Source organism: Mycolicibacterium canariasense (assembly GCF_002101555.1).
Classification (GTDB): Bacteria; Actinomycetota; Actinomycetes; order Mycobacteriales; family Mycobacteriaceae; genus Mycobacterium; species Mycobacterium canariasense.
Genome location: NZ_LQOL01000061.1, coordinates 57672 through 114110 on the forward strand (window position 1 = coordinate 57672; position 56439 = coordinate 114110).

Below are 56439 nucleotides of genomic sequence, written 5' to 3' on the forward strand. Positions count from 1 at the left end.
ATCGTCCGGGATGACCCCCGTGGCCTCACGCAGCGCGTGCGCATTGCGGAAGCTGACCGTGCCCGACAGGCTCAGCATCCAGCCGTTGGCCACGCAGGTCTTGGCCATCGCGGCGTCGGAGGAGAAGCAGTGGAAGATCACCGTCTCCGGGGCGCCCTCGGCGGCCAGCACGTCGAGCACCTCGGCGTCGGCGTCGCGGTTGTGGATCATCAGCGGCTTGCCGGCCCGCTTGGCCAGGTCGATGTGCCAGGCGAAGGCGTCGCGCTGCTCTGCGGGGTCCGCGCAGCCGTCCAGCTTGCCCGGCCAGTACATGTCCATCCCGGTCTCCCCGACCGCCACCACGCGCTCCTGGGCGGCCAAGGTTTCGAGTTCGGCCTTGGCGGCGTCGTCGAGGGCGTTGGCCCGGGTGGGGTGCAGCGCCACCGCGGCGTACACCCGGTCATCCCAGCCGGCGGCCTGCGCGGCCCAGCGCGCGGCGTCCAGGTCGTCGGCGATGGTGACCACCGCCTGCACCCCGACCGCAGCGGCCCGGTCCAGGATGTCTGCGACATCCTGCGCGGTCTCGGCGCCGCAGGCGTCCAGATGGGTGTGCGCATCGATCAGCGGGGTCAGCGGCTCCGGGGCGGGCGGCTTCTGTCTCTTCGAGCTCACGACCCACACCCTAAGGTGAGAACCAAATGAGCAACTTGTCTTCCCCCGGCGCGAGGACGCGCACCCCCGGGGATCCGTACTACATCACCACGGCCATCGCCTACCCCAACGGTGACCCGCACATCGGGCACGCCTACGAGTACATCGCCACCGACGCGATCGCCCGGTTCAAGCGCCTGGACGGGTTCGACGTGCGCTATCTGACCGGTACCGACGTGCACGGCCTGAAGATGGCCGAGACGGCGGCCAAGCTCGGCTTGACCGCCGCCGAGCTGGCCAAGCGCAACTCCGATGTGTTCGAGCGGATGCAGGAACGACTCGGCGCCTCCTACGACCGCTTCATCCGCACCTCCGATGCCGACCATTACGAGGCGTCCAAGGAGATCTGGCGCCGCATGAACGAGGCCGGCGACATCTACCTGGGCAGCTACCAGGGCTGGTACTCGGTGCGTGACGAGCGGTTCTTCGCCGAGGACGAGACCGAGGAACGCGACGGCGCGCGGTATGCCATCGAGACCGGCACCGAGGTGACCTGGACCGAGGAGCAGACCTTCTTCTTCCGGCTGTCGGCCTACACCGACCGGCTGCTGGCCCTCTACCGCGAGCACCCGGAGTTCATCGGGCCCGATGTCCGGCGCAACGAGATCGTGAGCTTCGTCTCCGGGGGGCTGCGTGATCTGTCGATCTCGCGGACCACCTTCGACTGGGGCGTCCCGGTTCCCGACCATCCCGACCACGTCATGTACGTCTGGGTGGACGCCCTGACCAATTACCTGACCGGTGTCGGATTCCCGGACACCTCGTCGGAGGCCTTCGGCAAGTTCTGGCCGGCGGATCTGCACATGATCGGCAAGGACATCATCCGGTTCCACACGGTGTACTGGCCCGCGTTCCTGATGTCCGCCGGGATCGAGCTGCCGAAACGGGTTTTCGCGCATGGCTTCATGAACGTCAAGGGCGAGAAGATGAGCAAGTCCCTGGGCAACGTGGTCGACCCGCTGGTGTTGATCGACGAGTTCGGCCTGGACCAGGTGCGCTACTTCTTCCTGCGTGAGGTGCCGTTCGGCCAGGACGGCAGCTACAGCGAAGAGGCCATCATCGGCCGTATCAACGCCGACCTGGCCAACGAGCTGGGCAACCTGGCGCAGCGGTCGCTGTCGATGGTGAACAAGAACCTCGACGGCGTGGTCCCGCAGCCCGGCGCGTTCACCACCGAGGACACCGAACTGCTCGAGGCTGCCGACGGTCTGCTGGAGCGGGTGCGCGGTCATTTCGACGAGCAGGCCATGCACCTGGCGTTGGACGCGATCTGGTCGGTGCTGGGCGCGGCGAACAAGTACTTCTCGGCACAGGAACCGTGGGTGCTGCGCAAGACCGATGCCGAGCGCTTCGCCACCGTGCTGTACACGACGCTGGAGACCGTGCGGATCGCCGCGCTGCTGACCCAGCCGGTGATGCCGGAGTCGATGACCAAGATGCTGGATCTGCTCGGGCAGCCGGCCGACCAACGCGACTTCACCGCCGTCGGCACCCGGTTGGCGCCGGGGACGGCGCTGCCGAAGCCCGAGGGCGTGTTCCCGCGCTACCAGGCGCCCGGCGAGTGAGTTGTGGAGCCGCAGCCGTAATGATTACTGGCGCGACTCCACAAACCGCGTGATGCGCGTCACGTCCTGTCACACTTCGGGGATGGGCGGTGTCTTGAGGGCATGACTGAGAACAACACCCCCCAACACGTCATCGTCCTCGGCGGCGGGTACGCCGGCGTCCACGCCGCCAACCACCTGCTGCAGCGACCCGGTACGGCCGTCACGCTGGTGAACGCCCGGCCCGATTTCGTCGAACGGATCCGGCTGCACCAGCTCTCGGCGGGTACACATGACGCCACCACCGGTTACGACACCCTGCTCGGCGAGGGCGTGCGTCTGGTGGTCGACCGCGCCGAGCGCATCGACACCGCGGCCCGCCGGGTCGAACTGGCCTCCGGCACCACGCTGGACTACGACTACCTGATCTACGCGGTCGGCAGCACCGCCGGGGCGTCACCCGAATCCGCCTATGCGATCGGCGAATTGGAGGGTGCGCGCCGGTTGCGGGCGCGGCTGCAGGACGTGCCGATGACAGCACCCATCGTGGTAGTCGGTGGTGGGCTGACCGGTATCGAGGCGGCATCGGAATTCGCCGAGACCGGACGCACCGTCACCCTGGTCGCCGGGCCCGTGCTCGGCCCGTCGCTGGGCGCGCAGGCTCGCCGGTCGGTGGCCAAGCAGCTGGCCAAGCTCGACGTCACGGTGGTCGAGGGCCCGACGGTGACCGCGGTCGGCGAGCAGGACGTCACACTGTCCGACGGGCGCACCCTGCCCAGCGCCGCCACGGTGTGGACGGCCGGGTTCGGGGTGCCCGAGCTGGCCGCCGCCAGCGGACTGCGCACCGATGATCTGGGTCGGCTGCTCACCGACGAGACGCTCACCAGCGTCGACGACGACCGGGTGGTCGGTGCCGGTGACGCGGTGGCGCCGTCGGGTGTGCCGCTGCGGATGAGCTGCCAGGCCGCCATCCCGCTGGCCGCCCAGGCCGCGCGGACCGTGCTGGCCCGGATCGCGGGCACCGCCCCGGTCCCGGTGAACCAGGCATTCGCCGGTCAGTGCATCAGCATCGGCCGCTCCTACGGCACCATCCAGCTCGCGCACACCGACGACACGCCCACCCGGCTGTACATCGGCGGCCGAGTGGCCGCGTCGCTGAAGGAGATGGTGTGCAAGGGCACGCTGTGGCAGCTGCGTCGCGAGGCGGCCAAACCCGGTTCGTACGTGTGGATGCGGGGCGGTAAGCGCGCCGAGCGATTGCACACGGTGCACGCGTGAGCGAGCATGCCGAGCGGTTCACCGCGCTGCGGCCCCTGCTGTTCACCATCGCCTACGAAATCCTCGGTTCGGCAACCGAATCCGATGACGTGCTGCAGGAGAGTTACCTGCGCTGGGCCGAGGTGGACCTGGACACGGTGGCCGACACCAAGGCCTACCTGGCCCAGCTGGTGACCCGGCAGTCGCTCAACGCGCTGCGCGCCGCGGCCCGACGTCGCGAGGAGTACGTCGGGCCGTGGCTGCCGGAACCCGTTCTGGTAGAGGACGCCTCGGCCGACGTGGTGCTGGCCGAGTCGGTGTCGATGGCGATGATGGTGGTGCTGGAGACCCTCACCCCCGACGAGCGCGCGATCTTCGTGCTGCGTGAGGTGTTCGGGTTCAGCCATGACGAGATCGCCGCGGCGGTGGGCCGCTCCCCGGCCGCGGTGCGCCAGATGGCGCACCGCGCCCGCGAGCACGTGCAGGCCCGGCGCAAGCGGTTCGACCACGTCGACGCCGCGGTCGGAGAACAGATCACCATGCAGTTCTTCGCCACCGCCGCGACCGGTGACGTGGCTGCACTGATCGAGATGCTGGCTCCCGATGTGGTGTGGACGGCCGACAGCGCGGGCAAGGTCAGCGCGGCCCGCCGGCCGGTGACCGGTGCCGACAAGGTGGCCCGCCTGGTGCTGGGCCTGATGCGCGGAGCCGCCGAACGCACCGACGCGCGCATCGACCTGGCGGTGTACAACAACGCCCCCGCCCTCGTGCTCTACCTGGGCGAGCAGCTGGAAGGGGTGATCACCATCGAGATCACCGACGGCAGGATCAGCCACTTCTACGCCATGCGCAACCCGGACAAGCTCGCCGCGATCACGGTCCCCCGCGCGATCACGAGGTAGCTTCTGTCAGGCTTGCCCGGTGCGGATCGAGCGGTTGGCGGACTTGGGTGAGGCCCCCGGGGTGCTCCGCGCCGTCGCCGACGCCGGCCGCCGCCGCGGTCTGCCACCGCCGGCGGCGCTGATCGGTGACTGGTTCTCCTCGCGGGCCGTCATCGCGCCGAGCGTGACCGCCGCCCCGTGCGAGCGGGTGTTCGACGTGCCGCCCGGGTGCGGCCCGCATATCGGTGGCGGCTGGTTCGGTTATCTGTCCTACCCCGATGGCGCGCCCCGCATCCCCGCCGCCGCGGGCGGCTGGTCGGACTGCGTGCTGCGCCAGGACACCGACGGCCAATGGTGGTACGAAAGCCTCTCCGGCGCTGCGCTTCCCACCTGGCTGGCCGACGTCACCGCGGCCAGGGCCGGCGCCTACACCGTGCAGTGGTGCGCACCCGATCGCGCGGCGCACCGGGCCGGCGTGCTGGCCTGCCTGGACGCCATCACCGCGGGCGAGGTGTACCAGGCCTGCGTCTGCACCCAGTTCACCGGCCGGATCACCGGTGACCCGCTGGACTTCTTCGTCGACGCCGTGGCCCGCACCGCGCCGGCGCGAGCCGCCTACATTGCCGGTGACTGGGGAGCGGTGGCATCGTTGTCCCCGGAGCTGTTCCTCAGCCGGCACGGCCGACGGGTGACCTCCAGCCCCATCAAAGGCACGCTGCCCCTTGCTGATTCACCGTCGGCGTTGCGGTCATCGGTCAAGGATGTCGCGGAGAACATCATGATCGTCGATCTGGTCCGCAATGACCTGGGCCGCCTGGCCGTCACCGGTTCGGTGACGGTCCCCGAGCTGCTGCGGGTGCGCCCCGCCCCCGGGGTGTGGCACCTGGTGTCGACGGTGGCGGCCACGATCTCGGCCGAGACACCGATGTCCGCGGTGCTCGAGGCGACGTTCCCGCCGGCGTCGGTGACCGGCACGCCGAAGGGACGGGCGCGCCAGCTGCTGTCGCACTGGGAACCGGATAGTCGTGGAATTTATTGCGGGACAGTCGGGTTGGCTTCTCCCGCGGCAGGAACGGAGCTCAACGTGGCGATCCGCACCGTCGAGTTCGACGCGCACGGGCGGGCCGTGCTGGGCGTGGGCGGCGGGATCACCGCCGATTCGGACCCCGACCGGGAGTGGCAGGAATGCCTCGACAAGGCCGCGTCGATCGTCCGTCAGTTCACAGGTGCGTCGTCGGGGTGAGCGCGGCCAGCCAGCGGCTCTCTCAGTCGCGTGCTTTCAACACCGCATCGTAGAGTTCGCGCCGGGACGGCGCCCCCGGATGACCGGCGATCACCTGCGCGCACGCGTCCTTGACCCGGGCGCCGTCGTCGACGAGTTCCAGGACCTCGGCCACCAGGGTCGCCAGGTCGGCCTTGGGCACCGCACCGGCCAGCACCACGGTGATCTCCCCCAGCACCCCGTCGGCGGCCCACTCCGCGAGCTCCCCGAGGGTGCCGCGCTTGATCTCCTCATGGGTCTTGGTCAGCTCCCGGCACACCACCGCGCGCCGCTGCGCGCCCAGGGTGTCGACTGCGTCGCGCAGGGTGTCGGCCAGCCGGCGCGGGGACTCGAAGAACACCGCGGTACGCGGCTCGGCGGCCAGGCCCGTCAACCAGGTGCGCCGCGCCGACTGCTTACGCGGCGCGAAACCCTCGAAACAGAATTTGTCGGCGCCGAGCCCGGAGACGGCCAGCGCCGTCGTCACCGCCGACGGGCCGGGCAGGCAGCTGACCGTCAGGCCGGCCTCGATACAACCCGTCACCAGCCGGTAGCCCGGATCGTTGATCAGGGGCATACCGGCGTCGCTGATCAGCACCACCGTCGCACCGCCGCGGATCTCCTCGAGCAGGGCCGGTACCCGGGTGGCCTCGTTCTGGTCGAACACGCTGAGCAGCCGTCCGGCCGGGGTGACACCCAGCGCCGAAGCCAGCGCGCGGGCCCGACGGGTGTCCTCGGCGGCGATCACGTCGGCGGTCGCGAGGGCGTCGACCAGGCGGCTGGATGCATCCGAGGGCTGACCGAGCGGCGTGGCCGCCAGCAGTAGTCGGCCACCATCGCTTTCGGCGGGCAGAAGCGGAGTGACCGGGGGTTCCACAACAGCACAGCCTACGATCGTCGATGATGACCGCTCCTCATACCGTGCAGCCGGAGCGCGCCGTACCCGTGATCAGCCCCGGCCCCCTGGTTCCCGTGCCGGATTTCGGGCCGACGGATCGCCTGCAGGGCTGGGTGATGACCGTCATCATCGGCGCGCTGGCCGCGCTGACGCGTTTCCTGCGGCTGGGTTCCCCGACCGACGCCGGCACCCCGATCTTCGACGAGAAGCACTACGCGCCGCAGGCCTGGCAGATGCTGAGCAACCACGGTGTCGAGGACAACCCCGGCTACGGCCTGGTGGTCCACCCGCCGGTGTCCAAACAGCTGATGTCCATCGGCGAGTGGATCTTCGGCTACAACGGGCTGGGCTGGCGGTTCTCGGCGGCCGTCTGCGGCGTCATCATCGTCGTGCTGACCGCGCGGATCGTGCGGCGGATCACCCGCTCCACGCTGATCGGCGGGATCGCCGGGCTGCTGCTGATCGCCGACGGGGTCAGCTTCGTCTCGTCACGCACCGCGCTGATCGACGTGTTCCTGGTGCTGTTCGTGGTGGCGGCTTTCGGCGCGCTGATCGTCGACCGCGACGACGTCCGGTCCCGGATGCACGTGGCCCTGATGGAGGGCCGTATCGCGCAGACCCCGTGGGGCCCGCGGCTGGGGGTGCGCTGGTGGCGGTTCGGCGCCGGTGTGCTGCTGGGGCTGGCGTGCGCGACGAAATGGTCCGGCCTGTACTTCATCGCCTTCTTCGGAGTGATGACGCTGGCCTTCGACGTCGTCGCCCGGCGCCAGTACCGGGTGCCGCGGCCGTGGCTGGGCACCCTGCGCCGCGACGCGGGTCCGGCGGTCTACGCGCTGGGCCTCATCCCGTTCCTGGTCTACCTGGCCAGCTATGCGCCCTGGTTCGCCTCCGAGACCGCCGTGGACCGGCATGAGGAGGGCCGCTCGATCGGCCTGGACAGTTGGATGCCCGATGCCCTGCGGTCGCTGTGGCACTACACCTATCAGGCGTATCACTTCCATTCCACGCTGACCAATGCCGCCGGCAACCACCACCCGTGGGAGTCCAAGCCCTGGACCTGGCCGATGTCGCTGCGGCCGGTGCTCTACGCGATCGATCAGCAGAACGTGCCGGGCTGTGGAGCGCAGTCGTGTGTGAAGGCCGTGATGCTGGTCGGGACGCCGGCGATGTGGTTCATCGCCGTCCCGGTGCTGGGCTGGGCGTGCTGGCGGGCGTTCGTGCGCCGCGACTGGCGCTACGCCGTGGTGCTGGTCGGGTACTTCGCCGGCTTCCTGCCGTGGTTCGCCGATATCGACCGGCAGATGTACTTCTTCTACGCCACCACCATGGCGCCGTTCCTGATCATGGCGATCGCGCTGATCCTCGGTGACGTGCTGTACCAGCCGAATCAAAACCCCGAGCGGCGGACGCTCGGCCTGATCGCGGTGAGTTGTTATGTGGCGCTGGTGATCACGAACTTCGCCTGGATGTACCCGATACTCACCGGGCTGCCCATTTCGCAGGCGACGTGGAACATGCAGATCTGGTTGCCCAGCTGGCGGTGAGGTGTCGCCCGGCGGCGGTTTCGGCTTGCTGACGCTGCGGCGTCACGGGCCCGGTGGGCCATCGGGGCGCCCGAGGTCGCCGTGTGCCGTGCGGTCGGTGGAAAGTTGCCGCCGAATCTCGTGGGGTACGTGCACACCCCGCTCACGCAGTTCACCGATGAAGCGGTCGGCGAGCGGGTCAGGCGCTGAAGGAGTGATGGCCACCAACTGCCGGAACCAGCGCGGCGAGAAGGACCGTACGGCTCCGGGAAAGCCCTCTCCGACCGCGCTGATCGGCGTGACGGCGACGCCGAGCCCCGTAGCGGCCAATTGGGGTGCGGATGCTGTCACCGCGGTTCGCATGACCGGATCGGGCCGGACACCGGCCTCGGCGAGCGCGTAATCGAGCCAAGAGACCAAGCCATTCTCGGGCGCGAAGTGAACGATGGGGACGCCGTCGAGTTGATCGAGTCGCACGGCGGACTGTTCGGACAGGAAATGATCCAATGCCGTTGTCAGGACGATCTCTTCCTCCGCCACCGGGATGACGGTGAACCGATCGGGAACCGAGGAGGGCTCGGCGACGAACGTCACATCGACCTCGTCGTCGTCGAGCACTTGCATCAGCACATCCATCGAGGTCGATTCCCGCACCGTGAACTTCACTGCGTCATCGGCACGGAGCCAGCGCTGGATCACCGGGGCGAGGAATGCGACGGAGAGACTCTGCGCGCAGGCGAGCCGTAACGACCCGCTGGCGCCTTCCCCCACGGCGCGCGCCGAGCGCACCGCCGCCACGGCGGAATCGAGTGCCCGCCGCGCGTCGGACAGGGCCGCCCGACCGGCGGGTGTCAGCCTCACCCCACGTCCTTCGCGTACGAACAGCTGCGTGCGTGTCTCGCGTTCGAGTGCGGCGAGCTGTTGAGACACTGCGGGCTGCGACGAATGCAGGGCTTCCGCGGCGCGGGTGATCGATCCGTGGTCGGCCACTGCCACCAGGGACTCCAGCGCCCGCAATGACACCATTTGCGCAGGCTACCCGTTCGGAATGCCCTCCTGCTGACGCGCCCTCAGCGCGCCATGCGCCGTGTGGTGATGATGGGCGAGGGTGTCGACTCCGAAGTCGCCCGTGGGATCCCGCCACACCGCGTGAACGTGGTTGGCGCGGCGTTGGGTGTTGTCGTACTCGATCAAGATTCCTGGACCTTGGATGCGGTAGTAGTGCGGTTCGCCGGCTTTCATGGCCCCGGCCCACGCGACGTGCAAGGGGTCCAACTGGTCATCTGCCTGGTACCGGACCCGGTACGACTGGGCGATCGGTTCCGCTGCCCGGCTGAAGTACAGGTCGAGCAGAATCCGGAGCGCATCCCGTTGCGTCGCTGTCATGGCGGCGGCCGGCAAGCCTTTCGGCACCCCGGTCAACGCGACTTGGGCGTCGTCTTCGGCCGAGTAACCGGAGCCTGCCTGCATCGCTTCATTGACCTGGTCGAGCTGGGTTGCCACGGTGCTGTCGGTGAACCGCCCTCGGAACACGTCCGGCAGCGGAAGGCGCTGATCGCCCTCGGAGACCAGGGAACGGTTTGCCCCAACCAGATCCGACACGGCCCGTGGATGAATCAGCGCCCGCGTCCGCTGGTCGTGGTCGAAAGATCTCATCAATTCGAGCGCGACGTCCTGCACGCTGACCAGAGGTTGCAGAACACTGCCGAGCAGCGGCGCAGCGGCCGGATCTGCGCCGAGGAAAAGCGGGGTCGTGGATACGACGCGCCCGTCGACGATCAGTTGATTGACCGAGACATGATGACCGCCGAATCGCCAGCCCCACAGTCGGTCACCAGGTGATCCGAACACGCTGAGGTAATACATTCCGGGGTCTCTGCCCCGGTCCCGCTCGAAGGTCATCGACCATCCCTCCAAGCGGTCGAGCACATTCTCCATGCCCATGACGGTGACCAGGGTGACGTACCCGGCCTCAGACAGTCCGGTCGCGAGAATCTGCATGACCAGGCGATGCTGCGCCGGGCGCTGTTCGACCAACGGGAGGCCGCCGTGGTCGGTCGGCGTGTAAAACCACAGCAACCGCTCGTCCTCCGAACTGCCCGGAGATCCGAAGGTGGCTCGTGCACGCTGCTTGTCGGACAGACTGTCAAGCCATCCCTGGACCTTCGCGGCCAGTTCGATGGCAACAGGTCGCGTCGCGTCGAGCGCGGTGATCTCGGCGAGAGTCCGGGGTCGCCGAGAGGTGAACGTATCGAAAGTCATCGCAAATATCTGGTTTTACTCTGCCTTGCCATACAGGTAGTCGATGAGACCGTCGACCGGCTCGTCCGCCTTCAGCAAGGCATCGAAACCGGCCTCTGACGACGCAATCTGCTCGGCGCGCTCAAGGACGCTATGGATGAGATCACGAGGGATGCAACAGATCCCGGTCTCGTCGGCGACGATCAGATCGCCGGCCGCTACCGGGATGCCGGACAGCCGGATCGTTCCGTTCACCTCGGTGGTGACGCTGCGCCACTTGCCGGTGACCGGAGTGTGGTCGCGCGACCACACGGGAAAATGCAGGGCGCGCGATCTCCCCAGATCGCGGACGCCGCCGTCGACTATCGCGCCCGCCAAGCCCTGTCGCTTGGCAACTGAGGCCATCAGGCCGCCCATGTTCGACACTTCGGCAAGGCCTTCGATAACCAGGATGTCCCCGGGTTTTGCACTCCTCAGGGCGAGGATTTCGGCCATTCGCCAGTCCTTGTCGGACACCGCGGCAAGTGCGGACCGCGACTGGTCCACGTTGCGCACCGTGGTGGCGTTTCCGACGATTCGCTGTTCCGGCATGGAGGGCCGCAGGCGTGACGTGGGGATCGCACCGCGGACACCCAACTCGTCGAGGACGTCGGACACGGTGCTGGACAGATCGTCGAGGGCGAGGAAGCGCTGAATCGTCGCGGTATCGGTCGCCGGAAGCGGGTCCCGGATCGTCGCCCAGCCGAACCTCGCGTTGACGGATTCCGTGGAACCTCGCTCAGTCATTCAACTCTCCTCGATCAATCACGTTGCTGAACAATCAATTCCGTCGATCATCACCGACGTCACCCCGAAGTGGCGCGGCATCCACGGCCGCCAATCGTTCAACCGTATCCAAAGCCGACCGGGCGTGCCCTCCGATCTTCGAATGGCAGCCATTTGTCGATCTTCTAGATCGTCGAATCGCAGTAATCGCAAGCGCCAAACGGCATCTCGGTACTTGCCAACGAGTTCCAATTCACTTAGCGTTCAACATGACTCGCTGGTCGAACGCGAGATCCGAAATTCACTTTCATCAGGGCGTCAGCGGATGACGGTACTATCAATGGAGATGGCACATGGACTACCTGCTTTCAGGAAAGACGGCGATCGTCACGGGCGGGGCGTCGGGCATCGGACTGGAGACGGCGAATCAATTGATTGCCGAAGGCACCAACGTTTTGGCGGTGGACCTCGATATCGCCCCCCTGGCTTCTCGGCAGGATCCTCGGCTGCGCCCGTTCCAGTGTGACCTCACAGGTACGGACTCGGCGTCGGCTGTGACCGCCGCAGCGCTGGAGGCGTTCGGCTCCATCGACATCCTGATCTCGTGCGCCGGGATCGCTCCGGTGCGTGGCAGCACACTCGAAGGAACCGACGCCGATTGGCGGCACACGCTCGATGTCAACTTTCTGAGCATCGTACGGCTGTGCCGTGAAGTGGTTCCTCACATGAAGGCCGCCAGCGGAGGATCGATCGTCAGCGTGGCGTCCGATGCCGGCCGAATGCCCGACCCCTTCTTCGCCGAGTACAACGTGTCCAAGGCAGCGATCCTCATGCTCATGAAGGCACTGTCGATCGAGTTCGGGGGCGCCGGAATTCGCGCCAACACTGTCAGTCCGGGGCCGGTGCGCACACCGATGTGGGATCGGCCGGGTGGATTCGGCGATTCCGTCGCCGAGTCCTTCGGCATGGAGAAGGAAGCTGCGATCGAACATTTCGCCGTCAACGTTCGCAAGCTTCCTCTTGCCCGGCTCGGCAGGGTGGCGGAGGTGGCAGCGGTCATCGTCTTCCTCGCGAGCCCGCTCGCATCATTCGTCACGGGTGCCGAATACACGGTGAACGGCGGCAGCATCCCGACCGTTTGATGTGGAATTCGTTATCTGACAATAGTTTGAGCTATACGCGGCTGGGCCGCTGTCGTCGTGTGACGCGCGCTCTCGCCGGTGACACAGATGGAAATGGATGTACCCGCGATGGCCGGATCGATACCTACCGCAACCAATGTCGACCATGTCAGTTGGTCGGTCCAAGACCTCGATGCCGCCGTGTCCTTCTGCGTGGAGGTGCTCGGAGGTCAGGAGATCTTCAGGGCCGGCCCGTTCTCCGATCCCTCGGGCGACTGGATGTCCACGCATTTCGACGTCGAGGACCGGGCGTCGGCAACTCTCGCCTACGTCAGGCTCGGGGCGACTCAGGTAGTGGAGTTCATCCAATGGAGCACGGAGAATCGTGAAGAACTGTGGCCGCGTACCAGTGATGTGGGGGCCACACATCTGGGAATTCACGTGCGCGACATCGACCAAGCGAATCGGTACCTGCAAGAGCATGGATGCAGCGCGTGCGGCAGCCCGATACTCCTGGACGGTGTGCCCCATGCCGGCGTGAGGATCCTGTACGTTCGGACGCCCATCGGACTGCTGCTCGAACTGGTGTCCCGCCCCGCGCGTGACCTTCCCTACGAAGCCACCACCGAGGCCCGGCTGCTTGAACCGAAGCACGAGTGGAGCAACCGACAAGCCATACCTGGAAAGGAAATGCCATGAGTGTCGAGACCGTTGCCGGCCCGGATGTCGTCCCGCTTCCCCGAGAGATCATCAAGGACGCTCGGATGATGATCATCGGGTTCCGGCCGGCGGATCCGGCCGCGGCGCGGCGGGCCCTTCCGAGCCGGTTGCAGCCGCACCCCGACGGAGTCGTGCTACTCAACCTCTGGGCCGCACAGGATCCCGGACGCTCCTCGGGAATGGGGACGTACGAGCGCCTCTCGTGCGGCTATATCGCTCCAGAAGTCAGCGGATACGACACCCAGACAAGCGATGGCAATGCGACAGGGCATGGCCGCTTCTTCGCACATCACTGGTTGGAGTCCGAGGGCATGCGTTCCTTCGCCAAGGCATCATCCGGAAACCGAGCCGACATCGGACGGGTGCAGCACACCGAGCCTCAGCCAGGCGAACTGGTCCAGGAACTCTACGTCGACGGCAAGGTCGTCGTGAGAACGACGTCGTCTGTCGGTACCGAAAGGTTGGCATCGATCGGCGGGCACCTGAACTACTTCACGACCTTCGCCGGTGCGGACGGTGGTGAGCAGATCGCCCGGATCGCGGTACCGTTCGTCGCCGACGTGATGGAGGCTCAGGTCAAGTCGATCGAATGGCTCTTCGATGCCGGTCATCCGGCCGCGGCGCTCGCCCCGAGTTCGGACCCGGATGTGGCCAGTGTCCTTTACGGTGACATCACGTGGGCACCGTTCACAGTCGCCGAAATACTCTGAGGCCGTCCGGAGCGTCAGGCCCGTTCCTCGGGACATAACGCGACACCGGCCCCCTCGCTCGGCCAAAGCAGCTCAGGTTATCGAGAATTCACGTCAGGTAGGAACTCCGAGAGGTAGCCGACGATGGCTTACGACCTTCACCCAGAGGCCCGCGCGCTCATCGAGTCACGCCCGTGCGCCCACCTGGTGACGATGCGACCCAACGGGCGCCCGCACGTGTCCTTCATCTGGATCGACGTGACCGGTGACGGGCGGATCCAGTTCGGAACACCTCCGTGGCGGGTCAAAGGAAAGAACCTCGCACACGATCCGAATTGCATTCTTTCGATCCAAGACAGTCAGAAGCTCGAAAGCGGATTGACCCGACATCTCCTCATCGAAGGAGTTGCGTCGATCGACAACGATCTTGAACGCGGCCAGAGATTCATGGACCAGCTGTTTCACAAGTACACAGGCGCACCCCGTTTCGGGCTCAACGAAGGCGGACATGTCCTCGTCACCGTTGAGATCACGCGCGTCTCTGGCGTGGGCCCGTGGCACACCGGTAAGACGACATCGTATGGAACCCCGATCTGACGCTGCCCCCGTGGCGCTTGAGAATCCGATGGAACGACTGATCCAGCTCAGTCACCGGATCTCCTCGTACCGCCGCAACGCGTCGGCCCGCTCGGCCTTGTGGTCCACCATCGGCGCCGGGTAGTCGGGGCTGCCGTACTCCGGCACCCAGCGCCGTACGTACACCTCGTCGGGGTCGAACTTCTTGCCCTGGGTGTCGGGGTTGAACACCCGGAAGTACGGGGCGGCGTCGGTACCGCAGCCGGCCGCCCACTGCCAGCCGTGCTGATTGCTGGCCATGTCGCCGTCCACCAGCTGGTCCAGGAACCAGCGCGCGCCCCATTGCCACGGCAGGTGCAGATCCTTCACCAGAAACGACGCGGTGATCATCCGCACCCTGTTGTGCATGAATCCGGTTGCGGCGAGCTGACGCATCCCGGCGTCGACGATCGGGAAGCCCGTCTTCCCCGTTTTCCACAGCTCGAACCGCGTGCGCGCCTCGGCGTCCTCGTCCACGGCGATCGCGTCGAAGGTGCGGTTCCAGTTCCACCAGGCGCTGCGCGGCCAGTGATGCAACACGTCGGCATAGAAGTCCCGGAACGCCAACTCGCGCAGGTAAGCTTGGGCCCCTTCGCCTTTCCCGAGATCGGCGGCCATCGTGCGCGGATGGATGGCGCCGAACTTGAGGTGCGCCGACATCCGGCTGCTGGCTTCGCGGTCCGGCCGGTCGCGGTCATCGGCATAATCGGCCAGCCCGTCGGCAACGAAGCGCTTCCACGCCGCGCGTGCCGCCGTCTCCCCGGCCGGCAGCTCGAGCTCTGCCACGCCGGTCGGGATGTCCACCCCGCCGTCCAGGCCGGCCGGGTCGATCCAGCTGGCCGACTTGGCCGTCGTCTTGGCGGGCGCTCGCCACCCGTGCCCGGTCCAGGCCCGGAAGAACGGCGTGAACACCTTGTACGGGGTGCCGTCGTCCTTGGTGACGCGTCCCGGGGACACCAGATACGGTGAGCCGGACTCCTCCAGCGGTACCTCACCCAGGGCGTGGCGCACCGCGGTGTCGCGGCGCTTACCGAATGGCGAGTAGTCCCCCGACACGTGCACCGCGGTGGCACCGATCTGCTTGACCAGCGCCGGGATCCGTTTCTCGGGCCGCCCCTCGACGACCAGCAGCCGGCCGTCGAGCCGGTCGTTCAGGTCACGCAGCGCGTCGTACAGATACTGCAGCCGGCGCGGACCGGAGCCGGCTTTCAGCCTGGGGTCCAGGACGTAGCAGGCCAGCACCTGGCCGTCGGGCTCGGCGGCGTTCAGCAGCGGCGGCAGGTCGTGCAAGCGCAGGTCGCGCCGAAACCACAGCAGCGTAGGCATACCGCCGACGTTACAGCGGCTCGCGCGCCGCCGGGCAGGACATGCATCGCGGCCCGCCCCGCCCGCTGCCCAGCTCCGAAGCCGCGATGGTGAGCACCTCGATACCCGAATCGGCAAGGCGGGCATTGGTTTCGGTGTTGCGTTCGTAGGCCACCACCACCCCGGGGGCCAGCGCCAGGGTGTTGTTACCGTCATCCCACTGTTCGCGCTCGGCGGTCACCGGGTCCAGGCCGGTGTCGATGACACGCAACGTGTCGATCCCCATGGCGTCGGCCGCGGCCCGGACGAAGGGCCGCTCATCGTCGATCTGCACCCCGCCGTCGGGCGTGCGGTGCATGGTGAACGCCGACAGTGAGTCGACGATGTTCGGGTACATCACCACCGCATCGGTGTCCACCATGGTGCAGACGGTGTCCAAGTGCATCTGGGCGCGCTGCTGGGCGATCGGCACCGCCAACACGGTGTGCGCCAGATCGTCCTCGAACAGGCTGCGCGCCAGGGCTTCCGCACCCGCCGGTGTGGTGCGTTCGCCCACCCCGACCGCCACCACCCCGGGCCGCAACAGCAGCACGTCGCCGCCCTCCACCGGCGCGGAGCGGGATTCGTAGGCCCGCCGCACCCCGAGGAAGCGGGGATGGTGCGCGTAGATCAAATCGGTCAACGACGATTCCCGCGACCGGGCCGGCAGGGCCAGCGAGGTGATCGCCATCCTCGGACCGATCCAGAAGGACGAGTCCCTGGTGAACATCAAGTTCGGCAACGGCTCGATCACGAAATCCGCGCCGTGGTGCATGCGGCGCACCAGGGACAGCTCACTGCCCGCGAACGGTAACTCGTTGAACGTCATCCCGGCGATCAGGACGTGCGCCAACGTGGCGGCGTCCAGAGTCCGCAGGTAGGCCGAAAGTTCTTGCGCCAGAGGTACACCGAGCCGACGCGCGTCGACGGCAGCGGAAATGCCGTGCATCCTGGCCGCGCCCGAGGCCAGCGCCTCGGTGAGCAGATCTGCCAGCAGCAGCACCTCCACACCGCGGCCGGCCAGCACGGCAGCGAAGGCGTCGTGCTCCTCCTGCGCCTTGGCCACCCACGGCAAGCCGTCGAACAACAGGCTGTCGTTGTTGCGTGGGGTCAGCCGCTGCAGTTCGGCACCCGGCCGGTGCAGGATGACAACCTTCAGGGTGCCGACTTCCGAATTACATCCCAATACCTGGCCCGATTCCACACCGCAGACGTTATCTCAACTATGGTTGAGGTGTATGGAATCCCATGAGCTGACACCGGGTGAGCTGGCACACCGCAGTGGTGTGGCGGTGTCGGCGTTGCACTTCTACGAGCGCGAAGGGCTCATCGCGTCACGGCGCACCAGCGGCAATCAGCGGCGCTACCCGCGCGAGACGCTGCGCCGGGTGGCGTTCATCCGGATGTCGCAGCGGCTGGGCATCCCGCTGGCGCGGATCCGCGAGGCGCTGGCCTCGCTCCCCGCCGACCGGGTGCCCACCAGCAAGGACTGGGCCAAACTGTCGGCCGGCTGGCGCCACGACCTCGACGAACGAATCATGCATCTGGAGCGTCTACGCGACAACCTGGCCGATTGCATCGGCTGCGGTTGCCTGAGCCTGAAAACCTGCATGCTGTCCAATCCGGGCGACATGCTTTCCGAACACGGCCCGGGCGCCGCCAAGCTATAGCCATCGAACGCTTGTGCGATAACATCGAGGTGTGTCTCTGGCCGTTCAGGGGTCGCTTTTCGACCACTCGGAGCGTCGCTACCTGGGCGACGGCGCCTGGATCGACGTCCGGGCCGGCTGGCTCAACGGGTCTCCGGAAGGCGAGGACGGCTTCTTCGACGAACTGCTCACGGCCATCCCGTGGCGTGCCGAACGCCGGCAGATGTACGAGCGGGTGCTCGACGTGCCCCGGCTGGTGAGTTTTCACGACCTCACCACCGAAACCGCCCCGCACCCGGGCATCGCCAGGCTGCGGGTCCGGCTCAACGACATCTACGCCGGCGAACTGGGTGAGCGCTTCACCACCGCCGGACTGTGCCTGTATCGCGACGGTGACGACAGCGTGGCCTGGCACGGAGACACCATCGGCCGCAGCAGCACTGCCGACACCATGGTGGCCATCGTCAGCCTGGGTGCGCGAAGGGTGTTCGCGATGCGGCCCCGCACCGGTGGACGCAGCTTGCGGTTACCGCAGGCCCACGGTGACCTGCTGGTGATGGGCGGGTCCTGTCAGCGCACGTGGGAGCACGCCGTCCCCAAGACAGCCCGGCCGGTGGGACCGCGGATCAGCATCCAGTTCCGGCCGCGCGACGTGCGTTAGCGGTCAGCCGCGCACGTCGGCCACGGCCTTGGTGAGCAGATCTCGCGCCTTGCCGGTGTCCACCGGCACCACCGGCTTGTTGGGCTCGACCAGCGGATTGGCGGTGACCATCACCAGGAACGTGCCGAAACTGGCCACATAGTTGAACAGTTCCCCGGTGCGGGGCGCCCCGCCCACCATCGTGCGCACCACCCGATGGGTGCCCAGCACCCGCGCATCGTCGATCTTCGGCGACTCGACAACCTGCACCTGCCCGGCGATGCCGGTGCCGGTGTAGTCGACCTTCTGGCAGGCCGGGCCGGGATCGTTGAAGCCGATGGGGTCGGAGGTCTCCAGCGCGATGACGATGAACCGGTTGCCGTTGCCCTCGGCCGTCGTCGCCGCCATGTTGCCCTTCACCCCCGGCGGCAGGGCCAGCCCGTTGGCGAACTTGGCGCAGTCCGGCGGTGCGATCTTGACTCCCGGCGGCATCGGCTGGGCGGCCAGCATCTTCGGGTCGATACCGGTCGGGGCCACGGTGGTCACGTGGAACTCCGGGCCGAACTGCGACTTCAGATCGACGACGTGGGAGATATCGGGCTGGGCGGCCGGCTTCGTGGCGGAGCACGCGGTGAGGGCGGCAGCACAGGCCACGAGGGCGGCCGCTCGTGGAGTGAGCATCGCCGCCAAATCTACCGGCGTCACCGTGTGACCACCGAAACCACCTGTGCCAGCAGGTGTGGTGCGGTATCGGCGGGCAGGGTCTGCTGGGCCGATCCCGGATCGGTGACCACGGTGACGGAGGCGATGTAGGTCCCGGTCAGGTACGCGGTGACGGTGTCGGCGTGCATCCGGGTGACCGTGCCGCCTTCGACGGTGGTGGTCGCCACCGCACTCATCGCCGCGGTCGGTGTGTCGGGGATCGTCGGGGCGGGTCCGGGCGTCACCGCCGCGCTCGTGTGCCCACCCCTCAGCGACCACGCCGCACAGCCGTCCGGAGCGGCGGCCCGGGCGCCCGGTCCGGCGACCACGGCGTAGACGATCCCACCAGGCCCCGACGCCGACCAGCCGCGCACCGGGGTGCCGGCACCCGGGTCGGCAAGTTCGCCGCAGTGCTCCGGTACCGCCGACCACCCCGATTTGAAACCCCAAAAGGACGCCAGCGCAACCGGCTCGGCGATATCGGCGACCTCGTATCCAGCGGGCAGGTCGGCCCGGGCCCTGGCGACGGCCGCGGGCCGGACGGGGCCGGGCGCACCGGACGACGACACCGGGGTCGAGGAGGGCGGCGCGACATCGGACGGCGCCCCGCATGCCGTCACGCCCACGGTCGCCACCAGGCAAATCGCCATCGTGCGCACGCCGCTGTGATACCACATCCCGGTGGGTGTCGGCGCCGAGCGACGTTTTCGGCGTGGCGGCCGACGGCGACGCCGCCGACCGATTCACACCGGGGCACCCACGTTTCTGGCAGGATTCCCCGGCAGAACCGCGACGACCACAGGAGAAGGCATGAACTGGTACACCACGGCACGTGGACTCGCGGCGACCGCAGCGGCGCTCGGGCTCGCCCTAACCGGCTGCGGCTCGGACACCAAGAGCGCGCCCGCATCGAATGAAAGCAGCAGCGCCTCAGCCACTTCCACGACATCCGAGAGCCCCGCGGCCAGTGCCACCAGCACCGCGCCCACACCGGCGGCCGGGGCGCACTACACGCTCGTCGACTACATCAAGGACAACCACATCACCGAGACGCCGGTCAAGCGAGGCGATCCCGGAACCCCGACGCTGAACCTGCCGATCCCGGAGGGCTGGGCCGACGCCGGGGCCAAGACGCCCAACTGGGCATGGGGTCAGATCGTGTTCACCGATCCCTCGGCCGGGCCGGTCCCGCCGACGGTGACGGCCGTCATGTCCAAGCTGACCGGCGCCGATCCGGCAAAGGTCGTGGAGTACGCCCCCGGCGAATTGCAGAACCTGCCCGACTTCGAGGGCCCCAGCTCCGGCAAGAGCGGCAAACTCGGTGGCTTCGACGCCGTCCAGGTGGGCGGTACCTACGTCAAGGACGGGCAGAAACGCTTGATCGCCCAGAAGACGGTGATCATCCCGGCCGGCCAGGATCTGTTCGTCCTCCAACTCAACGCCGAGGGCACCGAAGACCAGATGGGTCCGTTGATGGATGTCACCACGGCCATCGACGATGAAACCACGATCACACCCTGACGCAGCCGGCACCGGATGAGCCGCCAGCGGCGGCGCAGTGGACGTAGCGGCCGCACCGCGGCCCGAAGGGGGCTCCCAATAGGGGGAAACACCCGATTCTGCCCTTCGCCGATCTGGCTAGTCTTCGACCATAAAGCCTGCGCGGAGACCCACCATCGGCCTGCGGCCGACGGCACCGAGCGGACGTGACGGTACGGAGGGCTGGGGAGCAATGACCATGACAGTTTCGGGGATGGTCCCCGTCATCGCGAGAAAGATTCAGATCGCGTCTGCGGCAACCGGAATCGCCGCCGCCGCTGTCCTCACACCCGCCGCAGTCGCACACGCGACACCGGCTGCGGCGCCGATTCCACAAGCCGTCGGTGCCACCGCCGGGCTGACCACCGACTGCCTGCCGGTGGGCTCGGTGGAGTGCACCACCCCGATGCCGACGGCGGTCGTCGGGGCCACGGCGACGCCGGGCCAGGTCATCCAGGGCATCTTCCAGAATCAGTTCTGGTGGTTCGGCCCGGCCAACCCCGACAAGCCGAAAACCGTGGTGTTGGCCTTCTATCCGCTCACCCTGGTCCCCGGCTTCCTGCAGCCGTTGTTTAGCTGGTTCGAGGACGTCAACGTGCAGGTCTGCATTCTGGGCGCCACGGCGCAGATCGGGCCGTACGGCACGGTCTCCCTGTCCTACAGCAGGGGCTGCTAGGGCACCGGGCCACGACGCGATAACCGCCCGTGACCCCCACTGAGCCGGTGCCCGCCCGCCGGCGTGGCCGACGCATCCTGTGGCCGGGCCTGCTGATCCTGGCCGCCGTGATCGGCTTTGGGTGTTGGCTCGGCCTGCGTGCTCTCGACGCCAAGGCCGGACTCGAACAGGCGCGTCAGAGTGCACAACTGGCCAAGGACGCGCTGGTCGACGGGAAGACCCAAGAAGCCGTGCAGTGGGCGGACGCCACCACCGAACACGCCCGAAATGCCAGCAGTGCAACACATTCGATGCCGTGGCAGATGATGGCGGCGATCCCGTGGATCGGCAGCCCCTTCAAATCCGGGCAACAGATCTCCGACGCGGTGCTCGCCCTGGCCACCGACGTGCTGCAACCATCGGCGCGCATGGGAACCGATATCGCCCCTGACCGGCTGCTCGACGACGGGCGGATCGACGTACAACTGCTACGTAGCGCCGAGCCCCAACTCGCCGAGATCGCAGCGAATGCCGGCCGGCTGGAGGCCGAAACCCAGGCGATCGCCGACCCCGGTTACGTTCCGATGCTTCGCGACGCCCGCGCGAAGCTCCAGGAGCAGACCGCCGATATCACCACGACACTGCACAACACCGCACTGGCCGCACAGCTCGTCCCTTCGATGATGGGTGCCGATGGCCCACGCACGTACTTCATGGGCTTCCAGACCAACGCCGAGGCACGCGGCACCGGAGGCCTGCTCGGCGGATTCGGCATCCTGCGTTTGGACAACGGCGCGGCCAAAGTGGACACCCTGGCCGCGAACACCGAACTCAGCGGGTCGTCCGCGCTTGTCGACCTCGGACCCGAATACGCCCAGCAGTACGGATTCACCAACCCGTTCACCGATTTCCGCAACAGCAACCTCAGCGCGCATTTCCCCTACGCCGCCCAGATCTGGAAAGCCATGTGGGCGCATGACTCCGGGATGAACGTCGACGGCGTCATCGCACTGGACCCGGTCGCCCTGAGTTACGTGCTCGGTGCCGTCGGCCCGGTGACCATGCCCGACGGCGAGGTGATCACCGAGGCGAACGTCATCGAGCTGACCGAATCCACTGCTTACCAACGCTTCCCGAATGATCCGGTGGCCCGCAAGAAGTACCTCCAGGACATCGCCGGTGAAGTCGTCGAGAAGATGACCGGCCCGGTTCCCGCACCGCGGCAGCTCCTCGACGCGTTGGGCCGAGCCGTCGGTGAGCGTCGGATCGCGGTCTGGAGCGCAACACCAGCCGAACAGGAACTCCTCGAGAAAACATCACTGGCACACATCATCCCGGAGGACGCTGCCCCATACGCCGGCGTCGTGATCAACAACCTGGGCGGCAACAAGCTCGACTACTATCTGAGGCGGGAAATCGAGTACACCGCCGACGGTTGCGACGGCCAAACCAGGAAGTCCGCGGTCAGCATACGGTTGTCCAGCACGGCACCCGGCGATTCGCTTCCCGACTATGTCGCCGGAGCGGCCGGCCTGCTGCCCAACCTTCCGATCGATATTCCACGTGCCACCATGGTGACCTCGGTTCGCCTGATCACCACGACCGACGCCAAGCTGGTCAGCGTCACCGCCAACGGCCAACGCATCCCTGCCGTCAAGCGCACCGAACGCGGCCACCCCAGTCTCGAGGTTCAGGTGATCATCCCGCCCGGGCAAAGCGGCGACTTGGTCTTTCATCTGTCCGAACCGACCGCCGCAGGCTCCGCACGGGTCCCGGTACAACCATTGCTGGACAATGTGGTCCCGACCGTATCCGTACCCGACTGTTCAGGATGAAGAAGGTTACATGGCAAGCACTTTCCATATTTGCCAGGATCGCGATTCGCCAACCGGACCACCGCTGCACAGGTAGGATTCGGTAATCGCAGAAGTCGCCAATGACAGAGCGCGGGAGGGACATTGAGCCTTCAGGAGTTCACGAAACTGCTACGGACCCGGTGGGTCACCGTGGCGGTCACCACGCTGATCTGCATTCTGGGCGCAATCGCGTTCACCTTGCTCACCAGGCCGCAGTACCAGGCCAGCACCCGACTTTTCCTGTCCACCAACAGCACCGGCGGTTCGGTGACCGATCTGTACCAGGCCAACCTGCTCTCGCAGCAACGCGTACTCTCGTACGCCACGCTGATCAACGGTCAGACGTTGGCGCAGCGCACCATCGACAAGCTCGGGCTGGGCATGAGCCCGGAAGCGTTCCAGGACAAGGTCAAAGCCACCGCCAAGTCCGACACGGTGCTGATCGATGTGAAGGTGCGCGACGAGTCACCGACCCGGGCCCGAGATATCGCCAACACCATGGCCGACGAATTCGTGGTCATGGTCCGGGAGTTGGAAACGCCGAAGGCGGGCGCGACGCCGCTGGCCCGCGTCGTCGTCGAGCAGCGCGCATCGACGCCACAGAAACCGGTGCTGCCCAACCCCATCCTCAACCTGTTCGGCGGCCTGGTGGTCGGACTCGGAGTGGGAGTGGGGCTGGCTGTCCTACGCGAGGTGCTCGACAACACGGTCAAGGACCGGCAAACCGTCGAAGCCACCGCACACACCGGGCTGGTCGGGAGCATCCCACTGGACAAGGAGCGCCGAAATCTGCCTGCGGCGCCCTTCGAGAACGACCACTCGCTGTTCGCAGAGTCGTTCCGCAAGCTCGGAACCAATCTGAGGTTCCTCTCCGTCGACAACCCACCACGAATGATCGTCGTGACCAGCGCGTTGCCCGGCGAGGGAAAGACCACCACCACAATCAATCTCGCCTTGGCCCTGGCCGATGCCGGCCACAATGTCGCCCTCGTCGACGGTGACATGCGACGCCCGATGCTGGATGAGAAGCTCGGGGTGATCGGCGCGGTCGGACTCAGCACCGTGCTCAGCGGCGACATCACACTGTCAGAGGCTTTGCAGGAGAGCCATTTCCCGAGACTGACCGTACTGAGTTCCGGCGCGGTGCCACCCAACCCGGGTGAACTGGTCGGATCACTGGCGGCCCAGAAGGTACTCGGTCAACTGCGCGCGAACTTCGACTACGTCATCGTCGATTCGTCACCGCTCATCGCGGTCGCCGATGCCGCCGTGCTCGCCACGAGCTGCGATGGCGCCCTCCTGGTCACCCGGCACGGGCACACCAAACGAGACCAGCTCGCACAGGCGGTGCGCACCCTCGATGATGTCGGCGCACCGATTCTGGGAGCGGTGCTCACCATGGCGCCCCCGCCCCGGGGGGCGGAGTACGCCTACCGCCACTACCGCAGCGAACGGCCGGCTCACGACGCCGGCGAACCCACCAGATGACGCAAAAACTCTCGTTACCACACAGCATGATCGGCGGTGATGCCGGCCAGGCGCAGGATCCCGCACCGCGGCCGGCGCTCGATTGGCTGTTCCGGAGCCTGGAGATCGTCGCACTGGCCGGATTCGTCGTGCTGTTCTACCTCGTGCCCGACGGAGCCAGCACGTGGGTGCTGATCGTCAACCTCGTCGCCTTCTATCTGATCTTCCTGCGTGCGTTGTTGATTCCGGACCGAATACTGCCCTGGCTGCCGAGCCATATCACCATCGAGGTGCTGTTCCTCGGTTTCAGCTACTTGATCTTCTACTACCAATACCAACTGGCCGTGTTCGGTGCCGGGAACTTGGGCCGCAGCGTGTACATCGCCAACACCTTTGCCGACGGATCGAACAAGGCGATCACCCTATCGACAATCGGCATGCTGGCATTTACCTTCGGCTACCGCGTGATTCGACCAACCAGCTCGACGACACGCGCGGACACCACCCGGGCCCCCGTCGACCGGACCAACGACCCGTACTTCCGCGGAATGACCACGAGCTCAAGCGCACTGCTGTCGGGACTCGTGGCGGTGTATTTGCTGGCCGACTGGCGGTCTGCCGGCGAGGGCCGTTACACCGGAACCACGAGCGAAGGTGTCGGTGTCGAAGGCATTGCGATAGCCATCATGATGTTCTGCATGATCGTCGCGGCGCTCTGGGTATACGCCCGGTCACGACATATCCGCACCCCGCTTTCACTCACCTTCGGACTGTTCGTCGCTTTCGCTTGGACCATGCGTCTGCTGATCTTCGGGGACCGTGGGGCGTTCATGCTCTTCGCACTGGTCCTTGCCGGCGGCTACTTCACCTTCGTACGCCGCGCTTCGCGCGTTCTGCTCGCCGCCGCCCTGGCAATGTGGCTGTTCATCTTCCGAAGCATGGAAGTGCTTCGTTTGACGCCCGATTGGTATCGATCGGGGAACATCTGGGAGTTGGTCTTCAACTCTCCCTATGCGAAGCAGACGGCGGGCGAGAGCAGTTTCAACGTGACGACGATCGGGCTGAGAGCCACCGTCGAGGTGTTTCCAGACCTGCAGAACTACACCCACGGCGTGCTGAAGCTCATGCAGATTCTCACGATCGTCCCGTTCAGCGGTGGCTTCTACCTGCCCTACCTGGATCCGGAATACACCAGCTCGGCAACCATGCTCGGCGACCTCATCCTGCCGACGACAGCCGACTACGAGCCGGGCACCAACATCATCTCGGATTCCTACATCGACTTCGGCGTCGCCGGCGTGCTGCTGATACTCTTCGTCGTCGGCTGGTTCGCAAAGATGATGCGCAACAGTGTTGCCCGCGATCCCGGCGATCCACACCGGGTCGTCATGTACTTACTGACGATGGCATTGCTCGCCGAACTCCCCCGCTACGCCATCGAGGTTCCGCTTCGGACATTGGCATGGGCATTCACCTTCAGCGTGGTCGTCGGTTCACTCACTCACCGCTTCGACAAACTGCACCCGGCCACGCGTCCCACCGTCACGGTATCCAGCGTTCCCGCGTGTAGCACGTCTCGTTCTTGAGCGAGAACGCTCGCTTCTGCCGGATACCCTGGATCGGGCCGCGCACGCCCATCGGTAGTGACCGGAATGTCTTCCTGACCCTGTGCCGCCACGACGGCTGTGCGCTTCTTGTGCTGTCAGCATTCCAGGTGGCCACGTAGTCACTCTGCAGCGGTGGTGTGCCGAACATCGTTGCATCCCGGACCTTTCGCGCTTCTACCATCATGATCACCGGCTTGCTATTGAGCAGTCCCACTCGCTGCCGCACATCTTCGGGGTCAACGACCTTGTAGACCGTGTCCTTCTTGGTCAACTCCACGCCCGGATAACGCGCCTCGTAGAGAAGCACGTTCCGCAACGCGAAACCGTTCTCCTCGGCAAAGATCCGGAACATCAGCTCTGGACTGAACTGATAGAAGCCGTGGCCCATCATGTTGTTGGCCGGCGTATTGATGAAGATGGTTCCGTCAACCTTGAGCATCTTCGCGAGGTTCGAGAAGGCGACGGGAACGTTGAAGATGTGCTCGAGCGATCCCCCGTCGATGATCACGTCGTATCTGTTGTGCCAGTCCCGCGGCACGGGGTAGTTCATGTCGTGGATTGTCTCCGCGCCTTCGTATGCCGATGCATCCAACACCGTGACCAATTGGGCGCCTAGATACCCGCGGAGGAAGTCATCGACGTAGTCATCCCAATGATGATCCGCTGTCTCCGGTGCCGCCGTGCCGAACACGTTCCGATAGGAGCTCCGGAAGTACCTCGCCTCGGCTGGGAACAGGTGCAGTGACTGGTGACCGAGGGTCAGTACGTTGTCGAAACTGACGTCGCGCTGACGTGCGTCCCACATCATCCTGGCGCCGAGATACCCAATACCCATGATTATCCACTTCTGCTCACAAGCTACGAACGGATCGCCAGCTTTTCAGCTTTCGAGCTAAGGACACGGCCCGCAACCCAATCCAGCTGCCGGGCTATGCCTTCCCGCAGGCCAACCCGGGGATGCCACCCGAGCTCAGCGCGGATAGCGGCGGTGTCGCCGCCGGTTTCGTGTACGTCGCCGGCCACGGCATTTTCGCGGTTCACTTCCAAGGGCTCTCCGACGTGTTCCTCGAAGATGCGGATCACGTCATTGACCGATGTATGGCTTCCGCCTGCGACGTTCAGGACCGCACCGGGCTCGCAGCATCCGTTCGCGGCAAGCACATTGGCCTCGACGACATCATCCACGTAAGTGAAGTCGCGGACTTGTTCACCCGATCCGAATAGCGTGATCGGCAAGCCTTTCACCGCTGCGGTCGCGAACCGCGTGAACGCCATATCGGGTCGCTGACCAGGTCCGTACACCGTGAAGTAGCGCAGCGAGACCGTGGGAACACCAAAGCTCGACGCGTAAAGACAGCACAAGTGCTCGGCAGCGAGCTTAGTCACTCCGTACGGGCTGATCGGCATCGGTCGGTCGAGTTCGTTGGTCGGGTAACGTTCGGCATTTCCATAGACCGAAGACGATGATGCGTACACCAACCGACGCAGGGTGCCATTACCCTTACTCGCCTCCAACAATCGCTGTGTCGCTGCGATGTTGCCGTAGGTGTACGCCGTGAACTCCTCGCCCCAGGACGCCCTGACACCGGGTTGGCCGGCCAGATGGAAAACCACCTCGACTCCGTCGAGAATCTCCCGCAGGTCAAGGATGTTGAGGTCGCCTTCGATGAACTCGACGCCGAAATCGACTTCAGCATCGGCATTGTCATGCTTGAGCGCGACGTCGTAGTAGTCGGTGAAGGAATCGATGCCGATGACATCGTGGCCGCTGCTGCGCAGGCGCCTTGTCAGATGCGAACCGATGAATCCCGCTGCGCCGGTGACCAATGTGTGCATCCCCCGACTCCTTTGACTGTTCTCCCAACCCCCCGAATCGACACCCCGCAGGACGGCACGACCGGCGAATTGACTGATGTGTAAGTTTAGCCGCGCAACACCGATGCCGCACCGTTTTCCCTTCAGAGCCAACCCAAGTTGGTCAGCACGTGAGTCACCAGATCTCGCTTACCTTCCGTGCCGAGAAAGAAGTTCCCATACATCGTCTGAGCGTTCTCCGCGATGCGGAGGTACTCGTCGGGACGGCGACGAATGCCGTCGAGCACATCATCGAAATCCTCGAAGTCCCAGTCGATCGGCACATAGGTGTCCCATGCCCGATACCAGCGCGGGAAAGTATCCATGTGCTCGACACTCGGCTTCAGCAAGGTGGCACCGTAGGCGATCGCCTCGAAATCACGCGTGCATATTTCGCCCCAGCCGAACGGGCTGATCACAGTCCGCGAGTTTCGGATCTCGGCGATGTACTCGGCGTGAGAGACCTTGGAGCCGACGTCCGGATGCGATACGTCGCCACGCCGCAGCAACAACTCCCGCGTCTTCGCGCGCTGCCACCCCGCCGCGGTCGACCATGCACTTCCACGAAAGTGGGCACCGATCGACCGGCTACCGCGTGGCGGCACGAACGTCGGCAGTCCGTACACCCGGGGGCGCAAGTAGGAGAGGCACTTGTTGCGGCCGAAGATGTCTCCCGCACCGACATTCCACGCCACCTTGATCTTGTGCGCATGTGCGGCATCCAGTGTTCGATATTCGAGACCGGATAACTGAGGATCCGGCACGCCATACCGCGAGTGGTAGTACTCGCAGAACGTGCGGCCGGCCCAGATCGGGCTGAAGTAGCGGCTTTGCTCCTTGAGAACCTGCTTCTTGAAGTACAAGTCCACAATCGGCAGGACTTCGAACTGACACGTCCCGGTGCTGTCCGCGGTGTCGAGCCACACCACCATGTTGGACCTGGCCTTGAGCGCCTCGAGAACGGTGACGAGCTCGGCCGGCTGGAGCGTTCCCAGTCCCCGGAAATGGCTGTGGTGGTGTGCCACGAACAGGGTGTCGAAATGCTTCCTGGCCAACACTCCGGATAGCGAGTCACGACCGAACTCGAATGGTAGATACTGTGCGGGACTGACGAAATCGACGGCTACCCCGTGCCTGCGGAACTCGTCCTTCGCCCACAGCAAGACCTTCAGCCACTTGAAGGTATAGAACGAACCGTCATAGAAGACGGATATCGTTCTTTTACCCATGGCCAACGCTCCACAAGACAAGATCGTCCGGTACTGGACAAGCTGGTTCGAGCGTATCGCCGCGGCAGCTCCCGCGGAGGGATATCACTTTCAGCGCCAACGAGAATTCGAGTGCGAATCGGCACCAAACGGGGCACCCGAGACGGTACCTTCGATTACTGGATCACTTATTCGAGGGGCACGACCCGATGCGCGTCTGTTTCTTCATTGCGAGCCTGGATGGCGGTGGTGCACAACGCCAGTGCATCGCCTTGCTCAACGCACTACAACACATCCAGGAAGTCGAACCACACCTCATCTTGCTCGGTCCGGGCACGTTCGACGACAGCCTCGACACCTCACGATTGGCGGTCCATCGGACACATGTGCGCAACTTCGGATCGCCGGCGGCTCTGGCGTTCGCGGTGCGTACCCTGCACCGCGTCCGTCCGGACCTGGTGATCTCGTGGCTGCACCCGGCCGACATCTGGTCGTTCGCGGCGACACGGATCGTCCGAGTGCCCTGGGTCATGACCGAACGCGGCTCCGTCTATCCGGGCTCCGCGGTCTTCAAGTTACGCAACGGAATCGGTCGGCGTGCTCCGGTGATGATCGTCGCGAATTCCACCAAAGGCCAGCGCTATTGGCAGGACCTGTCACCTCGCTGTACGGTGCGGATGATCCCCAATATGGTGATCGACGGCGCCATCGGCGGCGCACCTCTCACCGATAGGACACGATCCAATGCGTGCCTGTTCGTCGGACGCCTGGAGCCCGAGAAGAACGTCGCGGCGATGATCACCGCGTTCGCCCGGTTCGCGGATACGAACGAACAGGCGCAACTACTCATCTGCGGGAAGGGATCCCTGAGCGACGACGTGACGCACACCGTTGACCGTCTACCGATGTCGACCCGGGTGGAACTTCTCGGATTTCGCCACGACATACCGGCATTGATGTCGAGCGCAAGAATCTTCATGTCCTTGAGCCGTTATGAAGGTATGCCCAACGTCGTCATGGAGGCCGCCGCATCAGGCCTGCCGGCTGTGGTCTCCGATATACCCGAGCACCGTGCGCTACTCGGTGACGATTACCCGTTCTATGTCCGGCTCGACTCGGCGCCCGAGGTGTCGGCCGCCGTCATCGCCGACGCCTGGAAGCACGTACCGGGTGCAGGATCTGACATCTACTCGCATGCTCGCGACGTGCTGGCAACCATGACACCCGAACGCGTCGTGGCCGACTATCTGGCCGCATTCTCCGAGGTCGTCGGCCAGTCGTCGCAGGGCCGCAGGGCGCCGCCGGTGCCGACCCAGGCGGCGCGCGCCAGATGAAGGCGTCGGGCCCGCGGCCGATTCCCGCTGGCAGGCAGGCCCCTGTCGCAGAAGTGGATTCCGACACCCGCCGCAACGTGGTGGTGTTCTATCTCAACTTCGTCGTTCTCGCGGTTGTCGGATTGGTGGTCAATCCGCTGCTGCTCGGAGCCCTCGGTCCGGTCATGTTCGGTATCTGGAAGTCGCTCCAACGCTATCTGGACTTCGCGACAGTCGCCGATGGGCGTGCGTCCCAAGCACTCAAATGGATTGTGGCGAGCCGCGCCGCCCTCGGTGATGAAGAGCGGCGTCGCGATATCGGAGCTGCAATCACAGTCTGGTTGCGCTGGCTGGCGGCCACCGTGACCGTTTCCATCGGAGTCACCGCGGCGCTGCCCTTCCTGATCAAGGGCATTCCGTCACATGTCATGACGATGGTCTACTGGGCCGCGGCCCTCTTGGCGCTCAACACCGTGTTGGCCGGATTCCTCTCCATACCCGACGCGGTGCTCGCGGGCATCAACCAAGGCTACAAGTCCATGCTCGTCACGACGTTCGTCTTCGTCATCAGCAACGGCGCCCTGCTCGCAGCCGCGGTCTCGGACTGGCCGCTGTGGTCGCTGGCGGTGATCGTGTTGTTGGCCGGAGTGGCGAATGCTGCGCTGACACTGCTGGTAGCGAAACGCAGTGTCACCTGGTGGGGTGTGTCGCGTCCGACGGCATCGGATCTTCGGCGGGTGTTCGGTTACAGCGCATGGACGCTCGGCAGTGTCGTGGTGGACAAGCTGCTGCTTGCCTCGGAACTGATCGTCATCAGTGTCGCTGTCGGCGCCGTGACGGTCGCGCAGTACACCTTCACAACGTATGTGACACAGTTCGTGCTGGCTCTTGCACTGGTGACAGCCAGCGGGTTCACGCCGATACTCGGCTCGTTACTCGGCGCCTCGGAGTTCGCCGCCGCGGCCGAACGCGCCCGTTCGGCAAGGCATCTGGTCATCGGTGTCACCGTTTTGGGCAGTGCCGCGGTCCTGGCCTTCAACGGCGTGTTCGTCACGGTGTGGGCCGGCGCGGACCAGTACCTCGGCACCACCGTCAATGCGCTTCTGGCTGTGTGTGGGATGCAGCAAGCCCTGATCAGGATGGATGGGCAGGTGTTGGACGTGACAATGCGGATCGGCCCCAAGGTTGTCATCGGGTTGATCAGCAGTATCGGCGGGATCATCGCCGGGATCATCGGATACAGCCTCACCCACGATCTGAGGGCGTCGCTCATCGCCGTGATTCTCTTGCGACTCATCGGCAACATTGCCTATCCGGCACTGGTGGCCCGTTCTATCCCCGGCTCCTCGGTGCCGGTGCGCACGCTGGTGCTGGCGTGCATCCTGCTGGGCGGATCGCTGGCGATCGGCGCGGCCGCACAAGGCGGCGGCGCGACGAGCCTCACCGGATTCGCCGTGCTATGGGCAGTGCTGGCGGTCGGCACGGCCTGGTGTGGGCTGCTTCCACGGAGCACCGTCCGTGCGCTACTCGCCCATAAGTGAATCATCCCGACGCCCTGGGACTTTCTCGAACCGAGCGGCATGCAAACCGAGAAAACAGACCACCGCGCCATGGCACGCCGAGTACCGTTGACTAGTCATCGCACACCGGGACGGAAGGCACTTTCGTGACATCGAAAGTGACATTGGCAACCAGGGTGTACCTGCACGCCAAGGATATCCGTCGGCTCGGATGGCCGTACCAGGTCCGCCATCTGCACCGGCGCAGCAACCGCGAGTTCACCGTGCGGGTCAAGGGTGTCGGCGCTCTGACGATGCGACCCCGGTCGGCCGACCCTGCGGTGGTGAGCCAGGTGTTCAGTTGGTTGCAGTACGACCTCAGTCAGTTCCCCCAGCATGCACGAGTTGCCCACGCCTACAGCGATATTCTCGGTCGCGGTCGCCACCCCCTGATTCTGGATCTCGGCGCCAACAACGGTGCGTCGGCGCGGTGGTTCGTCCGCGAGTACCCGGATGCGGACGTCGTCGCGGTGGAACCCGACGCCGAAAATGCCCGGATCTGCCGACTGAACACCGCGGGCTATCCGGTCGATGTGGTGCCTGCTGCGATCGGCGGCACACCTGGCCGCGTGTCGTTGGATACGGCGCAGAAGGCCAGCGTTTCCTACACGACTGTGCGATCCACCGATGGTGGCGTCCCCGTCGTCACGGTGGATGAGATACTCTCCGGGCGCCCAGACCACGAATTGTTCATCGTCAAGATCGATATCGAAGGTTTCGAAGACGATCTGTTCGCGTCGGGAACCGACTGGGTGGAGAAGGCACACGTCATCATCATCGAGCCCCACGACTGGAAGTTCCCGGAACGGGACACCAGCCGCCATCTGCAGAAGACCATGGGTCACCTACCCTTTCAACTGCTGCTGTGCGGCGAGAACCTGGTCTATGTACGCCACGAATGAACGCCGGCAGCATCGCAGCCGAACGCGACACCGAAGCACCCTGACCGTCATCGGCCCGGTACCGCCACCGGTGCACGGTCAATCGATGGCCACGGAACGCGTACTGTGCGCACTCAGCCGGCGATGCCCTCACGTGCGTGTCGCCGATACCAGTGAAGGCGCAGCCGATGCAGTGCGGCGCCGGATGACCAAGCTGCGTCGCAACGCCGCGGCACTGCGCGCGATCCGAGGTGCAGACACGGTATACATCTCGGTCAATGTCGGCCGGGGGATGTGGTTGAGCTCCGCCGCGGCGGCCATCGCTCGGATGAGCGGCGCACGAGTGTTCCTGCATCACCACTCCTACTCGTACGTCCGCCGGCGCACGGCGCGGATGCGAGCCCTCACCAGCGCCGCCGGACCCTCCGCACTACACATCACGTTGTCCGCCACAATGGCCGACGATCTCCGGGCGGTGATGCCGGAGATTCGACGTGTCATCGTCGTCGGTAATGCGGCACTGGTAGATCAAGCGCTACTGGACTTACCGCTGAAGCGCGACGGTGCGGAGCTCGTGCTCGGTCATCTGAGTAATCTGAGACTGGACAAAGGGATCGCCGAAGTGGTCGACCTGGCGGTGGAGCTACATCGCGTCGGTGCCCCGGTCCGCCTCCTCATCGCCGGCCCCACAGCGGATCGCGAGTCGGTACGACATCTCGATCGTGCTGAGCGTGAGTTGGGACCTCTCTTCGAGTATCTCGGACCAGTGGTGGGACCGGCGAAACTTGCCTTTTACGGATCGATCACCCATTTCGTCTTCCCATCCCGCTACGTACACGAAGCGGTCCCGCTGGTGCTGTACGAAGCGATGGCGGCTGGTGTTGTCTGTCTCGCACTACGGCAAGGATCCATTGCCGAGCAGCTCGCCGGCAGTCCGGGCCGGCTGGCAGAAAGCGTCGAGAGCTTCGTCCGCGAGACGGCGCCGGGCCTGGTCGGTGCTCAGGTGTCCGCGGCGACCTCGAACCAGTCACGGCAGGCGTTTCTGCAAGCCCTCACCACTTCGGAGAAGCAGCTTGACGACCTCACAGACCTCCTCGTCACGCCCCATCGATGAACCGACAACCGAGATGAGCAACCCGTGAAGCTTCAGGAATCTGCGAAGTCAGCCATCTATCGTGCTCCTGTGTTGCAGAGGCTCATGGCACCGAAGTACCCCTACAAGATCAACCCCGGGCAACTCGCCGCGATGCTCGGGTTCATCGACACCACTCGCGGGTCCGGTGCGCTGGTCGCCGAAATCGGTGTTGCACAAGGCGATACATCGATATTCTTGCTGGAGCACCTGGCGACTACCGACGACGATCGGACACTTCACCTGTTCGACACGTTCAATGGGTTCACCGAAGACAGCATCGACCACGAGGTACAGGCGCGGCAGAAGAGCCGATCGGATTATGATGCCTTCCGCTACGGAGACGAGAGGATATTCCAGCGGAACATCCGCAAGGCTGGGTATCACAACTTCCGGACGATCAAAGGTGATGCCGCACGATTTGATTGGAGTGCGGTCGGACCGATCGGCGCCGTGTTGCTCGATATCGACCTGTACCGTCCCACCATCGACGTCCTGAACGCGGTTTACCCACGCCTCGTTCCAGGAGGGGGAATCGTCCTGGACGATTGCCGAGCCGGCACGCCATGGGACGGCTCTCTGCAGGCATACGAGGAATTCATCTCCGCGCACGGATTGCCGTTCGAACGCGTCGGCGGCAAAGGCGCCGTCATCCGCGCGGCATGAATCACCGGCGAAGACCTCACCTGCGCCTCATCGCCACCCACACCGAACCGCCGTGTGGTTCGGCCGCAGCCAGATAGGCGCGCGGGAGTTTCGCCGCGGCGGCCGCCGCCGTCGCCATGTAACGGGCCCGCGGCGTCGGGGACCAGCGCTCGGCCAGCGACGGTAAGGTCCCGTGGCGGGCCCTGGCCTGGAAGCTGCGCGATATGGCCAGTTCCTTCGCCGCACGGGCGCGAGATACCGGCTCCTCGTGATAAGCGATCAACTTCCAGCCGTGACGGCGGGCCGCCGCATCGAAAGAGGTTCTGCCCCAAGTCGATATGTGGTTCGGCGGCATGTCGACCAGCCCGCCCGCGGTTTCGGTCCGCTCGACGTGCGCACCGTTGGGCACGGACACCACGACGACACCGTCCGGCGCGGTGAGGCGGTCGAAGGCATCGAACGATTCGGCGATGCCGTCGAGGTGTTCGAAGACCTGATGGCCGCACACCACCGCGTGGCCGGCGGTCGGCTGATCGCGGAAGTCCTTGGCGCTCACCGTGACCCCGAGGTCGTGCAACGCCTTTCTGGCTTCTGCGCTGAATTCGGTGGCATACAGGCGGGCGGCGTCCACCCCTTCGGCGATGACGCTGCGTTGAAAGGCACCGTCACCGGCGCCGATCTCCAGCACCGACCCGCTGGTCGCGGTGATCACGGCGCGGGTGAGCCGATACTCCCAGCGTGAGGCCGGATAGGGGTGGAAGGATCGCCGACCGTAGGCCAGCGCGTAGAACCCGGCGTCACCGGCCACGAACGGATTCGCGCTGCGCAGCCCACAGCGGTCACACCGCATCAGGCGGACGTCGTCGGTTCCCCAGAGTGTGCCGATGCAGGCGACCAGCTCGTCATGCCTGGCCGCATCGACCCAAGGACGCACGAAGTTCGTGGCGGCGTCGAGCACCCCCAGACGATGTGTCTGGTGTCCGTCGTTCCCGCCGCACGCTGGGCATCGCCACATGTAATCGTCCTTCAGTCTGTCGATTGGGCCATCAACGCGATGCTGCTTCCGTACCGGCGCAGTGAGGATTTGGAGGCCAGCCGGTCATCGACCCGGGTGATCCGCTCCATGGTGGGCAGACCGAGGTGCAGCCCCAGCTTTCCCAGCGCGATCAACGGATAGCGGGTGAACGTCCCGTGGTGGATCACGGCCGCATTGTCGAAGGTGCGGAACAACGGCTGCACCCGGGTTTCCTCCATCGGCCGGCAGTTCACGCCGCGTTCCTGCTTGCCGAACACCTTGGTGCCGGCGCGATATCCCGGTGCCCGCCAGGGTTCGATGGCCGCGAACTTGCCGCCCGCGGTGAGCACGCGACGGATCTCGGGGAAGGCACGTGCGGTGATGGTGTGATGCAGGCACCCTCCGGAGTACACCCGGTCGAAGCTGCCGGTCCGCAAGGGTATTTCTTCGGCGATCCCGACCGCGGCCCGGAATCTGTCGGCCACTCCGAAGGTCTCGGCGAGCGCCCTGGCGAACACCGCTTCGCCCAGCATCGGGGTCAACAGCCAGGATTCGGCGGCTCCGGCCAACAGGAACTTCACCGCATGGATCCCACCCCCGCCGAGTTGCAGCGTCCTGCATCCCTCGACCGGGGATATGTACGCGTACGCCTCGGCCTGGGAAGCCAGGTCGTAGGTCGCGTCCAGCCAGTCGCGGCCGGGAAAGCGGCCGGCTCGCATCACCGGACGGACAACCTGATAGGCATCCGATCGCGACACATCCGCACGAGCGTCGGCGGCCACCGCGTTGTAGAAATCCATCTCCTCGTACGCCTCGCGGTACGGATCCAGGCCGGTGTCGATCTCGGCTGTCGTGGTGGCACCCACCAACATCTCGGGTGCCATCAGGATCGGGATGCCGTCGACGACCGGATACGCCCCACAGCCGTCGCTGCGCAACAGCAGCGTCGACGGCACCTCGGTGCCACGCACGGACGGCCGGTTCGCCGCCACCCGGTGTACCGACTCGCCGAGTACCTCGAACACCCGGTGGCGATCGGCCTCGACCAGCCGGTCCTGGGTGACCGGGCACACCACCATCTCCGAGATCCCCACTGCTGGCCTCCAACTCCTCTGGTCCGTCCGTACACCGTCGGCACTCATGCTCAGCACTTCCTGATGTAGACGTAGAGCATCGGCTGCAGCATTTGGGGAAGATGCTTGTCCGCCAACCGGATCAACCGGTAGACCCACGGCGAGCCGAAGTGATATGCCGGCTCGGCCGCGGTGCGAACCACGGCCACGTCGGCCCCGGCGAAGGCGGCACGGAGCGCGCGGGGCGTGTTCAGCCGGTACCGCGTCGGGAACACGTCCTCCGGAAGCCGGTCGGGCTGGATAGTCGCCAACGCGGCGCTGTGGAATCGGTTGGGTACCAGCCGCGCCGCCGCCGCGACGTAACCCCAACGGTTCGGCGTGTACGCGGCGATCAACCCGCCCGGCTTGGTGACCCGCAACAACTCGCCCGCCACGAACCCGACATCGTCGAGATGCTCGAACACCGCCCTGGCGACCACCACGTCGAAGCGGCCGTCCTCGTACGGAAGCCGGGCGCCGGGGGTGATCACCTCGGCGTGATCGAGGAACGGATTGTGCAACACCGCTTCCGTGACGTCACAGCCTTCGACATGAGCACAGCGCCCGGTGAACACCATCAGGTTGCGCCGGTAATCGACCCGGTCCTGCAGCGGGGCTTCGCCGCGGCCCGCGCCGAAGTCAAGGACCTCACTGTCCGGTTTGAGCACCGCGGCGATCTGGGAGTAGAACGCGACGGTGCCGTCGACATGGGTGAACCCGCCGATACCCGTCTCCGGATAGAAATGACGATTGAGCTCATCGGTTTTCATGGCGACGCACTTCTCGTCCAGGCTCAGCCGACGGCCCGCATGAGGGCACGCGCGGTCAGCTGGTCGTAGATCCACCGATAGGTGTGCTCCAGCCCGTCGGCGAGCCGCGTCGAGGGCTCCCAGTCGTAGTGCGCCCGGATCATGGTGTTGTCGCTGTTGCGCCCGCGGACGCCAAGGGGCGCATCCAGCTTGTAGTGCCGGCGCACCTTGATGCCGGCGATCTCTTCGATGAGATCGACCATCTGGTTGATGGTGACCAACTCCGAGCTGCCCACGTTCACCGGCTCGTGGTTTGCGCCCGCCGTCACCCGTAGTGTGCCCTCGACGCAGTCATCGATATACATGAAGCTTCGGGTCTGCTCGCCGTCACCCCAGATCTCGATATCGCGTTGTCTCGACACGGCAGCCTGCGCCACCTTGCGGCACAGGGCGGACGGCGCCTTCTCCCGTCCTCCTTCGAATGTCCCGAACGGCCCGTAGACATTGTGATACCTGGCGATCCGGGTCTGCAGCGCATAGTCCTCGCGGAAGTGCCGGCACATCCGCTCGGTGAACAGCTTCTCCCACCCGTAGCCGTCTTCCGGCATTGCCGGGTAGGCGTCGCTCTCCTTCAGGCCCGGTACGTCGGCAGCGGTCTGTTTGTCCGCGGCGTACACACAGGCCGAGCTCGAATAGAAGTACCGCTTCACCCCCGCGTCGCGGGCGGCCAGCAGCATGTTGGTGCTGATCAGCACGGACAGCATGCATTCGGCCTTGTGTGTCTCGATGAAACCCATGCCACCCATGTCGGCGGCCAGCATGAAGACGGTGTCCACGCCGTCCACGGCATGGGAACACCCGACGGGCGTCGATAGATCCAGCCGCGCCGGTTCGATCTCCGGAGGAATCTGGTGCCATTCCGAGAACGGCTTGATGTCCGCCCCACGGACCCGCGCACCTTGTGCGGCCAATGCCCTCGTCAGGTGTCCCCCGATGAATCCTCCGGCTCCTGCGACGAGAACTGTTTGATTGCCGAACATGTCGTCTGTCTCCCTGGTCGTGGATGATGGTGTGGTCAGCGAGCGGGCGTGCACCCGGCCTGGCGCGAAGCCGCCCCGGCATGCTCTGCAGGTGTCATTGCGGACCGCAGTAACCGCTCGAAACGGTCACCGATCTTTACGATGTCGAAGGATCGCTGCGCGTACAGCCGTCCGTTGCGGCCGAGGTTGCGGCGCAAGACCGGATCGGCGAAAAGCTGTTTCAGCGCGGTGGTGGCGGCAGCGTAATCCCCAGGAGGCGTGACGAGTCCGGCCTCTGCCGTACGCACCATCGATGCGATCGCGTTGTCCGCAGGCAACACGGCGAGCACCGGGCGGCCGGCGCACAGATAGTTCAAGATCTTGGACGGCACGGAGAACCGGCTCGCGTCGCGCTCCAGAATGCCCAGCAGCACGTCGGCGCTGCCCAACATGTCCGGCAACTCTGCATACGGCCGGTAGTCCATCAACATCAACTTCTCGTCACCACCGCAGTGTTTTTCCAGCCACTCCCGGCCGATGCCCTCGGATACGACGACGACGCGGCAGTCATCCGGGACGCTGTGCAGTAACTCGGCGATGACGGCGGGATCATGCTTGAGTCCCAGCGTTCCGGCGTACATCACCACCTGGACGTCGTCGAGGCCATGTCGTACCGACCACGGGTTGACCCTCGGTCGCTGCGGAACCTCGCTCAGCGCACCCCAATTCGCTATCACCTCAACCTTCGCCGGATCCACCCGCCAGGCCGTGAGCCGCGCCAGGAAGGCATCGCTGATCGGGACGATCCTGCTGGCACGGTGTGCGATACGGCGTTCCAATCGTTCTACACCCCAGGCGATCACTGCCCCCGCGCGACCGAATCGCCGGCGCGCGATCACGCTGACCGCCTCGCTGTGGATGTCCTGCCACCAGAAGACGAACGGGATGCGTCCGACCTTCAGCACGAGTGAGACGATGTACAACGGAATGGTCGGGAAGTTGGCGAAGACGGCGACATCGGGCCGCGAACGCAGGACGGCGCGGGCGGCGAGCCAGCCGTACCGCAGTTCCTGCGCACCACGCCGCCCCGCGGCATACCGAGCGAATTCACCACCCAGGCTGATGCCTTCGATCGACAGACAGGCGGGATCGCCCGGTTGGACGGAGGTGGCACCGCGGCCGGTGGTGACCGAGGCACAGTACTGATGCGCGACGGTATGCCCGCGACCGGCCAACTCCCGGCTCAGCTGCAACTGACCGGGATGGCCGGCGAAATCGTGGATGACGATGTTCACCGAGATCTCCTAGCGCGCATGCGATTCCTTGCTCGACGGGTTGATGGGGTGGCGATGCAGGGAATCACGATCCTCGATAGAACATGACCTCGCGGAAGGTCCGCAGGATGATCTTCACGTCCAGCCACAGCGACCAGTTCTCGATGTAGAAGTTGTCGTGCCGGGTCCGATCGGCGATCGAGGTGTCACCGCGCAGCCCACTCACTTGGGCAAATCCGGTGAGCCCGACCTGCACCCGGTGCCGACAGGCATAGCGGTCGAACTCGGCCGAGAACCGCTCGACGAAGTACGGCCGTTCCGGCCTCGGGCCCACCAGCGTCATATCGCCACGCAGGATGTTCCAGAGCTGGGGCAGCTCGTCGATCGAGGTGTGGCGCAGGAATCGGCCGACGGGCCCGACACGATCATCCTGCGCCGCGCTCCACAGTGTCTGCGCCTCGACGTCGCTGGCCGGACGCATCGACCGGAACTTGAAGAGCTCGAACGTCTTCCCGTCCCGTCCGACCCTGGTCTGGCGGAAGATGACGCCGCGTCCACCCTCGATGCGCACGGCCAGCGCGCTGGCGACGAGGATGGGTAACAGTACGATCAGCGCGGTCGCGGCGACGACGATGTCGAATGCCCGCTTGGTCAGTCGGGCCGGACCGTGCAGGTTCGGATTACCGATTCGCATGACCGGTATCGAGCCGATGTGGTCGGCCACACCGGTCAGGGTGTGAAAGTGATACAGCCGCGGGACCACCAGAACCTGGGTACGCCCGCACACCGTACTGCGGACGGCGTCGATGAGGGCACGTTCTTGGAATTCCCCGTCGGCCACCAACAACGTGTCCGCTCCAGTTCCTGACACCGCGGTGTCCAAGTCGGCGAGCCGGCCGAGGTGGGGTAGGTACTGCCCGGCCGGCGCGGCCGGGCGGTCGTCGACGTAGCCGGCCAGTTCGAGCCCGTACTGCCGATGGTCGGCCACGATTCGGGCTAGTTCGGTGGTGAGCGGGCCGCCGCCGATCACGACGGTGCGGTGGGTCGCGATGCCGCTGCGACGACCGAGCGCGATGAGCCTGGTGGTCAGCACGCGACCGGCGATGACGAGCAGCACTGCCTGACAGGCTGTTTCGAGGAAGACCAGGACCTGATCCTTCTGGTGCAGATAGAGGATCATGGCTGCGACGACAGCCACCGCGGTGAGCAGCCGCGCCAAGATACAGGGCAACTCGTCGAGGACACTGAGGTGCAGCCGAGCGATGTAGCGACCGCCCCCACTGAGCAGCGCGGTGCCGAGCACGGCGAGCGTCAGCATCGCAAGCGGCTGCGGCGGACGCCAGGCGAGCGGCGCCATCAGCAAGGCGAAATCCACGGCGGGGACCAGCATCCACGATCGCATCCGACGGACGAGGTCGATACCCACCGACGGGTGGAGTGCCTCCCGGACACGATCGAAGGCCAAACGCGGTTCGACGTTGGGCACTGACACCCTCGGCGCGAGCACCGACGTCGGTTCGAGAACTCCCGTCATGACCGAGAACCCATAGGTAGGTGAGTATCTGGGTGCTGTGCCACCGCCATGTTCAACCCCCTGCAGCACCGATTGCGGCCTTGCCGGCGAGATCGGCCACTCGAACCGCGGCCGCGGGCCGTCACGTCGACTGGCCCGTCCTCAGACTATTCACACGGGGGTAAATTGATAAATGAGGTGTTTCCCTATGCTTTTTCACCACACCCCCCAAAGACAGCTTGAAATAAGGGTTTTCGATGTCGACAACCGCGACCACCCGACCGGTCGCGTATCGCGACAGGTCGGGTGTGTTCCGCGCGTGGTCGGGAGTACCGCTCATACCTCGCACAGGCCGGTGCGATCGCATAGCTCCTTGCACGCTTCCAACCGTTTCGGGTCTTCGTCGCACCATGCGGGATTCTTGCTGATGTTGCGGGCCGCCTGCCGTTCCTTCAACGCCTTGCGACCCTCCGGCGACGCCGCGGAGTTTCCGGGCTTTCCTGGGGCAGCGATGGCTGCATTACAGTTCAGGTTCACCAGGACTTCCTTGTCCGGGCCCTCACCGCTGGCATCCAGGAACATCGAGTTCATCGAACTGACGACGATGCAATCATCGGTGGCCACCTGATCACCGCTCACAGTGGCGATCACGGCCTTCTGATGCATCGAGGCGATCCGCGACTTGGCGTCGGCATAAGTCATGCCGGCGTATACATCCGCCGACGCGACACCAGGACCGAGCGCCGCCGCCGAAATCGCGGCCATCGCAAGCGAGCCCGCCAGGATTCCGCCGCGCCACCCATGCCGCCCGAGTCCGTTGGATCTCACCCGAATCCTCCCGTTCACCCGATTGATTTGGGGCGCCACCGAAATCGATATGGCTCGTCGGCTCGACGCTAATCACAGGCGACGTCGAATCGAATCGGGTGTTTCCCCCTATCCGGCCGGCCGGATCCCCTCCGGGCGGGTGCATGCGTCACCACCCGCATGCACCGCAAGGGTCGATGCGCGCGAGCGGCCCTGCGCCGGCACATGGAAATCCGCCACGCATGTGCACTCACAGCGACTTCCCACGTGCCTCCCATGGTTTGCTGACCACGCGAAATGGTGTCGACAGCAAATACTTAGACGGCCTGATGCACCATCGGTAAGCGTTCCGATTGCGGAACAATCAGCAGCATTTAGTGCAACCTAACTGCATTTTTGTCGGTCACGGCGCCGTAATCACTTGCGCTTGCAAGCATCAGGGCAAATTTACGACTCGGACAAAAATTTGACGGAATCCGCTTCCTGCCGATTTGCTGACTGCCATACTCGTCCGGTGTCCGAGGGCCCGGCGGCCCGCTCGGCCGAGCGGCAGACGATTGGCGACTTCTTACGAGAAGCCGCCTACGAGCCGACCTGCCTCGTACTCGAGGGCGAGGCCGGGATCGGCAAGACCACGCTGTGGCTGTCGGCAATCGACGAGGCGCGCAGTCGCGGTTTCCACGTGCTACGCGCCCAGCCGGGGCAATCCGAATCGGTGCTCGCCTACGCGAGCGCCGCCGACCTGCTCGGCGATATCGAGCAGGCCGCATTCGACCAGATCCCTTCCCTGCAACGCGTTGCGCTGGAACACATTTTGTTACGCACCGAGGCGGCCGGCGCCCCCGCCGATCCACGGGTGGTCGCCACCGCGGTGCTGTCACTGGTCGATGGGCTCACAGCCGACGCACCGGTGCTGATCGCGATCGACGACGCGCAGTGGCTCGACCCGTCCAGCAAGGCGGTCGTGGCATTCGTCGCCCGCCGGCTGAAGGGACGGGTTGGCGTGGTGCTCACGGAGCGGTCGCCGTGCCCGACCGAGGCCACGGCTACCTGGCTGCGGTTGGGACGCCCGGACGGTATCCAGCGGATAGTGGTGCCGCCGTTGGATTTCTGTGGCCTGCGCGAACTCTTCGCCACCAAACTCGGCCGGTCCTTCCCTCGACCGACCATGTTGCGCTTCGCGCAGATATCCGGCGGAAACCCCTATTTCGCACTCGAGTTGGCGCGGACCGTGGCGGGGACCGCACCCGAACATGACGTGCTGTTACCCGCCACCCTCGCGGCGGCGGTCCGGGCACGCATCGGCCAGCTCGACGACGACACGCAGACCATGCTGCTCGCCGCGGCCTGCGCCGACGAGCCCACGGTGGACCTGCTGGCCCGGGCGACCGGCACCACGGTCGCACGCGCGGTCGAGGTTCTGGAGATCCCGGAGAACCGCAACATCGTCGCGATCCGGGGAAACCACGTCTGCTTCTCGCACCCCCTGCTGGCCAAAGGTGTTTACACCGATGCCAATCCGGCGCGCCGCAGGGCGATGCACGCGGCGCTCGCCAAGGTGGAGAACCGGCCGGAGCTCGTGGCCCGACATCTGGCACTGGCCTGCACCACCTCCGACCCGGTGACCCTGCGTGCGCTCGACGAGGCCGCCGACAGCGCCCACGCCCGCGGCGATTCCACCGCGGCGGCGGAGTTGATCGAGGCCGCGATCCGGCTAGGTGGTGAGACGCCGGTGCGCCGACTCAGAGCCGGCGAATACTACTTCCAGGCCGGCGACAACACCCGGGCCCGCGCCCTGATCGAGCCGGCGGTGGGCCTGTTGACCGTCGGGCCACAACGCGCGGCGGCCCGCAATCTGCTCGCCGAGATCCAGGTCTACGAAGGGCGCTTCACCGAAGCGGTCGAGCTGCTGCGCAATTCGTTGTGCGACGCCGCCGGCGATCACACGGTGCTGGTGCAAACACTGCTGCTGCTGTCCCTGGCACTGGCCAACACCTGCGAGTTCGATGAGTCGTCGCTACAGGCGCAACAGGCGGTGCTGCTGGCCGAAGAACTCGACTGTCCGGCGCTGACCAGCCAGGCCCTGGCGATGTGGGTGACGGTGAACTGTTTGTGCGGCCACGGCGTGGACGAGCCCAGCTTGCAGCGCGCCCTTGAACTCGAGGAGCCCGACGACGACACTCCGGTGCACTTCCGGGCCAGCACCAATGCTGCTCTGATGCTGGCCTGGACCGGACGGGTGGGCGAGGCCCGTAGCGAGATGCGCGATATCCGCCGCCGCTGTACAGAACGGGGCGCCGAGAGCCGGACGCTGTTCGTCTCCCTGCACAGTGCGCTGATGGAGATCTGGCACGGCAGTTTCGGCGACGCCGCGCAGATCGCCGAGGAGGCGATGGAACGCGCCGAACAGCTGGGCGGTCACCAACTGCTTGCCATCGCCCATTTCATCAAGCTCACCGTCGCGGCGTACACCGGTCGCGCCGACGAGGCGCGGGCCGAAGCCGATGCCGCCCTGGCGGCCACGCGTCATTGCAGCGCGCCCCGGATGACCGAACGGGTGACCGCGACACTGGGTTTCCTGGAGGTGTCGCGCGGGAACTACGCCGAGGCGTTGACCATCCTCGGCCCGTTGATCTCCGGGTTCGGGGCCACAGCCTGCACCGAGATCATCGCGGCGGCCTTCCTGCCGGACGCCGTCGAGGCGATGGTGGCGCTGGGCCAGCTCGATGATGCCGACCCGCTGATCACGGCGCTGGAATCGAACGGACGGCGCCTGGACCGGCCGTGGATGCTCGCCGTCGGGGCGCGATGCCGCAGCATGTGGCTCGCCGCGCACGGTGATGTCGGCGCCGCCGACCGGATGGCGCACCAGGCGATGCGCGAGCACGACCGGCTGCCGATGCCCTTCGAGCGTGCCCGCACCCAGTTACTCGTCGGGCAGTTGCTGCGCAGGCAGCGTCGTAAAGAGGGAACCTCGGAGACCCTACAGGCGGCGCTGCGTACCTTCGAGGAGTTGGGCGCACCGCTGTGGGCCGAACGGGCACGCGCTGAACTGGCCAAGACGCGGGTCACCCGGGCCCGCGATCTCGGGCTCACCCCCGCCGAGCAACGCGTCGCCGAGCTGGCGGCATCGGGTATGACCAACCGCGACGTCGCCGCGGCATTGTTCATCAGCCCGAAGACCGTCGAACACAATCTCGCCCGCGCCTACCGCAAGCTCGCCATCCATTCCCGGGCCGAGCTGGGCCAGCGGATCAGCCAGCTACAGCTCGATGATTCGACCGAAAGCTTCAGCAGCGCAACCCATCAGGCGCGGGAGATTGCGGAAGCCGCCGAGATCTGCTCCGGTGCGGGCCGCACTCCGGTATAGCGTTCGAACTGTTCGGCGGCCTGCAGTGCGATCACCTCGGCGCCCGTGATGACCGCGCGGCCCGCCGCGCGCGCCGCGGTGATGAGGGGCGTTTCCGACGGCAACGCCACCACGTCGAACACCAAGTGGGCATTCGCGATCGCCTCGTCGTCGAACGCCTGCTGCGTTTCCTCCAGACCACCGGACATCCCGATCGGAGTGACGTTCACCAGGATCGGCGCGCGCAGCGAACCCACCTCGGGGGCGTACTCGTAGCCCAGCCGCTCGGCCAACGCTCGGCCCGTCTCGGCGTTACGCGCCACGATGACGCCGGATTCGAAACCGCTGCCCTGAAACGCGGCGGCAACGGCACTGGCCATACCGCCGCTGCCCCGGATGATGACGGCGTCGTCGGGATCCAGTCCGTTGCTGCGGATCAGTTGTTGCACCGCAAGGTAATCGGTGTTCGATGCACGCAGATGACCGTCGTCGTTGACGATGGTGTTCACCGATTCGATGCCTTGCGCCGAGGGCTCGACCTCGTCGACCAACGCGATCACATCACGCTTGAACGGCATGGACACCGAGCAGCCGCGGATGCCGAGCGCACGCACGCCACCGATCGCCGCCGCGATATCGGTGGTGGTGAAGGCCTTGTAGATGAAGTCCAGACCAAGCTGCTCGTAGAGGTAATTGTGGAAACGGGTGCCGATATTGCTCGGCCGGGCGGCCAGCGAGATGCACAACCGGGTGTCCTTATTCAACGGCGGCCTCCGGCCGCCATCGGGCTGCACTGCGTCCGTCATCATCCCACCGCCCGCATCACCTGCCGGGCCATCTCGTAGATGGCGCGGTACCGTCGCGGGCTCATCGACACATTCGGCACGTCGACCACGGTAGTCACCACGTTGAGGTCTTCGCGTTCCCAGTGCGCGCCGGCGCGGTCCAAGATCGCCCGCATCGGGTAGTTCTCCGACAGCACCCGGGCGGTGAACGCCGTGACCCCGCCGGCGCGGGCCGCCACCGCCAGCGCATCCATCAGGAAGGTGCCGATACCCCGCCCCTGATAGGCGTCGCCGACGATGAAGGCGACCTCGGCCGTCGTCGAATCCTGGCCCAATCGCACGAACCGCCCGTCGGCCACCACCGGTCCGTCCGGGCCCTCCGTCAGCACCCATACGAAATGGTCGACGTAGTCGACCTCGAACAGATAGGCCATCAACGACGGCGTCGGCACCCGGGTGCTCTGGAACCGGCGGTACAACGTCTCGCTGGAGAATTCGACCGGCCCGTGGATGGTGCGTTCGTTGTCTCCCGGTAGCACCGGCCGGAGGTACAGCACGGTGCCGTCGCGCATGGTGGCGGGGATGGGCGTGATGAAGGCCGCCAGCCGCTGCCGGGCGATGCGGACCAGCCGGTCCATCAACGACCCGACCCCGCCGCTGCGCCCGCCCGGCACCGGCAGGTCCAGCATGATGGCGAACGCTTCGGGTCCGCCGACCCAACCGGTGAGCGGTCCGGTGGCCGTCACCGTCGCGGTTCTGGGGATGTCGCGCAGCAGCGCGATCTCGCCGACCACCAGTCCGGGCTGCAGCGGCACCACGGTCACGTCGCCGTCCTCGCCGACATGGGTCACCTCGGCGCTGCCGGAGCCGATCAGCAGAAAGGTGGCCGCATGCTCGCCCTGGCGCATGAGCACGTCACCGGTGCCGGAGGTCAGCGGCTGCAGCAGCGCCGCCAATGGCATCAGTTCGGCGGCCGAGTACCCGGCGAAGAAATCCAATGCGGCCAGTTCATCGGCCCGCGCACCGGTCACACTCGCCACCTCACGAGGCTACGACTTCGGGCCCGAGCAGGTCCACGAACCGGCGACGACGCTCACCAGACTTTGCTGTGTGGCCAGTGTGGTTGGCCTCGTAAGCAGCGTTTCTACGCACTGGTCAGATATCTGTGGCAAACTCCGCGTATGACTCAAGCGCTGCGCCGCACTCGCGGTCGTCCCCGGGCAGCTAATGGTTCGGAGACTCGGGAGCGAATCATCCGTGCGGCACGACAGGTTTTCAGCGAACTTGGCTACGACGCGGCGACGTTCCAGGCGATCGCCGAGCGCGCCGATCTGACGCGGCCGGCGATCAACCATTACTTTGCGAACAAGCGGGCCCTCTACCAAGAGGTGCTCACGGCGACCAATGCGGCGCTGATCACATCGGGGATGACCGCCGCGGCGGCCCACACCAGCCTGGTGGACCGGTTGTCGGCGTTCCTGAGCGGCATGATGCTCGCGCACAGCGAGTACGACTCGGCGGCGGCATTCCTGGTGACGTCGATGCTGGAGTCCCATCGCCATCCCGAGCTGAGCCAGGACAGTTACGCCCCACGCGACGACGTGCGCAACTTCGTGAGCACCGCCGTCAGCGAGGCGGTGGCGCGGGGCGAACTCGGCGCCGGCAGCGATCCCGAGATCCTGGTGGAAATGCTCCTGGTGCTGATGTTCGGCATCGGTTTCTACGCCGGGTTCGTCGGCACCGATGCCGAAGTGGCGGCCGTGGTGGACAAGCTGCAGCGGCTGCTGGCCAACAACCTCTGGAGACTGGAGGAACCGGCGGCCAGCTGACCGCCGGCGGCGCACCGTCTAGGCCCAGCAGGATCAGCCGACGGGTTCGGTCAGCACCCGGACCGCTTCGCGCAGCGGGTCCGGCGTGGTGGCGATATCGCCGATGAACGGATGCGCCAGCTCCAGTATCAGGAACAGGTTGGTGGCCACCAGCACCCCGACGATGACCACCATCGGGTAGTGCATTGCCGGCCGCTCGACACCGTAGACGATGGCGGTGCCCAGCACCATGGCGCTGGTGATGAAGATGACCGCCCACAGCGGCCATGGCGGTCCGTCGTCGGTGCGAGCCTGCAGTATGCGCGCCGTGCGCGCCTGGCCGATCTTGTCGAGGTTACTGAACGACGTTGCCAGGAAAGTCTTTTCGGTGCCGGTGGCCGCCTGCACCTGGCCGTAGGCGGTGCGCAGGTCGATCAACGCCCGATCGGCGGCCGGTGATCGCTGGTTGTTGCCCTCGGTCCATTCGGCGATGGCGGCGTTCTCGTAGGACAGCAGCGCGGCCCGCACCCGGTACCGGTCCGTCGGCGCGAAAACGGTGGCGTCCGTAGCCATCTGGACAGCAGCGGCACCTTCGGTCCGCGCGTTGCCGTCGGCGGTGTTGATGGCTCCCCACATCGACGAGACGACGAAGCCGATGAAGAAGGCGTACACGAATCCGATCACGCCGTAGGTGAACCGGGTGACGTCGTTGTGCTCGTCCAGGGTCAGCGCCGGGTAGCTGTGCCGGATCGCCCTGAGCACCAGCACCGCACCGCCCGCGACAACCACGATGAGGAGGATCAGCAGCAGCCCCGCCGGGATGTGCTGCACCAGCCAGGCAGCCACCGGGCCTCCCCTCGTCATGGTCACGCGGTTGAAAAACCCTAAACGGTCGCGGTGGCACCCGGCGGCGGTTTGCCCGGCAACGCGCCGAATTGGGTTGTCACCTGGATATTCTCGCCAAGGGCGCCCCGGGTTCCGGTGCGGACAGCTACGCTGGGCGGCCGTGAAGGCGATGGCCCAGCGCACCTGGGCGGCGGGCGCGCCACTGGAGTTGCTCGAGTTGCCGACACCCGTGCCGCGCCGACGCGATGTCCGGGTGCGCGTGCAGGCCATCGGCGTTAATCCGGTGGATTGGAAGATGCGCAGCCACGGCCCGTTGCGGTGGGCGGCCCGTGCGCTGGGACCGAGACCGCCGGTGATCGTGGGAGTCGATTTCGCCGGGGTGGTCGACGCGGTGGGTTCCCTGGTGACCGACCTCGCGGTCGGCGATCGGGTGGCCGGCGGTACCAACTTCGCGCGCCGGCAACGCGGCTCCTACGCCGACACGGTGCTGGTACGCCGAGATCAGATCTGCCGCGTGCCCGACTCGGTCGATATCACGGTGGCGGCTGCCCTGCCCGTACCGGGTGTCACGGCCTGGATGTCGGTGATCGACCTCGGCAAGATCCGGCGGGTGCCGGTGGCCGAGCGTCGGGTGTTGGTGCTGGGCGCCTCCGGCGGTGTGGGCCAGCTGGTGACGCAGATCGCCAAACGGGAGAACGCCTTCGTGTGCGGGGTCTGCTCGAGCGCCAACATCGACCGCGTCGCCGGCCTGGGCGCCGACCGGGTGATCGACTACAGCGGTGGCGACGCCCTGGCCCAGGCGCGGACGCACGGCCCGTTCAGTGTCGTCGTCGACTGCGCGGGCGGCTACTCCGCCCGTCGGTGTCGGGCGCTGTTGGCGCCGGGCGGACGACATGTCATGGTGGCCGGCGATGACGCCGCCGCCCTGATGGCCAGGGTGCTCTCCCCGCGAAAGTCCAAGGGTATTTTGGGCCGGCCCACCGACGCCCGGCTCGCGCCGCTGATCGATGCGGCGACCGCCGGCTGGTTGCACGTCACCATCGCCCAAACCTTCCCGCTGACCGATGCCGAGGAAGCACACCGGCTCAGCCGTACGGGTCGCATGACCGGGAAGCTGCTGTTGATTCCCGGCGCCGCGGGGCCCCAGGTTTCGAACGGCGGCTAGGCGGGGATTAGTAGCCGCAGGCGTGCGAGGCCAGCCCGGGTGGTCTCGGCGCCAGGTTCCCCCGGTACAGACAGCTGCCGGGGGAACCGTCTCGGCCGGCGGCGGCTCAGTCGGAGTAGTCCGCGGTGATCCACCGGTCCGGACGCACCAGGAAGAGCACGCTCGGAATGTCTTTCATCCCCTCGACGAAGGCGCGTCCGCCATCCTCACCCAGATAGCGGATGGCGATCGCTTCCTTGACGTCGCGCGGCGCGGGTTCGATGGTGTCCACGACACTGCCCTCGACGACCACGTACTGGTAGGGCGGTTCCTCCCGTTGCACGACGAGTGTCACCGCACCGGCTTGCCGGATCAGGCGGGCCTTGCGCGACGCCGAGCCGGTGTTGATCCGGATGAGCCCGTCAGGCGTGTAGTCGTACCAGATCGGGACACTGGCGGGCGGTCGGCCGTCTGCGGTGGCCACCGACAGCACGCCCACATGTTTGGCGGCCAGGAACTCGTCGCGCTGCGCTTCTCCGAAGGGTCTACTCATACCGGCGGGAAACATCGCCGCGGGCGGCATGTATTCCCGTACCGATCACCGGGTCCGCAGGAAGCGTTCATCGATGGCGTCGAGCATGCGCGTCGCCTCCTCGATGCGTTCGAGCACCACCGCGATCCGACCCGGTGGTTCGACATAGCCCTTGACCTGGCAACGACGACGCCAATCCGACTCGGCCTTGCTGATTTTCGCCGTCATCGTGGCGATTTCGTCCCTGAGCACCTCGGCGAACAGTTCGGCCTGGGCCCGCTCGGACGGCTGGGTCAGCCGACGAACCACCGCATCGTCGAGCGTCACGTCCATACCCCTATTTCGGAAAGGTCAGCGGATCGTCGATCGGCCAGCCGGCCGCGAGCAGCCGACGCTCGACGCGCTGCACGTCCTCGGGCGAGGGCAGTTCGTCGGTCAGCCTGGTGATGGCCACCCGCACGTCGGTGCCCTGCGCCGGCCTGGTTCCCGCGGCCATCAATTGAGTTGTCAGCAACAGCACTTCGTCCTCGGTGAGCCGCCGCCGCAACACCGCGACCAGCGGGATGTAGTCGTCGGCCGGGACGCCGTCGGGATAACCGGCCCGCAGGAAGGCCAATATCCGAGCAAGCACATCCGACAGCGCCACAGTCCCCCCTCAGCCCCCCGGCTACGTCAGCGTTCATTCCTTGGTAGTCGGTATGACAGCCGCGGAGCAAGGCGTTTCACCGTCCGGCCAGATCACATTCACGAGGTATTCACCACCTGCGACTTCCGGCACGACCAGCATCTACTGTGTGACGATGCGCACCGGATTCCAGGACCAGCTCGACGGGCTGACCCAGACGCTCAGCGACATGTGCGGACTGGCCGGTGTGGCCATGGAGCGGGCCACGCAAGCCCTCCTGCAGGCCGACCTGGTCACCGCCGAGCAGGTGATCAGCGACCACGACCACCTGGCAGCGCTACGCACACAGGCAGAGGAAGCGGCCTTCATCCTGCTCGCGCTGCAGGCGCCCGTGGCCAGCGATCTGCGACTGGTCGTCGGGTCGATGCAGAGCGTCGCCGACTCCGAACGGATGGGCGGCCTGGCACTGCACGTGGCCAAGATCGCGCGCCGCCGCCACCCGGAGCACGCCGTACCCGAGGAGGTGAGCGGGTACTTCGCCGAAATGGGCCGCATCGCAGTCGAACTCAGCGCGTGCGCGCAAGAGGTGGTGCTGTCCCGCGATCCGGAGAAGGCGGCCCAGATCAGCCGCGACGACGAGGCGATGGATCAGCTGCACAAGCATCTGTTCACGGTGCTGATGGATCGGGAGTGGAGGCACGGTGTCGCCAGCGCGGTGGACATCACCCTGCTGGGCCGGTTCTACGAACGCTTCGCCGACCACGCCGTGGAGATCGGGCGGCGGGTCATCTTCCAGGTCACCGGGGAGACCCCGGAGGCCTGATCCGGCCCCCGGAATCCTGGTGGGCCCGATCCGGCCGCACCGGTAGCTCGCACGTGGATAGAGAAGGTCCAGTGGGGACGACAGGGTTCACTTCAGCGCCATTCCCGGCACTCGGGCGCGGATCGCGTCCAGGTCGGCCTCGTCGGAGATGCCCTGCCAGTCGTAGCGCGGCGTGTAGGGGTTGATCAGCTCGCGCACCTCGTCATCGCCGAGTTCCACGTCCAGCGACGCCACGGCGTCGTCGATCTGCTGTACCGAACCCGCACCGACCAGTGGCGCGACGACCACCGGCTGGCGACGCAGCCAGGCCAGTGCGATCTGGGCCCGGCTCACACCGTGGGCGTCTGCCACCCGTCCGACCGCATCCACGATGGCACGGTTGGACTCCGCCTCGCTGGGTGCGTAGAGCTGGTCGGCGTAGGCGCCGTCGGTCGCGGCGCGGACGGTGGACTTCGCGTCGTCCCAGGGGCGGGCCAGCCGGCCGCGCGCCAGCGGGCTCCAGATGATGGTGCCGACGCCTTCGTCCAGACACAGCGGGATCATCTCGCGCTCCTCCTCGCGATGCAGCAGGTTGTAGTGGTTCTGCATGGACACGAACCGGGCCCAGCCGTGCTGGCGTTGCAGGTGCAGGGCTTTGGCGAACTCCCACGCCGGCATCGAGGAGGCGCCCAGGTAGCGGACCTTGCCCACCTTGACCAGGTCGCTGAGGGCTTCGAGCGTCTCCTCCAGCGGCGTGGCGTGGTCGTTGCGGTGTACCTGGTACAGGTCGATGTAGTCGGTGCCCAGCCGGCGCAGCGAATGCTCGACCTCGGCCATGATGGCCTTGCGGGACAGGCCCCGGCCGTTGGGACCGGGCCGCATCGGGTGCCGCAGCTTGGTGGCGATCACCACGGCGTCGCGGTCGGCGAAGTCCTTCAGCGCGCGGCCGAGGATTTCTTCGCTGGAGCCATTCGAGTACATGTTGGCGGTGTCGAAGAAGTTGATGCCGGCGTCGAGGGCGTGCTTGATCAGCGGTCGCGCGTCCTGCTCGGCGAGAGACCAGACCGGGTGGCCGCGGTCGGGCTCGCCGTAGGTCATGGCGCCGATGGCGATGGGCGAGACATCCAGACCGGTGGCGCCGAGCTTCACGTAGCGCATCGAGACTCCTGCGTGGTGGTGGGAGAGAGAACTTGCGGACGATTCTCCGCAAGTGCAGTCGAAGCTAGCGGAGGATTGTCCGCATGTCAAAGGTGGGGCATCATCGAGCGATGAGCGAGGGGACGCCGAGCACCTACAGCACGCAGCGCCGGGCTGCCGCGCGCAACCGAATCGCGATCATCGAGGCCGCTCACGACCTGTTCGCCGACAACCCACTCGTGCCGCTGAGCGAGGTCGCCAAACGGGCGGGCGTCGGCGCCGGCACGCTCTACCGGCACTTCCCCACCCGCGAGGACCTGATCCTGGCGGCGTACCAGCACGACATCGAACGCCTCACCGTCACCGTCGACGAAGTGCTGGCCCGGCACACGTCGGCACAGGCCGCCTTCGTCGAGTGGTTCGAGATGCTGGCGGCCTACATCCGAATCAAGCACGGTCTCGGTGACGCCTTACACAGCGCCGCGGCCCAGGACGTGATCAGCGCCTCATGGGCGCCGACCAGCGCCGCGGTGGCCAAGCTGGTCGACGCATGCGTAGCGGAGGGCACGATCGCGCCGGGGCATGATCCCGCCGACATCATCATGTTGATGAGCTTTCTGTGGCGCGTCGCGAACAACGAGGACGGGGTGGCCCAGGGTCGGCGACTGATCGCCGCGGTGTTCTCCGGCCTGAAGCACGCCCCCCAGTCGATCTGACCGCACCCGCTCGGCATCAGCCGGTCGGCCGGGGCCAAACCTCATGTCAGGCCGAGACTTATCGCACTGAACAGCACGGTGGAGGCGTTGAGCCGCGTCGGATGGGACGTCAGCATCTGCTCGACGAAATCGACGGCGCTCGGGTTCTCATTGAGTAGGCGATCGGCTTGCTCGATGTATCCGATGGTGTCGGCCAAGGCGCGGGCGTCCTCTGGTGCATCCGGGTGCCGGTGTGCGGCGATGACGACCTCCGGGTGAAGGGCTTGGACTTCTCTGAGCGTGGATATCCACCCCTGCCTTTTCTCGTGGTCGGTGTTCACCAGAGCGCAGTGCACGCCGTTGTACGCGATGTCGCCGACGATGACGGCCTTGAGCTCGGGCAGGTATACGTAGGACGAGTCGACATGATCGGATTGGCCGGTCGCGACGACAATCACGTCGTGGCCCTCGATATCGAGCTTGCCGCCGCGGAGAATTTCCGGAACGACGATGGTCGACGGGAGTTCGTCGAGGAACATCGCGGCGTAGAGCGACAATTCGGCGCCGGAGTTCCTCTCGTTCTCGATGTGGCGAACGGTTGCCTCGGTGGCCACCACCCGCGCGGCCGGAAATCGCTCGAGAAGGGGCGCCACGCCGAGGTAGTGGTCGAAGTGACAGTGCGTGATGAACACGGTGGTGAGTGTCTTTCCGATGGACTCCACCCAGTCGGCCAACGCCTGCGCATCCACGAGAGTGGGGACCGTGTCGATCAATATCGCCTCTCGCTCACCGACGATCAACGTCACCGATGTAGGCGGAAACGTCCATCCTCCTTCCGGGGCGTCGACGGGCAAGCCGGGGTCGAGCGGACGCTGTTGAGCAGTAAAGGTTTTCAAGCTCAGTTCGTCGCTCATTGATGCTTCCTGACGATAGACGTGCCAATTTACGACTTGTAGGTCAAGAATATGATGATGGTTCTTGACCTACAAGTCAAGAAATGCGATCGGCTCGGACGTGGTCGCGCTGGGGTCAGAGAAGGTCGACGGTCGCGTCCACGACCCGAGCGAGTCGCGCTCGCCCTGGCTCCACACGCGCCAGTGCATGCAAACCCGTTACGGTGCTCAGGAGCATGCTCGCCGTGTTCGCCGGATGGAGATCGGCCCGGATATCACCGTCGCGTTGTCCCCGCTCGATCAGCGCACGGAAGGCACCTTCGGTTCGCCTGAACATGTCGAGTACCAGATCGGCGATCTCCGCGTCGGTTCGCCCGAATTCGACCGCGCTGTTGGTGGCGAAGCAGCCGCGACGGTCCGGCCTTTCGAGGTCGGTCTTGACCATGTACCGCAGCGCTTGGCGCAGAACGTCTTTGGCCGGGCCGGGGCCCTCCAGGATTTCACCGACGGATTGGACCCGCTGGTCCAGGTAGCGTCGAAGCGCGAGGTCGTAGAGTTGGCGCTTACCGCCGAAGGTGCCGTACATGCTGCCCTTGCCGATCTGCAGATGCTCGGCCAATTGTTGCGGCGTCGTGGCGCCGTAACCCCGACCCCAGAAAAGTTCCATCGCCAACTCGACCGCGACGTCTGGGTCGAATTCCTTCGGCCGTCCCACGCGTTCCTCCTAGGTCAAGCAAATTCGGGGTGGCTGCCGTACGGTGCGACGCTCCCGTCACGTCATGCCGGTCGGTCCTTCACACCTGATGTCGACCAAAACGCATGCACGCCAACCCGAAGGCGACGGCGCCCCTACCCGCCACCGAAGCTATTCTAGCGAATATTCTTGACCCATTGGTCAAGAATCTCTTCGGCCGTCTGCGCGCCATGAGGCTGCGAAATTCTCCATAGGTTCTGCCGCGCACAACTTGGTCTGATCAAGCAGCAGACCCATCAGCCCGGCACAGGGCAGTTCTTGTCCGGCGGGTCGAGAAGGCTCGGACAGGACTGCGACCCCAGGTTGTAGTAGCCGAAGCCCGGAGGTGGGTCGGGTTGCCCATAGGGCGCGCCACCTGGCCGGCCAAGAATCCGAGCCCGATCGCGCGAGCCGGCGAACTTGATCGAATATCCAGCGGGGTCCGGCAACGACGGTGCGAATACCGCCTCGACGACGCAGTACCGACCGTCGTCAGATGGACTCGCCGGCCGCCGCTCGAAATGCGTGGTTGCCCGAGTTTCAGAGGCCGGCACACGCGTTGAGGGAGAACGTAACTAACGCGACCTTCGTGCGTCACCAAGCTTCGCTGCTACGGGAAGTGACGACTTCTGTCGAGTTACTACGCCGCTTCTGGCAGACGCATCCGGCCAATGCGGACTGGCAGGAACTGATTATGCAACTGAGGATGCGAAGTCGTACTGGCTTTAGTTCTCCGAGCGCGATATGCGGCCAACTTCGATCCCCGATGCGCTCATCGAATAGCCGGTGCTCCGCCGGGCAGGACTCAGCGAGCAACAAAGTAGGGAGGTTGTCGACTTCTACTAACTTGCCGGTCGTTCACCCGCGTGGATCGCGGCTCGCTTCGGAGGCCTGGCCCCACGACCATCGCCAGGGTGCTTCACCGACACGGGATTACCCTGCGTCCACGACATGAATATGGGTGATAGTAGTCGACTTTAACGTTAAACTAAATGAAAATAAGCACGAAAGAATTGAGTATGAGTTTCGGAAAGATATGCATACAGCGGGGACACTTTCCTATTGGAGCTCGGCAGGTTAGTTATTATTATCTTGGGTTGGATATTAGGTTCGATTGCGCTCTCGAAGAGTAACAGTATTCCGCCAAAGGGACTAGATGCGAAACTGAGCAAGATCAACAATCACACAAAACAACATGCTCGCATCGCTCTGATTCGATCTACAACGGTATCCGTTACCGTGGCTGCTGTAACTGTCGTGCTCAATCAGGCTCTTCATGATTGAGGGTGTAGAACGGTCAGCTGCTGTCGGCCTGTGATTGGGGTGTCTGGTTGGCTGGGTGTGT

Annotated in this window: 54 protein-coding genes (1 of these 54 cut by a window edge); 26 read left to right on the top strand and 28 right to left on the bottom strand. The window is 65.8% G+C overall.

Going from position 1 to position 56439, the window contains the following annotated elements:
- Positions 1-660, bottom strand: partial view of a TatD family hydrolase gene (locus tag AWB94_RS22270; protein WP_062654784.1) — the 5' portion only. 186 nt of this gene lie to the left of the window's left edge; the window shows 660 of its 846 coding nt (coding positions 1-660); its start codon is at positions 658-660; its stop codon lies beyond the left edge, outside the window.
- Positions 661-677: 17 nt separating this feature from the next.
- On the opposite strand from AWB94_RS22270, the gene metG reads away from it, so the two are divergent.
- The 4 genes from metG to AWB94_RS22290 all read left to right on the top strand — a co-directional run bounded on the left by metG (position 678) and on the right by AWB94_RS22290 (position 5615).
- The gene (metG, locus tag AWB94_RS22275) at positions 678-2255 is read left to right on the top strand and encodes a methionine--tRNA ligase (RefSeq protein WP_062654782.1); all 1578 of its coding nucleotides are present in this window, start codon (positions 678-680) and stop codon (positions 2253-2255) included.
- Positions 2256-2357: 102 nt separating this feature from the next.
- Positions 2358-3512, top strand: a complete 1155-nt coding sequence (locus AWB94_RS22280; protein WP_062654780.1) for an NAD(P)/FAD-dependent oxidoreductase — start codon at positions 2358-2360, stop codon at positions 3510-3512.
- Positions 3509-4393 (top strand): RNA polymerase sigma-70 factor, encoded by an 885-nt coding sequence (locus AWB94_RS22285; RefSeq protein WP_062654778.1) that lies wholly within the window; start codon positions 3509-3511, stop codon positions 4391-4393. The genes AWB94_RS22280 and AWB94_RS22285 overlap by 4 nt, the downstream gene beginning before the upstream one ends.
- A gap of 19 nt (positions 4394-4412) precedes the next feature.
- Complete coding sequence (locus AWB94_RS22290) at positions 4413-5615, top strand: aminodeoxychorismate synthase component I (RefSeq protein WP_062654777.1); 1203 nt, start codon at positions 4413-4415, stop codon at positions 5613-5615.
- Between the two features lie 22 nt (positions 5616-5637).
- Here the strand turns inward: AWB94_RS22290 and rsmI are convergent, their stop codons facing one another.
- On the bottom strand, positions 5638-6510 hold the full coding sequence (gene rsmI / locus AWB94_RS22295; protein ID WP_234811838.1) for a 16S rRNA (cytidine(1402)-2'-O)-methyltransferase: 873 nt from the start codon (positions 6508-6510) through the stop codon (positions 5638-5640).
- A gap of 26 nt (positions 6511-6536) precedes the next feature.
- On the opposite strand from rsmI, the gene AWB94_RS22300 reads away from it, so the two are divergent.
- On the top strand, positions 6537-8075 hold the full coding sequence (locus AWB94_RS22300) for a dolichyl-phosphate-mannose--protein mannosyltransferase (RefSeq protein WP_062654776.1): 1539 nt from the start codon (positions 6537-6539) through the stop codon (positions 8073-8075).
- Between the two features lie 42 nt (positions 8076-8117).
- On the opposite strand, the gene AWB94_RS22305 is transcribed toward AWB94_RS22300, so the two are convergent.
- From AWB94_RS22305 to AWB94_RS22315, 3 genes are read right to left on the bottom strand one after another with little or no spacing between them, the layout of a single operon-like run.
- Complete coding sequence (locus AWB94_RS22305; RefSeq protein WP_062654775.1) at positions 8118-9080, bottom strand: LysR family transcriptional regulator; 963 nt, start codon at positions 9078-9080, stop codon at positions 8118-8120.
- A 9-nt stretch (positions 9081-9089) separates the two neighbouring features.
- Positions 9090-10316, bottom strand: coding sequence for a DUF3500 domain-containing protein (locus AWB94_RS22310; RefSeq protein WP_062654774.1), 1227 nt, complete (start codon positions 10314-10316; stop codon positions 9090-9092).
- A gap of 15 nt (positions 10317-10331) precedes the next feature.
- The gene (locus AWB94_RS22315) at positions 10332-10952 is read right to left on the bottom strand and encodes an RraA family protein (protein WP_165605260.1); all 621 of its coding nucleotides are present in this window, start codon (positions 10950-10952) and stop codon (positions 10332-10334) included.
- Positions 10953-11413: 461 nt separating this feature from the next.
- Here AWB94_RS22315 and AWB94_RS22320 point away from each other — a divergent pair, with 461 nt between their 5' ends.
- From AWB94_RS22320 to AWB94_RS22335, 4 genes are all read left to right on the top strand, one after another.
- Positions 11414-12202, top strand: coding sequence for an SDR family NAD(P)-dependent oxidoreductase (locus AWB94_RS22320; RefSeq protein WP_062654772.1), 789 nt, complete (start codon positions 11414-11416; stop codon positions 12200-12202).
- An 87-nt stretch (positions 12203-12289) separates the two neighbouring features.
- Positions 12290-12880 carry a VOC family protein gene (locus AWB94_RS22325; protein ID WP_062654771.1) on the top strand — a complete coding sequence of 197 codons (591 nt, stop codon included), beginning with the start codon at positions 12290-12292 and terminating at the stop codon, positions 12878-12880.
- Positions 12877-13611 carry a hypothetical protein gene (locus AWB94_RS22330; protein WP_062654770.1) on the top strand — a complete coding sequence of 245 codons (735 nt, stop codon included), beginning with the start codon at positions 12877-12879 and terminating at the stop codon, positions 13609-13611. Before AWB94_RS22325 ends, AWB94_RS22330 begins: the two co-directional genes overlap by 4 nt.
- Before the next feature lie 123 nt (positions 13612-13734).
- On the top strand, positions 13735-14187 hold the full coding sequence (locus tag AWB94_RS22335; RefSeq protein WP_062654769.1) for a pyridoxamine 5'-phosphate oxidase family protein: 453 nt from the start codon (positions 13735-13737) through the stop codon (positions 14185-14187).
- 51 nt (positions 14188-14238) lie between these two features.
- On the opposite strand, the gene AWB94_RS22340 is transcribed toward AWB94_RS22335, so the two are convergent.
- Together AWB94_RS22340 and arcA are read right to left on the bottom strand one after the other, a co-directional pair.
- The gene (locus AWB94_RS22340; RefSeq protein ID WP_062654768.1) at positions 14239-15531 is read right to left on the bottom strand and encodes a cryptochrome/photolyase family protein; all 1293 of its coding nucleotides are present in this window, start codon (positions 15529-15531) and stop codon (positions 14239-14241) included.
- 10 nt (positions 15532-15541) lie between these two features.
- On the bottom strand, positions 15542-16753 hold the full coding sequence (gene arcA, locus AWB94_RS22345) for an arginine deiminase (RefSeq protein ID WP_084394947.1): 1212 nt from the start codon (positions 16751-16753) through the stop codon (positions 15542-15544).
- Positions 16754-16787: 34 nt separating this feature from the next.
- On the opposite strand from arcA, the gene soxR reads away from it, so the two are divergent.
- Positions 16788-17219 (top strand): redox-sensitive transcriptional activator SoxR, encoded by a 432-nt coding sequence (gene soxR / locus AWB94_RS22350; protein ID WP_062654767.1) that lies wholly within the window; start codon positions 16788-16790, stop codon positions 17217-17219.
- Positions 17220-17250: 31 nt separating this feature from the next.
- Positions 17251-17859: an alpha-ketoglutarate-dependent dioxygenase AlkB gene (locus AWB94_RS22355; protein WP_062654766.1), complete on the top strand. Its 609-nt coding sequence runs from the start codon at positions 17251-17253 to the stop codon at positions 17857-17859.
- A gap of 3 nt (positions 17860-17862) precedes the next feature.
- Here AWB94_RS22355 and AWB94_RS22360 read toward each other — a convergent pair whose 3' ends face one another.
- Both AWB94_RS22360 and AWB94_RS22365 read right to left on the bottom strand, forming a co-directional pair.
- Positions 17863-18519 (bottom strand): DUF5642 family protein, encoded by a 657-nt coding sequence (locus AWB94_RS22360; protein WP_062654765.1) that lies wholly within the window; start codon positions 18517-18519, stop codon positions 17863-17865.
- Between the two features lie 20 nt (positions 18520-18539).
- Entirely contained in the window at positions 18540-19190 is a 651-nt protein-coding gene (locus tag AWB94_RS22365) for a DUF5642 family protein (protein WP_131805188.1), read from the bottom strand.
- Positions 19191-19350: 160 nt separating this feature from the next.
- Between AWB94_RS22365 and lpqN the strand changes: the two genes are divergently transcribed.
- The 5 genes from lpqN to wzy all read left to right on the top strand — a co-directional run bounded on the left by lpqN (position 19351) and on the right by wzy (position 25643).
- Positions 19351-20061 (top strand): envelope biogenesis lipoprotein LpqN, encoded by a 711-nt coding sequence (gene lpqN / locus AWB94_RS22370; protein ID WP_062654763.1) that lies wholly within the window; start codon positions 19351-19353, stop codon positions 20059-20061.
- Positions 20062-20278: 217 nt separating this feature from the next.
- Entirely contained in the window at positions 20279-20755 is a 477-nt protein-coding gene (locus AWB94_RS22375) for a hypothetical protein (protein WP_234811839.1), read from the top strand.
- A 29-nt stretch (positions 20756-20784) separates the two neighbouring features.
- Entirely contained in the window at positions 20785-22569 is a 1785-nt protein-coding gene (locus tag AWB94_RS22380; RefSeq protein WP_234811840.1) for a DUF4012 domain-containing protein, read from the top strand.
- Between the two features lie 123 nt (positions 22570-22692).
- A complete protein-coding gene (locus AWB94_RS22385; RefSeq protein WP_062654760.1) occupies positions 22693-24078 on the top strand; it encodes a tyrosine-protein kinase domain-containing protein in 1386 nt (461 codons plus the stop codon).
- Positions 24079-24104: 26 nt separating this feature from the next.
- On the top strand, positions 24105-25643 hold the full coding sequence (gene wzy / locus AWB94_RS22390; RefSeq protein WP_062654759.1) for an O-antigen polysaccharide polymerase Wzy: 1539 nt from the start codon (positions 24105-24107) through the stop codon (positions 25641-25643).
- Here the strand turns inward: wzy and AWB94_RS22395 are convergent.
- The 3 genes from AWB94_RS22395 to AWB94_RS22405 form a co-directional block, all read right to left on the bottom strand.
- The gene (locus AWB94_RS22395) at positions 25600-26499 is read right to left on the bottom strand and encodes a class I SAM-dependent methyltransferase (RefSeq protein WP_131805187.1); all 900 of its coding nucleotides are present in this window, start codon (positions 26497-26499) and stop codon (positions 25600-25602) included. The two genes, wzy and AWB94_RS22395, sit on opposite strands and share 44 nt — an antisense overlap.
- Before the next feature lie 23 nt (positions 26500-26522).
- Positions 26523-27500 carry an NAD-dependent epimerase/dehydratase family protein gene (locus AWB94_RS22400; RefSeq protein WP_062654757.1) on the bottom strand — a complete coding sequence of 326 codons (978 nt, stop codon included), beginning with the start codon at positions 27498-27500 and terminating at the stop codon, positions 26523-26525.
- A 122-nt stretch (positions 27501-27622) separates the two neighbouring features.
- On the bottom strand, positions 27623-28747 hold the full coding sequence (locus tag AWB94_RS22405; protein WP_062654756.1) for a hypothetical protein: 1125 nt from the start codon (positions 28745-28747) through the stop codon (positions 27623-27625).
- Between the two features lie 188 nt (positions 28748-28935).
- Between AWB94_RS22405 and AWB94_RS22410 the strand changes: the two genes are divergently transcribed.
- From AWB94_RS22410 to AWB94_RS22430, 5 genes are all read left to right on the top strand, one after another.
- Complete coding sequence (locus AWB94_RS22410; RefSeq protein WP_062654755.1) at positions 28936-30060, top strand: glycosyltransferase; 1125 nt, start codon at positions 28936-28938, stop codon at positions 30058-30060.
- Between the two features lie 53 nt (positions 30061-30113).
- Positions 30114-31580, top strand: a complete 1467-nt coding sequence (locus AWB94_RS22415; protein ID WP_062654754.1) for an MATE family efflux transporter — start codon at positions 30114-30116, stop codon at positions 31578-31580.
- 125 nt (positions 31581-31705) lie between these two features.
- On the top strand, positions 31706-32500 hold the full coding sequence (locus tag AWB94_RS22420) for an FkbM family methyltransferase (protein ID WP_131805186.1): 795 nt from the start codon (positions 31706-31708) through the stop codon (positions 32498-32500).
- Positions 32501-32585: 85 nt separating this feature from the next.
- Complete coding sequence (locus AWB94_RS22425) at positions 32586-33593, top strand: glycosyltransferase family 4 protein (protein WP_165605259.1); 1008 nt, start codon at positions 32586-32588, stop codon at positions 33591-33593.
- 24 nt (positions 33594-33617) lie between these two features.
- Positions 33618-34277: a TylF/MycF/NovP-related O-methyltransferase gene (locus AWB94_RS22430; RefSeq protein WP_062654751.1), complete on the top strand. Its 660-nt coding sequence runs from the start codon at positions 33618-33620 to the stop codon at positions 34275-34277.
- A gap of 16 nt (positions 34278-34293) precedes the next feature.
- On the opposite strand, the gene AWB94_RS22435 is transcribed toward AWB94_RS22430, so the two are convergent.
- The 7 genes from AWB94_RS22435 to AWB94_RS22465 all read right to left on the bottom strand — a co-directional run bounded on the left by AWB94_RS22435 (position 34294) and on the right by AWB94_RS22465 (position 41766).
- The gene (locus tag AWB94_RS22435; protein WP_062654750.1) at positions 34294-35214 is read right to left on the bottom strand and encodes a class I SAM-dependent methyltransferase; all 921 of its coding nucleotides are present in this window, start codon (positions 35212-35214) and stop codon (positions 34294-34296) included.
- 68 nt (positions 35215-35282) lie between these two features.
- On the bottom strand, positions 35283-36365 hold the full coding sequence (locus tag AWB94_RS22440; RefSeq protein WP_062654749.1) for a methyltransferase domain-containing protein: 1083 nt from the start codon (positions 36363-36365) through the stop codon (positions 35283-35285).
- A 50-nt stretch (positions 36366-36415) separates the two neighbouring features.
- Entirely contained in the window at positions 36416-37153 is a 738-nt protein-coding gene (locus tag AWB94_RS22445) for a class I SAM-dependent methyltransferase (RefSeq protein ID WP_062654748.1), read from the bottom strand.
- Positions 37154-37176: 23 nt separating this feature from the next.
- Positions 37177-38172, bottom strand: coding sequence for an NAD-dependent epimerase/dehydratase family protein (locus AWB94_RS22450; RefSeq protein WP_062654747.1), 996 nt, complete (start codon positions 38170-38172; stop codon positions 37177-37179).
- A gap of 35 nt (positions 38173-38207) precedes the next feature.
- Positions 38208-39446 carry a glycosyltransferase family 4 protein gene (locus AWB94_RS22455; protein WP_062654746.1) on the bottom strand — a complete coding sequence of 413 codons (1239 nt, stop codon included), beginning with the start codon at positions 39444-39446 and terminating at the stop codon, positions 38208-38210.
- A gap of 64 nt (positions 39447-39510) precedes the next feature.
- Complete coding sequence (locus AWB94_RS22460) at positions 39511-40959, bottom strand: sugar transferase (protein ID WP_234811841.1); 1449 nt, start codon at positions 40957-40959, stop codon at positions 39511-39513.
- A gap of 315 nt (positions 40960-41274) precedes the next feature.
- A complete protein-coding gene (locus tag AWB94_RS22465; RefSeq protein WP_131805185.1) occupies positions 41275-41766 on the bottom strand; it encodes a hypothetical protein in 492 nt (163 codons plus the stop codon).
- Positions 41767-42259: 493 nt separating this feature from the next.
- On the opposite strand from AWB94_RS22465, the gene AWB94_RS22470 reads away from it, so the two are divergent.
- The gene (locus tag AWB94_RS22470) at positions 42260-45115 is read left to right on the top strand and encodes an AAA family ATPase (RefSeq protein ID WP_064961220.1); all 2856 of its coding nucleotides are present in this window, start codon (positions 42260-42262) and stop codon (positions 45113-45115) included.
- On the opposite strand, the gene AWB94_RS22475 is transcribed toward AWB94_RS22470, so the two are convergent.
- Positions 45052-45900, bottom strand: coding sequence for a shikimate 5-dehydrogenase (locus AWB94_RS22475; protein WP_062654744.1), 849 nt, complete (start codon positions 45898-45900; stop codon positions 45052-45054). The genes AWB94_RS22470 and AWB94_RS22475 overlap by 64 nt on opposite strands.
- Positions 45900-46919 carry an acetyltransferase Pat gene (locus AWB94_RS22480; protein WP_062654743.1) on the bottom strand — a complete coding sequence of 340 codons (1020 nt, stop codon included), beginning with the start codon at positions 46917-46919 and terminating at the stop codon, positions 45900-45902. The genes AWB94_RS22475 and AWB94_RS22480 overlap by 1 nt, the downstream gene beginning before the upstream one ends.
- A 141-nt stretch (positions 46920-47060) precedes the next feature.
- On the opposite strand from AWB94_RS22480, the gene AWB94_RS22485 reads away from it, so the two are divergent.
- Positions 47061-47708 carry a TetR/AcrR family transcriptional regulator gene (locus tag AWB94_RS22485; protein ID WP_062654742.1) on the top strand — a complete coding sequence of 216 codons (648 nt, stop codon included), beginning with the start codon at positions 47061-47063 and terminating at the stop codon, positions 47706-47708.
- A gap of 33 nt (positions 47709-47741) precedes the next feature.
- Here the strand turns inward: AWB94_RS22485 and AWB94_RS22490 are convergent, their stop codons facing one another.
- Positions 47742-48533: a bestrophin-like domain gene (locus AWB94_RS22490; protein WP_234811842.1), complete on the bottom strand. Its 792-nt coding sequence runs from the start codon at positions 48531-48533 to the stop codon at positions 47742-47744.
- A gap of 169 nt (positions 48534-48702) precedes the next feature.
- Here AWB94_RS22490 and AWB94_RS22495 point away from each other — a divergent pair, with 169 nt between their 5' ends.
- Positions 48703-49698 (top strand): NAD(P)-dependent alcohol dehydrogenase, encoded by a 996-nt coding sequence (locus tag AWB94_RS22495; protein WP_234811844.1) that lies wholly within the window; start codon positions 48703-48705, stop codon positions 49696-49698.
- A 106-nt stretch (positions 49699-49804) separates the two neighbouring features.
- On the opposite strand, the gene AWB94_RS22500 is transcribed toward AWB94_RS22495, so the two are convergent.
- Genes AWB94_RS22500 through AWB94_RS22510 form a run of 3 tightly spaced genes read right to left on the bottom strand, consistent with a single transcriptional unit; the run spans position 49805 to position 50855 of the window.
- Positions 49805-50230, bottom strand: coding sequence for a pyridoxamine 5'-phosphate oxidase family protein (locus AWB94_RS22500; protein WP_062654913.1), 426 nt, complete (start codon positions 50228-50230; stop codon positions 49805-49807).
- 45 nt (positions 50231-50275) lie between these two features.
- A complete protein-coding gene (locus tag AWB94_RS22505; protein WP_131805184.1) occupies positions 50276-50536 on the bottom strand; it encodes a hypothetical protein in 261 nt (86 codons plus the stop codon).
- Positions 50537-50546: 10 nt separating this feature from the next.
- Positions 50547-50855, bottom strand: coding sequence for a DUF3349 domain-containing protein (locus AWB94_RS22510; RefSeq protein ID WP_062654739.1), 309 nt, complete (start codon positions 50853-50855; stop codon positions 50547-50549).
- A gap of 154 nt (positions 50856-51009) precedes the next feature.
- On the opposite strand from AWB94_RS22510, the gene phoU reads away from it, so the two are divergent.
- Positions 51010-51657: a phosphate signaling complex protein PhoU gene (gene phoU, locus AWB94_RS22515; protein ID WP_062654738.1), complete on the top strand. Its 648-nt coding sequence runs from the start codon at positions 51010-51012 to the stop codon at positions 51655-51657.
- A gap of 87 nt (positions 51658-51744) precedes the next feature.
- On the opposite strand, the gene AWB94_RS22520 is transcribed toward phoU, so the two are convergent.
- Positions 51745-52794: an aldo/keto reductase gene (locus AWB94_RS22520; protein WP_062654737.1), complete on the bottom strand. Its 1050-nt coding sequence runs from the start codon at positions 52792-52794 to the stop codon at positions 51745-51747.
- Positions 52795-52904: 110 nt separating this feature from the next.
- Between AWB94_RS22520 and AWB94_RS22525 the strand changes: the two genes are divergently transcribed.
- A complete protein-coding gene (locus AWB94_RS22525; protein WP_062654736.1) occupies positions 52905-53489 on the top strand; it encodes a TetR/AcrR family transcriptional regulator in 585 nt (194 codons plus the stop codon).
- A gap of 41 nt (positions 53490-53530) precedes the next feature.
- On the opposite strand, the gene AWB94_RS22530 is transcribed toward AWB94_RS22525, so the two are convergent.
- Positions 53531-54382, bottom strand: coding sequence for an MBL fold metallo-hydrolase (locus tag AWB94_RS22530; RefSeq protein ID WP_084394940.1), 852 nt, complete (start codon positions 54380-54382; stop codon positions 53531-53533).
- A gap of 115 nt (positions 54383-54497) precedes the next feature.
- Positions 54498-55076 carry a TetR/AcrR family transcriptional regulator gene (locus tag AWB94_RS22535; RefSeq protein WP_062654734.1) on the bottom strand — a complete coding sequence of 193 codons (579 nt, stop codon included), beginning with the start codon at positions 55074-55076 and terminating at the stop codon, positions 54498-54500.
- Positions 55077-56439: the final 1363 nt, after the last annotated feature.

Coding starts and splice junctions, on each gene's coding strand:
- AWB94_RS22335 (WP_062654769.1), top strand. CDS start 13,735: ATGGCTTACGACCTTCACCCAGAGGCCCGCGCGCTCATCGAGTCACGC.
- AWB94_RS22525 (WP_062654736.1), top strand. CDS start 52,905: ATGAGCGAGGGGACGCCGAGCACCTACAGCACGCAGCGCCGGGCTGCC.
- metG (WP_062654782.1), top strand. CDS start 678: ATGAGCAACTTGTCTTCCCCCGGCGCGAGGACGCGCACCCCCGGGGAT.
- phoU (WP_062654738.1), top strand. CDS start 51,010: ATGCGCACCGGATTCCAGGACCAGCTCGACGGGCTGACCCAGACGCTC.
- AWB94_RS22425 (WP_165605259.1), top strand. CDS start 32,586: ATGGCCACGGAACGCGTACTGTGCGCACTCAGCCGGCGATGCCCTCAC.
- AWB94_RS22375 (WP_234811839.1), top strand. CDS start 20,279: ATGACAGTTTCGGGGATGGTCCCCGTCATCGCGAGAAAGATTCAGATC.
- AWB94_RS22360 (WP_062654765.1), bottom strand. CDS start 18,519: ATGCTCACTCCACGAGCGGCCGCCCTCGTGGCCTGTGCTGCCGCCCTC.
- AWB94_RS22485 (WP_062654742.1), top strand. CDS start 47,061: ATGACTCAAGCGCTGCGCCGCACTCGCGGTCGTCCCCGGGCAGCTAAT.
- AWB94_RS22365 (WP_131805188.1), bottom strand. CDS start 19,190: ATGGCGATTTGCCTGGTGGCGACCGTGGGCGTGACGGCATGCGGGGCG.
- AWB94_RS22400 (WP_062654757.1), bottom strand. CDS start 27,500: ATGCACACATTGGTCACCGGCGCAGCGGGATTCATCGGTTCGCATCTG.
- AWB94_RS22305 (WP_062654775.1), bottom strand. CDS start 9,080: ATGGTGTCATTGCGGGCGCTGGAGTCCCTGGTGGCAGTGGCCGACCAC.
- AWB94_RS22405 (WP_062654756.1), bottom strand. CDS start 28,747: ATGGGTAAAAGAACGATATCCGTCTTCTATGACGGTTCGTTCTATACC.
- AWB94_RS22325 (WP_062654771.1), top strand. CDS start 12,290: ATGGAAATGGATGTACCCGCGATGGCCGGATCGATACCTACCGCAACC.
- lpqN (WP_062654763.1), top strand. CDS start 19,351: ATGAACTGGTACACCACGGCACGTGGACTCGCGGCGACCGCAGCGGCG.
- AWB94_RS22330 (WP_062654770.1), top strand. CDS start 12,877: ATGAGTGTCGAGACCGTTGCCGGCCCGGATGTCGTCCCGCTTCCCCGA.
- AWB94_RS22395 (WP_131805187.1), bottom strand. CDS start 26,499: ATGGGTATTGGGTATCTCGGCGCCAGGATGATGTGGGACGCACGTCAG.
- AWB94_RS22300 (WP_062654776.1), top strand. CDS start 6,537: ATGACCGCTCCTCATACCGTGCAGCCGGAGCGCGCCGTACCCGTGATC.
- AWB94_RS22340 (WP_062654768.1), bottom strand. CDS start 15,531: ATGCCTACGCTGCTGTGGTTTCGGCGCGACCTGCGCTTGCACGACCTG.
- AWB94_RS22280 (WP_062654780.1), top strand. CDS start 2,358: ATGACTGAGAACAACACCCCCCAACACGTCATCGTCCTCGGCGGCGGG.
- AWB94_RS22320 (WP_062654772.1), top strand. CDS start 11,414: ATGGACTACCTGCTTTCAGGAAAGACGGCGATCGTCACGGGCGGGGCG.
- AWB94_RS22495 (WP_234811844.1), top strand. CDS start 48,703: ATGGCCCAGCGCACCTGGGCGGCGGGCGCGCCACTGGAGTTGCTCGAG.
- AWB94_RS22460 (WP_234811841.1), bottom strand. CDS start 40,959: ATGACGGGAGTTCTCGAACCGACGTCGGTGCTCGCGCCGAGGGTGTCA.
- AWB94_RS22530 (WP_084394940.1), bottom strand. CDS start 54,382: ATGAGCGACGAACTGAGCTTGAAAACCTTTACTGCTCAACAGCGTCCG.
- AWB94_RS22445 (WP_062654748.1), bottom strand. CDS start 37,153: ATGAAAACCGATGAGCTCAATCGTCATTTCTATCCGGAGACGGGTATC.
- AWB94_RS22450 (WP_062654747.1), bottom strand. CDS start 38,172: ATGTTCGGCAATCAAACAGTTCTCGTCGCAGGAGCCGGAGGATTCATC.
- wzy (WP_062654759.1), top strand. CDS start 24,105: ATGATCGGCGGTGATGCCGGCCAGGCGCAGGATCCCGCACCGCGGCCG.
- AWB94_RS22310 (WP_062654774.1), bottom strand. CDS start 10,316: ATGACTTTCGATACGTTCACCTCTCGGCGACCCCGGACTCTCGCCGAG.
- AWB94_RS22475 (WP_062654744.1), bottom strand. CDS start 45,900: ATGACGGACGCAGTGCAGCCCGATGGCGGCCGGAGGCCGCCGTTGAAT.
- AWB94_RS22500 (WP_062654913.1), bottom strand. CDS start 50,230: ATGAGTAGACCCTTCGGAGAAGCGCAGCGCGACGAGTTCCTGGCCGCC.
- AWB94_RS22410 (WP_062654755.1), top strand. CDS start 28,936: ATGCGCGTCTGTTTCTTCATTGCGAGCCTGGATGGCGGTGGTGCACAA.
- soxR (WP_062654767.1), top strand. CDS start 16,788: ATGGAATCCCATGAGCTGACACCGGGTGAGCTGGCACACCGCAGTGGT.
- AWB94_RS22520 (WP_062654737.1), bottom strand. CDS start 52,794: ATGCGCTACGTGAAGCTCGGCGCCACCGGTCTGGATGTCTCGCCCATC.